General features: G+C 54.8%; 53 protein-coding genes and 1 pseudogene (1 of these 54 running past the window's edge). 19 read left to right on the top strand and 35 right to left on the bottom strand.

Features of this window, described 5'->3' with window-relative positions; all coding sequences use genetic code 11:
• Window positions 1-56: 56 nt before the first annotated feature.
• Both L2W58_RS10025 and L2W58_RS10030 read right to left on the bottom strand, forming a co-directional pair.
• The gene (locus L2W58_RS10025; protein WP_338033087.1) at window positions 57-1568 is read right to left on the bottom strand and encodes an SPFH domain-containing protein; all 1512 of its coding nucleotides are present in this window, start codon (window positions 1566-1568) and stop codon (window positions 57-59) included.
• A gap of 322 nt (window positions 1569-1890) precedes the next feature.
• Entirely contained in the window at window positions 1891-3774 is a 1884-nt protein-coding gene (locus tag L2W58_RS10030) for a heavy metal translocating P-type ATPase (RefSeq protein WP_236103204.1), read from the bottom strand.
• Window positions 3775-3929: 155 nt separating this feature from the next.
• Between L2W58_RS10030 and L2W58_RS10035 the strand changes: the two genes are divergently transcribed.
• The 6 genes from L2W58_RS10035 (at window position 3930) to L2W58_RS10060 (ending at window position 9349) form a co-directional block, all read left to right on the top strand.
• The gene (locus L2W58_RS10035) at window positions 3930-4169 is read left to right on the top strand and encodes a FeoA family protein (RefSeq protein WP_005660947.1); all 240 of its coding nucleotides are present in this window, start codon (window positions 3930-3932) and stop codon (window positions 4167-4169) included.
• Window positions 4166-6322, top strand: a complete 2157-nt coding sequence (gene feoB, locus L2W58_RS10040) for a ferrous iron transport protein B (RefSeq protein WP_236103205.1) — start codon at window positions 4166-4168, stop codon at window positions 6320-6322. The genes L2W58_RS10035 and feoB overlap by 4 nt, the downstream gene beginning before the upstream one ends.
• A 3-nt stretch (window positions 6323-6325) precedes the next feature.
• A complete protein-coding gene (locus tag L2W58_RS10045) occupies window positions 6326-6517 on the top strand; it encodes a FeoB-associated Cys-rich membrane protein (RefSeq protein ID WP_236103206.1) in 192 nt (63 codons plus the stop codon).
• Between the two features lie 70 nt (window positions 6518-6587).
• A complete protein-coding gene (locus L2W58_RS10050; RefSeq protein ID WP_236103207.1) occupies window positions 6588-7232 on the top strand; it encodes a peroxiredoxin in 645 nt (214 codons plus the stop codon).
• Window positions 7233-7347: 115 nt separating this feature from the next.
• Complete coding sequence (locus L2W58_RS10055; protein WP_236103208.1) at window positions 7348-8469, top strand: pyridoxal phosphate-dependent aminotransferase; 1122 nt, start codon at window positions 7348-7350, stop codon at window positions 8467-8469.
• A 4-nt stretch (window positions 8470-8473) separates the two neighbouring features.
• Window positions 8474-9349 carry a DMT family transporter gene (locus L2W58_RS10060; RefSeq protein WP_236103209.1) on the top strand — a complete coding sequence of 292 codons (876 nt, stop codon included), beginning with the start codon at window positions 8474-8476 and terminating at the stop codon, window positions 9347-9349.
• A 2-nt stretch (window positions 9350-9351) separates the two neighbouring features.
• Here the strand turns inward: L2W58_RS10060 and L2W58_RS10065 are convergent, their stop codons facing one another.
• The 8 genes from L2W58_RS10065 to L2W58_RS10100 form a co-directional block, all read right to left on the bottom strand.
• On the bottom strand, window positions 9352-10269 hold the full coding sequence (locus L2W58_RS10065; RefSeq protein ID WP_236103210.1) for a patatin-like phospholipase family protein: 918 nt from the start codon (window positions 10267-10269) through the stop codon (window positions 9352-9354).
• A complete protein-coding gene (locus L2W58_RS10070) occupies window positions 10250-11299 on the bottom strand; it encodes a homoserine dehydrogenase (RefSeq protein ID WP_236103211.1) in 1050 nt (349 codons plus the stop codon). Before L2W58_RS10070 ends, L2W58_RS10065 begins: the two co-directional genes overlap by 20 nt.
• A gap of 14 nt (window positions 11300-11313) precedes the next feature.
• Complete coding sequence (locus tag L2W58_RS10075) at window positions 11314-12318, bottom strand: aspartate-semialdehyde dehydrogenase (RefSeq protein ID WP_236103212.1); 1005 nt, start codon at window positions 12316-12318, stop codon at window positions 11314-11316.
• A complete protein-coding gene (locus L2W58_RS10080) occupies window positions 12309-13511 on the bottom strand; it encodes an aspartate kinase (RefSeq protein ID WP_236103213.1) in 1203 nt (400 codons plus the stop codon). Before L2W58_RS10080 ends, L2W58_RS10075 begins: the two co-directional genes overlap by 10 nt.
• Window positions 13512-13525: 14 nt before the next feature.
• Window positions 13526-14767, bottom strand: coding sequence for a hypothetical protein (locus L2W58_RS10085; RefSeq protein WP_236103214.1), 1242 nt, complete (start codon window positions 14765-14767; stop codon window positions 13526-13528).
• A 284-nt stretch (window positions 14768-15051) separates the two neighbouring features.
• Window positions 15052-15519 (bottom strand): hypothetical protein, encoded by a 468-nt coding sequence (locus L2W58_RS10090; RefSeq protein ID WP_236103215.1) that lies wholly within the window; start codon window positions 15517-15519, stop codon window positions 15052-15054.
• A 7-nt stretch (window positions 15520-15526) separates the two neighbouring features.
• Entirely contained in the window at window positions 15527-15883 is a 357-nt protein-coding gene (locus tag L2W58_RS10095; RefSeq protein WP_236103216.1) for a molecular chaperone DnaJ, read from the bottom strand.
• A gap of 6 nt (window positions 15884-15889) precedes the next feature.
• Window positions 15890-17344, bottom strand: coding sequence for a hypothetical protein (locus L2W58_RS10100; RefSeq protein WP_236103217.1), 1455 nt, complete (start codon window positions 17342-17344; stop codon window positions 15890-15892).
• A 65-nt stretch (window positions 17345-17409) separates the two neighbouring features.
• On the opposite strand from L2W58_RS10100, the gene cobT reads away from it, so the two are divergent.
• Together cobT and L2W58_RS10110 are read left to right on the top strand one after the other, a co-directional pair.
• On the top strand, window positions 17410-18438 hold the full coding sequence (gene cobT / locus L2W58_RS10105) for a nicotinate mononucleotide-dependent phosphoribosyltransferase CobT (protein ID WP_255700499.1): 1029 nt from the start codon (window positions 17410-17412) through the stop codon (window positions 18436-18438).
• A gap of 57 nt (window positions 18439-18495) precedes the next feature.
• Window positions 18496-19881, top strand: coding sequence for an NAD(P)/FAD-dependent oxidoreductase (locus tag L2W58_RS10110; RefSeq protein WP_236103219.1), 1386 nt, complete (start codon window positions 18496-18498; stop codon window positions 19879-19881).
• 40 nt (window positions 19882-19921) lie between these two features.
• Here L2W58_RS10110 and tsaA read toward each other — a convergent pair whose 3' ends face one another.
• The 4 genes from tsaA to L2W58_RS10130 are packed head-to-tail and all read right to left on the bottom strand — an operon-like array spanning window position 19922 to window position 23257.
• Entirely contained in the window at window positions 19922-20335 is a 414-nt protein-coding gene (gene tsaA / locus L2W58_RS10115; RefSeq protein WP_236103220.1) for a tRNA (N6-threonylcarbamoyladenosine(37)-N6)-methyltransferase TrmO, read from the bottom strand.
• Window positions 20332-21096 (bottom strand): ABC transporter ATP-binding protein, encoded by a 765-nt coding sequence (locus L2W58_RS10120; RefSeq protein WP_236103221.1) that lies wholly within the window; start codon window positions 21094-21096, stop codon window positions 20332-20334. Before L2W58_RS10120 ends, tsaA begins: the two co-directional genes overlap by 4 nt.
• Entirely contained in the window at window positions 21096-22154 is a 1059-nt protein-coding gene (locus tag L2W58_RS10125) for a FecCD family ABC transporter permease (RefSeq protein WP_236103222.1), read from the bottom strand. The genes L2W58_RS10120 and L2W58_RS10125 overlap by 1 nt, the downstream gene beginning before the upstream one ends.
• Window positions 22155-22159: 5 nt before the next feature.
• Window positions 22160-23257 carry an iron ABC transporter substrate-binding protein gene (locus tag L2W58_RS10130; protein ID WP_420827990.1) on the bottom strand — a complete coding sequence of 366 codons (1098 nt, stop codon included), beginning with the start codon at window positions 23255-23257 and terminating at the stop codon, window positions 22160-22162.
• Between the two features lie 119 nt (window positions 23258-23376).
• Between L2W58_RS10130 and nudC the strand changes: the two genes are divergently transcribed.
• On the top strand, window positions 23377-24114 hold the full coding sequence (gene nudC, locus L2W58_RS10135; RefSeq protein WP_338033083.1) for an NAD(+) diphosphatase: 738 nt from the start codon (window positions 23377-23379) through the stop codon (window positions 24112-24114).
• Between the two features lies 1 nt (window position 24115).
• On the opposite strand, the gene trpB is transcribed toward nudC, so the two are convergent.
• On the bottom strand, window positions 24116-25309 hold the full coding sequence (trpB, locus tag L2W58_RS10140; RefSeq protein ID WP_236103225.1) for a tryptophan synthase subunit beta: 1194 nt from the start codon (window positions 25307-25309) through the stop codon (window positions 24116-24118).
• Window positions 25310-25580: 271 nt separating this feature from the next.
• Window positions 25581-26834, bottom strand: coding sequence for an MFS transporter (locus L2W58_RS10145; RefSeq protein ID WP_236103226.1), 1254 nt, complete (start codon window positions 26832-26834; stop codon window positions 25581-25583).
• Between the two features lie 136 nt (window positions 26835-26970).
• Here L2W58_RS10145 and L2W58_RS10150 point away from each other — a divergent pair, with 136 nt between their 5' ends.
• The 3 genes from L2W58_RS10150 (at window position 26971) to folP (ending at window position 29878) form a co-directional block, all read left to right on the top strand.
• Window positions 26971-28176, top strand: a complete 1206-nt coding sequence (locus L2W58_RS10150) for an iron-containing alcohol dehydrogenase (RefSeq protein ID WP_236103227.1) — start codon at window positions 26971-26973, stop codon at window positions 28174-28176.
• Window positions 28177-28289: 113 nt separating this feature from the next.
• Window positions 28290-28655: a 6-carboxytetrahydropterin synthase QueD gene (gene queD, locus L2W58_RS10155; protein WP_236103228.1), complete on the top strand. Its 366-nt coding sequence runs from the start codon at window positions 28290-28292 to the stop codon at window positions 28653-28655.
• A 2-nt stretch (window positions 28656-28657) separates the two neighbouring features.
• Window positions 28658-29878: a dihydropteroate synthase gene (gene folP, locus L2W58_RS10160; protein ID WP_236103229.1), complete on the top strand. Its 1221-nt coding sequence runs from the start codon at window positions 28658-28660 to the stop codon at window positions 29876-29878.
• Here folP and mptA read toward each other — a convergent pair whose 3' ends face one another.
• The gene (mptA, locus tag L2W58_RS10165) at window positions 29879-31336 is read right to left on the bottom strand and encodes a GTP cyclohydrolase MptA (protein ID WP_236103230.1); all 1458 of its coding nucleotides are present in this window, start codon (window positions 31334-31336) and stop codon (window positions 29879-29881) included.
• 70 nt (window positions 31337-31406) lie between these two features.
• Between mptA and L2W58_RS10170 the strand changes: the two genes are divergently transcribed.
• The 3 genes and pseudogenes from L2W58_RS10170 to L2W58_RS13085 form a co-directional block, all read left to right on the top strand.
• Window positions 31407-32525, top strand: coding sequence for a DUF362 domain-containing protein (locus L2W58_RS10170; protein WP_236103231.1), 1119 nt, complete (start codon window positions 31407-31409; stop codon window positions 32523-32525).
• 76 nt (window positions 32526-32601) lie between these two features.
• Window positions 32602-33648, top strand: coding sequence for a DUF4899 domain-containing protein (locus L2W58_RS10175; protein ID WP_236103232.1), 1047 nt, complete (start codon window positions 32602-32604; stop codon window positions 33646-33648).
• Window positions 33649-33676: 28 nt separating this feature from the next.
• Window positions 33677-34315, top strand: a pseudogene (locus tag L2W58_RS13085) (GntR family transcriptional regulator); the annotation flags it as partial.
• 49 nt (window positions 34316-34364) lie between these two features.
• Here the strand turns inward: L2W58_RS13085 and L2W58_RS13170 are convergent.
• Entirely contained in the window at window positions 34365-35312 is a 948-nt protein-coding gene (locus L2W58_RS13170; RefSeq protein ID WP_236103233.1) for a M23 family metallopeptidase, read from the bottom strand.
• Window positions 35313-35458: 146 nt separating this feature from the next.
• On the opposite strand from L2W58_RS13170, the gene L2W58_RS10190 reads away from it, so the two are divergent.
• The 3 genes from L2W58_RS10190 to glsA all read left to right on the top strand — a co-directional run bounded on the left by L2W58_RS10190 (window position 35459) and on the right by glsA (window position 40138).
• The gene (locus tag L2W58_RS10190; RefSeq protein ID WP_236103234.1) at window positions 35459-37501 is read left to right on the top strand and encodes a methyl-accepting chemotaxis protein; all 2043 of its coding nucleotides are present in this window, start codon (window positions 35459-35461) and stop codon (window positions 37499-37501) included.
• Window positions 37502-37866: 365 nt separating this feature from the next.
• Complete coding sequence (locus L2W58_RS10195) at window positions 37867-39207, top strand: alanine/glycine:cation symporter family protein (protein ID WP_236103262.1); 1341 nt, start codon at window positions 37867-37869, stop codon at window positions 39205-39207.
• Window positions 39208-39220: 13 nt separating this feature from the next.
• A complete protein-coding gene (gene glsA, locus L2W58_RS10200; protein WP_236103235.1) occupies window positions 39221-40138 on the top strand; it encodes a glutaminase A in 918 nt (305 codons plus the stop codon).
• A gap of 43 nt (window positions 40139-40181) precedes the next feature.
• On the opposite strand, the gene citX is transcribed toward glsA, so the two are convergent.
• From citX to L2W58_RS10235, 7 genes are all read right to left on the bottom strand, one after another.
• Complete coding sequence (citX, locus tag L2W58_RS10205; protein ID WP_236103236.1) at window positions 40182-40691, bottom strand: citrate lyase holo-[acyl-carrier protein] synthase; 510 nt, start codon at window positions 40689-40691, stop codon at window positions 40182-40184.
• A gap of 1 nt (window position 40692) precedes the next feature.
• Window positions 40693-42096 carry a citrate lyase subunit alpha gene (gene citF, locus L2W58_RS10210; RefSeq protein ID WP_236103237.1) on the bottom strand — a complete coding sequence of 468 codons (1404 nt, stop codon included), beginning with the start codon at window positions 42094-42096 and terminating at the stop codon, window positions 40693-40695.
• Between the two features lie 3 nt (window positions 42097-42099).
• Window positions 42100-42960, bottom strand: a complete 861-nt coding sequence (locus L2W58_RS10215) for an HpcH/HpaI aldolase/citrate lyase family protein (RefSeq protein ID WP_236103238.1) — start codon at window positions 42958-42960, stop codon at window positions 42100-42102.
• Complete coding sequence (gene citD / locus L2W58_RS10220) at window positions 42957-43226, bottom strand: citrate lyase acyl carrier protein (protein WP_236103239.1); 270 nt, start codon at window positions 43224-43226, stop codon at window positions 42957-42959. The genes L2W58_RS10215 and citD overlap by 4 nt, the downstream gene beginning before the upstream one ends.
• A 67-nt stretch (window positions 43227-43293) precedes the next feature.
• Window positions 43294-44574 (bottom strand): 2-hydroxycarboxylate transporter family protein, encoded by a 1281-nt coding sequence (locus L2W58_RS10225; protein WP_236103240.1) that lies wholly within the window; start codon window positions 44572-44574, stop codon window positions 43294-43296.
• Between the two features lie 28 nt (window positions 44575-44602).
• The gene (locus L2W58_RS10230) at window positions 44603-45787 is read right to left on the bottom strand and encodes an NAD(P)-dependent malic enzyme (RefSeq protein WP_338033085.1); all 1185 of its coding nucleotides are present in this window, start codon (window positions 45785-45787) and stop codon (window positions 44603-44605) included.
• 193 nt (window positions 45788-45980) lie between these two features.
• Window positions 45981-47126, bottom strand: coding sequence for a hypothetical protein (locus L2W58_RS10235; RefSeq protein ID WP_236103241.1), 1146 nt, complete (start codon window positions 47124-47126; stop codon window positions 45981-45983).
• A 373-nt stretch (window positions 47127-47499) separates the two neighbouring features.
• Here L2W58_RS10235 and L2W58_RS10240 point away from each other — a divergent pair, with 373 nt between their 5' ends.
• Window positions 47500-49479, top strand: a complete 1980-nt coding sequence (locus L2W58_RS10240; protein WP_236103242.1) for an FAD-dependent oxidoreductase — start codon at window positions 47500-47502, stop codon at window positions 49477-49479.
• On the opposite strand, the gene L2W58_RS10245 is transcribed toward L2W58_RS10240, so the two are convergent.
• From L2W58_RS10245 to L2W58_RS10285, 10 genes are all read right to left on the bottom strand, one after another.
• Window positions 49458-50639: an NAD(P)-dependent oxidoreductase gene (locus L2W58_RS10245; RefSeq protein ID WP_236103243.1), complete on the bottom strand. Its 1182-nt coding sequence runs from the start codon at window positions 50637-50639 to the stop codon at window positions 49458-49460. The two genes, L2W58_RS10240 and L2W58_RS10245, sit on opposite strands and share 22 nt — an antisense overlap.
• Before the next feature lie 123 nt (window positions 50640-50762).
• Window positions 50763-51521: an ABC transporter permease gene (locus L2W58_RS10250; RefSeq protein ID WP_236103244.1), complete on the bottom strand. Its 759-nt coding sequence runs from the start codon at window positions 51519-51521 to the stop codon at window positions 50763-50765.
• A complete protein-coding gene (locus L2W58_RS10255; RefSeq protein WP_236103245.1) occupies window positions 51518-52462 on the bottom strand; it encodes an ABC transporter ATP-binding protein in 945 nt (314 codons plus the stop codon). Before L2W58_RS10255 ends, L2W58_RS10250 begins: the two co-directional genes overlap by 4 nt.
• Window positions 52459-53151: a response regulator gene (locus L2W58_RS10260; RefSeq protein ID WP_236103246.1), complete on the bottom strand. Its 693-nt coding sequence runs from the start codon at window positions 53149-53151 to the stop codon at window positions 52459-52461. Before L2W58_RS10260 ends, L2W58_RS10255 begins: the two co-directional genes overlap by 4 nt.
• A gap of 3 nt (window positions 53152-53154) precedes the next feature.
• Entirely contained in the window at window positions 53155-53538 is a 384-nt protein-coding gene (locus L2W58_RS13220; protein WP_420827991.1) for an ArsR/SmtB family transcription factor, read from the bottom strand.
• Between the two features lie 74 nt (window positions 53539-53612).
• Window positions 53613-54647: an ATP-binding cassette domain-containing protein gene (locus tag L2W58_RS10265; RefSeq protein ID WP_236103247.1), complete on the bottom strand. Its 1035-nt coding sequence runs from the start codon at window positions 54645-54647 to the stop codon at window positions 53613-53615.
• A 5-nt stretch (window positions 54648-54652) separates the two neighbouring features.
• On the bottom strand, window positions 54653-55339 hold the full coding sequence (locus L2W58_RS10270) for a GTP-binding protein (RefSeq protein ID WP_236103248.1): 687 nt from the start codon (window positions 55337-55339) through the stop codon (window positions 54653-54655).
• 37 nt (window positions 55340-55376) lie between these two features.
• Window positions 55377-56183 carry an ABC transporter substrate-binding protein gene (locus L2W58_RS10275; protein WP_236103249.1) on the bottom strand — a complete coding sequence of 269 codons (807 nt, stop codon included), beginning with the start codon at window positions 56181-56183 and terminating at the stop codon, window positions 55377-55379.
• Window positions 56184-56320: 137 nt separating this feature from the next.
• A complete protein-coding gene (locus tag L2W58_RS10280) occupies window positions 56321-56968 on the bottom strand; it encodes a class I SAM-dependent methyltransferase (RefSeq protein ID WP_236103250.1) in 648 nt (215 codons plus the stop codon).
• On the bottom strand, window positions 56961-57671 hold the 3' portion of the coding sequence (locus tag L2W58_RS10285) for an ABC transporter substrate-binding protein (RefSeq protein ID WP_236103251.1). Its footprint extends 189 nt past the window's final position; the window shows 711 of its 900 coding nt (coding positions 190-900); the start codon falls outside the window, past its right edge — the gene reads right to left on this strand; its stop codon occupies window positions 56961-56963. Before L2W58_RS10285 ends, L2W58_RS10280 begins: the two co-directional genes overlap by 8 nt.

A 57671-nucleotide genomic window follows, 5' to 3' on the forward strand; every position in this document is an offset into this window, starting at 1 on the left:
ATTATGTCCCCCTCTTTCTGAGACCTATGATACAGCAGCCTGTTCTTGACCTTAACCTAGCAACTTACTCGGTGGTCCATTTTTCCGGGTCCACTATAACCGGAAAGGCCAAACATCATATCGTCTCTGTCTTTAGGTATTAAATATTTACGACGAAAAGGAAGAGTTTTATCCAAAACGTCAAGATACAAACTATTTCCATAATAACTAGGAGCACTTGAAAATATGTTGAACTGAGACAAAAAACGTTCATAACGAACTTCCTCGTCCGATTCTCTTATGACTTTATAACTTACGGCCTCGCCTAGAACAGAGGCGACCTTTCCGCCACTTTTCATAAGAACCGAATCTATCTCATCGGACCTGCCGTGAACGGAAGAAATTTCACCAATTAAATCTTCCGCGATCTCCGCATCTCCGACAGTCTCGGTCATTCTCAATATGGCGGCCTGGCGAGCCCATTGAATAACCGTCTCTTTTTCCTGAAGAGCGGAGACCGTTTCCTCAAAAAAAGAAGCCACTATCTGAGGAGGATGAACCCCTACTATTCCTACATACTCGACAGAAAGACCCAGATTCATCGAATCCGATATCACTTTAAGCTCCTCGAGGATTTTCTGGGCTGCCTCCCTACGTCCCTTTCCTATGATGGTATCGACATCGTACTTGACGAACGTTCTAGAGGTCGTTCGTTCAGCTTTCTTTCTAAAAAGCTCGATTCCATCCTCTCCCGAATTCAAAAAAGCCAAGGGCTTTACGATTCTAAACTCTACAAAGACGTCCGCTCCGACCAGGGAGACCGATGGAACCCTTTCTCCCATAACGACATCGGCGATATCGGCGGGAGGAGAGACCGGCAGATAGCTTTCCGACCTCAATCCATGTTCGTTTGTCCATAATATAGGAACTCCTTTGACGTATATGTTACCGTCTATCGAAGTGGGACTATGAGACCCTACATGTATCCGTCTCACTCTACCGATATCGATAAGGACGGTTCGATCTATAGGCCAGGGATATTTGAGATGAATTCCTTGAGAAAGCTCCGATACAGGTCGCCCCCAACGTAAAAGGACTGCTCTATACCCCGAAGGTACTATTTCCAAGGAGGAAAGTCCGAGAAGCAAGAGACAGACGAAGAAGGCCCCTATAGGTAAAAAACGCCATATCATTCGAAGAAACCAGCTTTTGGAGGGATCTACTCCAAACTGATAGAGGAAGAATTCCCTTACGGTTTTTTTTAAGGAAGAAGATCTGCTCAAAAGATATAATATGCGTGATTCATGTGTCCAACGGGTAACATTGTCCTCAACAGGACGATACCATTCGAGAACCAACGAAAAAAGCAATTCCAAGGCCACCGCCAAATTAAACGAAAGGAGAACCCGCCCAAGAAGCTTAGAGATATCGTACCTGCCAAAATGACATAGTATAACTTGAGCAACCATTAACGTTCCCACGATGAAACTTCCTCTTAGATAGCCTAAACAAGGAATCAGGGGGCTATCCTTACCTACGAGATCCTCCATATAGGATTTAGCAAACCACGAGATTACGGGGATAGCCATCACTAAAGGCAAAACTGTTCCTATAGATAAACCATGGGTAAAACCTCGTCTCGATGCGTTGAAGACATGAGAGAGAGAACCTAAAACCAACACCGCTACGATGAGGCCCGCCACGGAGAAACGCCACTCCTCGGAGAAAAGAGATGGATCTTTTCCCGACGACTCCGAAAACAATAGAGCACCCCAAGGGACAAGAGATGCCCATAGAAAAACAAGGCCGAAAGACCCTATTTCGGAATTTCCCAAAAAGGACGTAGCTGAACCTAAAAGAACTATAACGACCTGAACGACGAACCCCTGAAAGGGGATCTTTCGAAAAAGATCAAACGTCAAGGACAGCCCCTCCTTTAAACCTCATTAACCTGGCGGAGTTGAAAACCACCGCTAAAGAAGTTCCACCATGTAAGATAGCAGCGGCTATCGGATGCAATACTCCTACAGCCCCTAGAATCATGGACAAAGTTATAGCTATGAGAGCAAAATGCAGATTTTGTCTCATGATGGTCAGACTCTCTTTGGCAAGATCCATCACAAGAGGAATCTTCGATATATCGTCTTTCATCAACGCTATCGATGACGAAGATATGGCGATACCGCTTCCGGCAGCTCCCATCGCAATGGAAAGATCTCCCGCGGAAAGAGCGGGACCGTCGTTAACGCCGTCTCCGACTACCGCAACGATCTCACCCTTTTCTTTTAACTCCGAAACATAATCCATCTTTTGATGCGGCAACATCCCGGACTCCCAAAAAGACACTCCTATCGCCTCGGAGACCCTTTCGACCACCGTTTTTCTGTCTCCCGACAGAAGAATGATTTTATCGACTCCTCGGTTCCTTATGTCGAGAAGGGATGACTTTACGTCGTCCTTTACTCTATCTTCAAGATATATCTCTCCAGCAAAGACACCGTCCACGGCGACAAACAATACACTTTGCCCAAAGTGGCTATTTTCTATGTCGGGAACATCAACGCCAGAGGATAAAATCCAAGACCGTCTCCCCACCATTACAGATCTACCATCCACTTTTCCCAAAACTCCCATTCCGTGAACTTCTTTCATCGCCTCGGTAGGAAGAAAATCCAATCCCATAAAGCTCGCTTTTTCACAGAGAGATCTCGCGATCGGATGACTTGAATCCTTTTCCAAGGAACAAGCTAAAGAAAGAAGCCTCTTCTTATTTATGGGATCACATGAAGAGATTTCCATAACCTCTAGATGACCGGTGGTAACGGTTCCGGTCTTGTCGAGAACTATCGTCGTAAGTCTCTCGGCTACCTCGAGATGGGATACATCCTTTATTAGAACCCCCAATCGAGCAGCCACTCCAAGTAAGGCCACAACCGCGGTAGGTCCAGCCAAAAGAATGGAGCAAGGACACGCTACGACCACCATCGAAACCACTCTATCCAAATCACCGGTGACAAAGAAAACCGCTCCGGAAAGTAGCATCACCACCGGCACATACCACCTGGCGTAACGATCTATCATTCTCATAACAGGAGTACGAGATTTTTCCGCATCGGAAATCATTTTCTGTACCTTTCCCAAGGTCGTCTCGGACCCCACCGACGTCACTCGACAGATAACCGTTCCGGTCAAATTGACCGTCCCAGCATAGACGTCGTCGCCTCCTTTTTTCTCAGCAGGTAGGGATTCTCCCGTAATAGTCGATTCGTTAATCGAAGTCTCTCCATTCAGGACTACTCCGTCGGCAGGAACCCTCTCCCCCGGGATGATCCTGAGTTCATCTCCGACGACAAGATCTCCCGCTTCTACGTTAAGCCACACCCCATCGCGGAAAACCGTTCCCTTAGGAGGTTTCAAATCCAGGAGCTCTTTCAGACTCTCCCTCGCTCCTCTCGCAGAACGTCCTTCCAACAATGCGGAAAGCACAATTACAAAGGAAATAGTGGCGGAAGTTATAAAACGCCCCGACACGAAAGTAGCTGTAACACCTAAAGCGGCCAGTTCGTTCATTTCCGACGATTCTTCGAAAAGCTCTCTAACGGCTCTCAAGATAAGAGGGGTTCCCATAAATACAGCGGCTCCCATCGAAAGCAGGGACGTTCTCTCTCCATAACCATATATCGAGATGGAAAAAAGCGACGCGATCAAAAGACATCCTCCAACAAAAAAGAAGAAAAACCCCCCTAAAGACCGTTCTCCTCCTTCGACTATTTTTCTAGCAAAATCATGAGCCATCACATTTCCTCCTCTAAAAGCATATGGATACCAAAAAAAGTTAGTCACGTCAACATAACTTACTCTCTTCACAAAGAGAGGTCTCTTGATCCTACCGAAACGGTATGGTATTATCGCCAAACAAAGTACGCATAGCTCGCAGAGGGGGAAATAACGTGGTCAAGATAGCCATGAGACAGATGGAGGATAACCAGACCGGGACCATCGCCAAGGTGAGGGCCGAGGGGGAGCTGGGCAGACGAATAAGGGATATGGGGCTTACTCCGGGAACGACTATTAGAATAATGGGAAGGGCTCCTCTCTACGACCCAGTGGCCATAAGGGTTGGCGACTTTACCTTGACCCTTAGAGACAGCGAGGCGGACTACATAGACGTGGAGGTGGAGGAAAGATGACCACCGTAGCCCTGGCGGGAAATCCGAACTCGGGAAAGACGACACTCTTCAACGGTCTGACCGGAGCCAGACAACACGTCGGCAACTATCCGGGAGTGACGGTGGAACACAAAAGGGGAACCTACAATCACGACGGTATATCGGTGGAGGTCGAGGACCTTCCGGGAATATACTCTCTCTCCGCCTACTCCGCCGAGGAGGAGGTAGCCAGGGATTTCCTTATCCGACAGACGCCGGACGTGGTGATCGACATAGTCGACTCCTCCAATCTAGAGAGGAACCTGTACCTGTCGGTCCAGCTGAAGGAGATGGGCCTTCCGGTATGCCTGGCATTGAACATGATGGACGTGGCCGAGTCGAGAGGTATGGAGATAGACACGGACAAGCTGTCTTCTCTAATGAGAACCCCGGTGGTCCCCATAGTCGCCAGAAAATCCGAGGGAATCCACGAGATGATGAATCGGGCCCTGGAGATAGCAGGAAAGGACCCGGAGCCTTTTAAGATCTCCTACGGCCCCGATATCGACCCGGTTCTGGACGAGATGGCCAGGGCTATAGACCAGGACCCGATATTGGACGAGGCGATAAGGCCGAGATGGTCAGCTCTGAAGTATCTCGAAGGGGACGAGACTATAAAGATCTCCATAGCGGAGAGAGCCCCGGAGCTGGAGAAAAAACTTAACGGCATGGCCGAAACTCTGGACTCCCACTTGAGAGCCACACTGGACACTTACGCGGAGGCCTTAATAGCGGACCATCGTTACGGGTATATAAAATCGATCCTCCAGCAAGGCGTTCTGATATACAGAAAGGACAGAGAGGCCAAGAGCGTGTCCGACAGGATAGACGCCATAGTGACCCACCGTTTCGTGGGCCCCATAGTTATGCTCGCCGTCCTGGGGACCCTTTACCATATAACCTTCGCCTACAGCGAGATACCGGTGGGATGGTTCGAGAGCTTTTTCGGGTGGATAGGATCTCTGGCGAACGATTATATGTCTGAAGGACCGTTGAAATCGATGGTAATGTCGGGAGTGATAGACGGGGTCGGAGGTGTTATGGGATTCGTTCCCCTCATATTCCTGATGTTTCTCGGGATATCCTTCTTGGAGGACACCGGATATCTGGCAAGGGTGGCTTTCATGCTGGACAGGGTCTTCAGAGTTTTCGGACTACATGGCAGTTCGGTGATGCCTTTCATAATCTCAGGAGGCATCGCCGGAGGATGCGCCGTTCCAGGAGTCATGGCGGCCAGAACGATAAAGTCGCCCAAGGAACGATTGGCCACCTTACTGACCGTTCCCTTCATGAACTGCGGGGCGAAGCTGCCGGTGTTCGCCCTATTGATAGGGGTTTTCTTCCCTGAAGGGGAAACCCGAATGATGCTTCTGATAACGGCAATATCGTGGATAGGAGCCATGTTGGCCGCCCGGCTTCTCCGTTCGACGATCCTTCGAGGGGAGACCACTCCCTTTGTGATGGAGCTGCCAACCTACCGTTTCCCCACCTTTCGAGGACTTCTGATACACACATGGGAGAGAACATGGCAATACATAAAGAAAGCCGGCACCGTCATCTTGGGGATATCGATACTTCTATGGGCGATGATGACCTATCCCGGACTGGACGAAAAGGCTACAGTCAAGTTCGAGAACATGAGGGAAAAGGTCTCGGACGAACTGTCTCAGGAAAAGCGGACCAAGATACTGTCAGAGATAGACGGAATGGAGGCCCAGGAGGCCCTGCGGCGTTCCTACGCCGGGCGAATCGGGACCGCTTTGGAGAAAGTAACCTCTTGGGCCGGGTTCGACTGGAGGGACAACATCGCACTTGTCGGAGGTTTCGCCGCCAAAGAGGTCGTAGTGTCGACGCTTGGGACGGCTTATTCCCTAGGCGAGGTAGATCCGGAGGAAAGCGGCGGTCTGGCATCCATAATAGAGAGGTCTCCAGACTGGTCGCCCCTCAAAGCATTGGCGCTGATAATATTCACCATGTTCTACGCCCCATGTTTCGTAACCGTGGTCTGCATCGCCAAGGAGGCCGGCTCATGGAAATGGGCGGCCTTCTCCATGACGTTCAATACCCTTTTGGCCTATCTGTTGGCGGTGGCGGTCTATCAGGGAGGGGCGTTTATACAGTCCATAGGAGGGTAGATTATGGAAAAACTCGTAGTAGCCGTTATAGTGGCCTTCGCCGGATGGATCCTCTTCAGGCGATTCAGATCGTTGATAAAGAGAGGAGGCTGCGGATGTTCCGGGTGTTCCGGCTGTGGGACGTCCTCCAGCTGCAACGGTTGCGATATCCGAATCGAGCCGGGAGAAGACGATAGAGAAAAGCCACAAGGATAGGCATCGAGAGACACATGCTATACTGATAACAAGAACCAGAACTAAAAAACATCGCAAAGGAAGGTGCTTTATGATGGAAAACAGGATACCCCTTATCGGCGAGGCTATGCCGGAGCTTAAGGTAGTAACTACCAGAGGTAAGAAAACCATCCCCAACGATTACGCCGGGCAGTGGTTCGTGCTCTTCAGCCACCCGGCGGACTTCACCCCGGTCTGCACTACCGAGTTCGTGGCTTTCCAGAAGAGATACGATAAGTTCAAGGAGTTGAACTGCGAACTCATCGGAATGAGCATCGACCAGGTCTTCGCTCACATCAAATGGGAACAATGGATAGAGGAGAATCTGGACGTCGAGATCCAGTTTCCCATAATCGCCGACGACGGCACGGTCGGCAAACAGCTCGGCATGATACACCCCGGCAAGGGATCCAACACCGTAAGGGCCGTATTCATAGTCGACCCGAACGGCATAATAAGGGCGATCCTCTACTACCCGCAGGAGCTCGGCAGAAACATGGACGAGGTGCTGCGCATGGTCAAGGCCCTTCAGATAAGCGAGAAGAACGGTGTTGCCATGCCTGCGAACTGGCCGGAAAACGAGATTATCGGGGATTCCGTGATCGTTCCTCCGGCGAGCGACGTCGAAAACGCGAAAAAGAGACTGACCGAGTACGAGAATTTCGACTGGTGGTTCTGCCACAAGAAACTCGATTAAGATCGTCTCGAAAAAACGGAAGTCCAGGAGAGGATCCCTCAGGGGGTCCTCTCCTTTTCACGTTGAACCCTCGGTCTTTCACTGGTATAAATGGGGGATCAAACGTCAAAAGGAGATGGCGCCATTGGACTGGAGAAAGACGATCCCGCAGGGACTGAGGGACACCACCACCGAGCTTTACGTCAACACAGTCGAAAAGAGAAGTTTCTCCGTAGACTGCGCCCTGGGATCTAGCCCTATAGGGGCTCCCTGCGGAGTCGTGTCCGCCTTCGGAAAGGCTTTTGGAGAAGATCTTTCGTCTTACGTTCCTCCGTCGGAGAGGTTGACCGAGCCGGTCTGCCGTTTCTGGAAAGATCTGGTGTCTCAAGAAGAACTGGTTTTTGCCAACGGAACGGACACCATCCTGGTGGTGCTGGCCAAGGCTTTGGGCGCCCCGGGAGGACGAATCTTGGGCATGGCTCCACAGTTCACCGACGCCCCGGTCCATTTCCAGCTTTCCGGATGCGACTTCAAAGCGGTGAATCTGGAGGGCCCCTCCTACGAAATAGATGCAGACCGGCTACTGGAGGCACTGGACGATTCGATATCTCTGGTCTACATCGATCGTCCCCACAACCCGACGGGTCAGCTGATGTCCTTGGACGACCTGGACAGAATAGTGGCGGCCGCGGATAAAAGGGATGCCCTGGTGATAGTGGACGAGGCTTACGGAGATTTCGTCGACGAATCCACGTCCTGTCTGAACCTGAAACGGGACAACATCCTCTGTCTTCGCAGTTTTTCCAAGGGTTGGGGAATGGCAGGCATAAGGGGAGGATACGGGGTATTTCGATCTCCCCTAGCAAGGGATCTCTATCTGAGGGTTAGCCCCCCCTTCACCGTGGACGCACTGGCTTTCGCAGCGATACCTATGGCGCTGGACGAGGCTGATGAGTTTCTACCGTCCATGAGACGGGAGGTCGCCAGGCTGAAGAGGGCTACAGTGGACAGGATAATCGAGTCTCCCCGGTTCTCCGTGGCGAAGACCCATCCGTCGGTGTCCATCATGATGGTGACCTACGACTACAGGGAAGCAAATCTCTACGATATGCTGATGGAGCATGGGATAAAGACCGCTCCCGGATCGGGTTTTCTAGGGATAGGCGACAATTCTGTGAGGTTGAGGGTTCCCCCGGAGGATCAATTCGAAGATTTCAGGACGAGATGGAGAGACATGGTCTCGTCCCTTCCCAGGTGATGCCATGAGGTTAAGGGAGCGAAGCGCCGACTTGGTGATGTTTCTGGCGGTGTTCGCAACGTCTACGGGGTCCATCTTCGCCAAGGCGGCGAACGCTCCGTCCTTGACGGTGGCAGCATACAGGGTCGGCCTGGCCTCTCTCGTTCTGGTGCCGATGGCTTTCATGCTTCGAAGAGACGAGATAAGGTCCCTGTCCTCCAGGGACTGGAAGGATACGGTTCTATCCGGGACGGCGCTGGCGGTCCACTTCGCCTCGTGGATATCGTCCCTGAGCTTCATCTCGGTGGCCAGCTGTGTGGTTCTGGTCAACACGGCACCTCTATGGGTGGCGATGATGGCCCCCTTCCTCACCGGTGAAAGGATCAACGGAAAGACCGCGACCGCTATAGCCGTGGCCGTGTCGGGAGCCGTTATCATAGGCTGGGGGGATTTCTCCTCCGGTTCGGAGGCGTGGAAGGGGGATCTTCTGGCCGTACTTGGAGCGATAACCATGGCCATCTATCTCCTGCTAGGGAGAAGGGTCAGGGAGAAGGTATCGCTGCTCTCCTACGTGTCGGTCTGCTACGGAACGGCAGCGATTCTTCTTTGGACAGTGGCTCTGATCGGTCCCTATCGAACCTGGGGATTCTCCTCCGGCACGTGGTGGGCATTCTGGGGGATGGCCATCATCCCCCAGTTGTTAGGTCACTCCGCCTATAACTGGGCTCTCAGGTGGGTGAGTCCTTCGGTGGTATCGGTGGTCTTGTTGGGTGAACCGGTCTGTTCGTCGGTTATGGCGTTGTTCTTGTTCGGCGAACCTCTAGGGCTCAAGACGATAATCGGTGGATGTCTCATCCTTATGGGGGTCCATATGGCCCAGAGGGCCAGAAAGGGCCTCTAGCATCAGGACAGGAGGTCCATGGCGGCCCTGTAACCGGCCTCCATAGCCTCCTCCGCCCGAAAAAACTCCATGAAACGAATATGACCGAGCCTCGGTGCAATCAGTAGCTCCGGAGAGTCCACCTTAAGCCTGTTCTCCGTTATGGAGCTTTCCATTATATTTATGGAGGTGACCATGACGTCTATCAAACCCGGCCCCTTTGATTTTTTACCTTTATCCTCGTCGCTCATCAGAGAGCTGATCTCGTCTATCAGAGAGTCCACCAGGGAGGGACCGTCGCCTTTCCTGATCTTTTTTCTTCTAAGTCCACCGCCCGTCCTGTGTTCCTGTTTGCTTCCCACCACGTAACGGTTGAGATCTACGGCTATTGTGAACTCGGCCCCCAGGGACCTGACCACGTTTACCGGAACCGGATCAACCAGACCGCCGTCCACCAACAGGGCGTCTTCGGTGACGAAGGGCGTGAACACTCCCGGGACGGCTATGCTTGCCCTTACCGCGTCGATGACGTCCCCGGACGAGAGGACCACCTCGCTTCCGTCCCTCAGATCGGTGGCCACTGCGGCAAAGGGAACGGACAGATCATCGAAGGATCTGTCGCCCAAGATCCCTCTGAGCAGTTCGGTGACCTTTCTTCCGTCGACCAGACCCGAGTGGGGGAAGACCACGTCGAAATAAGACAGCAACTGCAGCAGGTCCATCTTGAGAAGCAGCTCCTCCAGATGATCCATTCCTCCGGAGGCGTAGACGGCCCCCACCATGGCTCCTATGCTGGTACCGGAGATACATCCCACAGGGATGGATTTCTCCTCCAGAGCGCGCAGAACCCCTATATGGGCACAGCCTCTGGCGGCTCCGCCTCCCAAGGCCAGCCCTATCTTAAGACCTTTCGATACGGCATCACGCAGATCTGCGGACAACCGAACCGCCCCTTTCCCTGAATATGGCCAGCAGATCGGCCAGAAGCGCCTGGCCGGTCTCCTCTCTTCCAGCCCCGGGACCCACTATAGTGACGTCCTTGAGGTTGTCGGTCTCGTAGGTGATGGCGTTGGTGGCTCCCATGACTCCGGCCAGAGGGTGATTCAACGAAAGCTCCATAGGAGACACGGAGGCTATCACATTCCGCCCCCTACGCTCGACCTGTGCTATAAGCTTTATCCGATTTCCTCTCTCCAGGGCGGCAAGCACGTCGTCTCGAGATATCTCCGATATCCCACGCCTTTCGACCTGGTCCAAAGATATAGGTTCTCCCATTATGACCGACGCTATTATCTGGGCTTTTACCGCCGCATCCCATCCGTCGACGTCGCCGGACGGATCGGCCTCTGCATATCCCCTGTCCTGAGCCTCCGAGAGGGCATCCTCATATCCCATGCCCTCCTCCATCCTGGTCAGGATGTAGTTGGTCGTACCGTTCACTATACCCTGAACCTTAACGACATCGCAACCTGCCATGGCCTCCATCGCCAGGTTTATGGACGGAGTTCCGCTGAGAAGGGCTCCCTCGAAACGGTAGGCCACCCCGTGTCCGGCGGCAAGGTCTGTCAACTCAGGCAGAGCAACCGATACCGGCCCCTTGCTGGAGCTGACCACGTGTTTCCCCGATTCGATGGCCTTCTTTATTATTGAGAGCCCCGGCTCCCCAGTGACCAGATCGGTAGGAGTGGTATCCACCACCACCGATACCTCGTCGCCCTTGAGGATCTCGTCGAGAGTGGCGGGAAGGGCGGATACCCCGGACAGGTCTTCGAGGTTAACCATGGAATCGAGAACGGCCTCCAGGTCCAGCCCGGAGGGATCCCACAGGGTCCCCTTCGATCCGGTTACCACGGCCTTTACGACCGGGATTATTCCGTATCTGGTGGTCAGTAGATCCCTCTTTCTGATCAATATTCTGGCGAACCCCTGGGCTACGTTTCCAAAACCGACCAAAGCTATTCCCAACTCCATGCTAATCCTCCTTTCTACGCCAAAAGCTCGGCGATCTGAACGGCGTTCAACGCCGCACCCTTTCGTATGTTATCCGATGCGACCCAGATATCCAGACCGTTCTCCAGAGAGAGGCTCTCCCTTATCCTGCCCACATAAACCGGATCGGTCCCGGCTGCATCGGTGGCCAGAGGGTAGATAGAGGAGGACGGATCGTCCTTCAGAACTATTCCCGGGGCATCGACCAGTATCGCTCGGGCCTCGGAGGGAGAGATCTTTCTCTCGAACTGGGCCGTTATGGAAAGGGAATGGCCTCTCATCACCGGAACCCTGGTGCAAGTACAATCGACCTTAAGTTCCGGAGCCCCCATTATTTTCCTGGATTCGTTGACCATCTTCCATTCTTCGTCGGTGTAGCCCTGATCGTCGAAGCTTCCTACCTGGGGAACTGCGCCGAAGGCTATCCTGTGGGGGTAGACGGAGGCCCTTTCGTCCGCTGCCTCGACGTTTCCGTCGAGAACCATCCTGCTCTCGTCCTCCAGCTCCACCAGGGCCTTCCATCCCGAGCCAGACACCGACTGCAACGTCGTAACTATCATCCTGCTTAATCCGGCCTCTTTATGGAGCGGGTATAAGGCCATCACCCCGTGTATGGTAGAACAGTTCGGATTGGCGATTATGCCCTTGGGACGGTCCTCCACGGCCTTTTTGTTTATCTCCGGGACTACCAGGGGAACCTGGGGATCCATGCGCCAGGCGGAGCTGTTGTCCACTACGACCGCCCCCATATCGGCTGCCACAGGAGCCCATTTTCTCGAAGCGTCTCCTCCGGCGGAGAAAATGGCCACGTCTACCCCTTTGAATCCCTCGGGCGAGACAGCCTGAACTTCCCAATCCCGACCGTCAAATCTCACCTTGGTCCCGGCCGACCTAGGAGAGGCAAGAGGCCTGAAGTCATCCACCGGGAAGCCTCTGGCCTCCAGTGTGGCGGTCATCTCCTTCCCGACCAGTCCGGTCGCTCCCAAAACAGCTACGCGCATAGTACGAACCCTCCCTCTAAGAATCGTCCGTGAAGCGCACGGACAGTCTCCTTTCCATCGGAAGCCTTTACGACGCAGGTGACCGACATGGCCGATGGCAAAAGCATCTCCACCTCGACACCGATCTCATCCAAAACCGACAATATCTGAGAGGAGACCTCCGGATGGTTTGCAAGCCCGGCACCGACTATGGACACCCTGGAAAGCCCCTCCTCCCAACGCAGTCCCGAGACTTTAAGCTCGCCGCAGATCCTGAGGGTTTCCTCGAGCCTGCTCCTCCTTATGAGGAAGATGGCCCTTCCGTCCTGAACAACCAGCTGAGCCACTATGCCTTTTTCGGATAGTCTGCGGGCGACGTTACACGGATCGCAACAACCGTCGAAAGCGACCCTGGCTGCGTCATCGTCCTGGGATACGGCCCTCACTGCGGCTTTTTCCTCTATGCAATCCCTCATGATCCAGGTCCCTTCCTTTCCCTCGTCGAAACTGGAGGCGACACACACGTTTATGCCGCTTCTTATAGCCATCTCCACGCTTCTCGCCTGGAGAACCTTGGCTCCAGCCACGGTCATCTCCAGACATTCATCCCAGGAGAGGTTGTCCAGCTTGTAAGCTTTTTCCACGACTCTGGGATCGGCAGTGTATATTCCATCCACGTCGGTGAATATGTAACAATTTTCGGCATCCAGTGCCGCCGCGAGGGCTATGGCTGAGAGGTCCGACCCTCCCCGTCCCAGAGTTATAACGTCTCCGTCTTCGTCTATTCCCTGGAATCCCGCCACCACGGCGACCACGTTTCGATCCATACAGGAGACGACCCTGCGAGGATCCACGGACTTGATACGACCCTCGCCATGGCGGCCGAAGGCCATAAAGCCGGCCTGCGATCCGGAGAAGGATCTGCTCTCTATGCCAAGGTTACTCAAGGCCATGCTCAACAGGGCTATGGACTGCTGTTCCCCGGTAGCCAAAAGCTGATCCAGCTCCCTTGGACAGGGCCCGTCGGGAGCGACTGAACGAGCGAGCTCGAGCAACCTGTCGGTGGTGTCTCCCATGGCCGACACGACTACCGCGACCTTGCAACCTCTCTCCAGAAATCCAGAAATCCTCTCCGAAACGGCCCGTATCTTCTCCGCCGAGCCGACGGAACTTCCTCCGAATTTCAGTACGACCCTTTGGCCATCCCTTTCCATAACTAGTTCCCGTCCTAATCGTGCAGCAAAGGGGCCGCTACGAAGGCTAGTCCCCGTTCCGTCAGGGCCCTGGCAGTATGGTTGACCGCATCGTGCTTCGAGAGATAGTCCCTCTCCAGCTTGTCCATCAGCCCCTTTTCGAGGATCTCTGCTTTAGATATGAAATAATCGGTTATCGAGGAGGGATCGGACAAATTGCCCTCTACCTCGGGATCGCCTCCTTCGTGTTTGGCCGATATGTTGGGAATCGACTCGGCCAATTCCAAAAGGTCGTCCCTTCGGCAGTAAGGCTGTCTGACTATATGTCTCCAAGGCTCGGTTATGTGATGTTCTATCCTCACTGCTTTCTCGAGCCCCAAGGCCTTTCGGATTTCGGCCACCGCCCTGACGGTCTCGACGTCACAGGAGTTGGAGAGGTTCAATCCTACCAGAGGGGTCGAACCGTCCTCTCTGGAGAGGAGCTTGGCCATCATGAGGGTCCATAGGACGGAAGCGGGGTTGTCGTTGCCCATGAACACGGATATCTTGAACTCTACATCGACTCCCAGGCGATGAAGAAGGCATCCAAGGAGGACTGTTCCGGGGTTCACGTTTAGCACCTGCTTCACCCCGTATTCGGTGTAGTAATGCAGAAACTCGTCTACCCATCGATAACAGTGGTCGTTCGGCTGACCTATCCCGCCGAAATAGCCCGTTATGGTATCGGGACCTCCGAGATGTACGTTGGATCCGTCGGTCCCTCTGGTGTCCAGAGACTCGACGAGGCTAGCCCCCATGATCTTCATGGAGGCGGCCACGGCCAATAGATCGCCGTCGTCTTCGACCTGCTCAGCCATGTTTCTGACCCTGATGAACCTGCCAGGCATGAGTTCCTTTCGGGATATGGCCCTTTCGGCCTCTGCTATGAGCCAGGGAAAGAACTGGAGCGCGCTTATCTCGAGCGTAACGGCACGACTGGAATCAACGGAGGCGTCTTTGTTCTCCAAGATCGATTTACGGTACTCTCTAACCGAGACGAAGTCTCCCGCGTTTCGTCTTTCCTCTAACCATCTGACGTCTTTCAGATAGGGGGACCCCTCTTCCTCGAGACGTTTCATCAGGCTCTCCAGCTTTCCCGCCTCTTTCGCTTTTTCGTTGATTTCCTCGGGAGTTCCGTAGGAAGACATCACTTCCATGAGCCTGGACACCACGGGATTGGAGGGATCGGACAGATACCGCAGGGCTCCGTCGTTATCGAAACAGAGACGTTCTCTCAATGAAATCACACTCCTGACTTTCTCGTTGGATGAGGATACAAAAAAACCGGGTCCACCTCTTTTAGGCAGACCCGGTCAGAATGAGCTTTCTGGTGCGTACGTGCAGCTACGCGCCGACTCCTCTGGAAGGGTCGCCGAACTTAGTAGTGCACATCATAGTGGTTCCAAGGACGAAAAACTTGAAGTTCACGACGAGTTACCTCCCGGGAGAAGAATTTCCGCTTAATGCAGATGTTGACGAGGATAATACATCAGCTATCCTGTAATGTCAACCCCCATATGAGCTAAGCTATTACGAAGTCCTCGAAATCACGGTAGACGTCGTAGTCCTCCAGCTTCTCCACCAGTATGAGCTGATCCATCCCCTCCTCCTCGGCTACCTCGTACACCACCATCTCGTCGTCGGTGTAGTCGGCGACTAGGCAGAATCCGCCACGCTCCTTCAGATCCCTGAAGAGGGACAGCAGCTCTTCCATCTCTATCAGGCGGATGAAGAACAGGTCGTAATCGTCGTCGTCCTGCACGGAGAGCCCCTCGCCCTGAAAGTAACGGTCCATCCGTTTCCGCAATCTCTCCGTCATATCGTCGTCCACGAAGATTCCTGTAGGGCCTCCGTCGGGATCCTCCTCGAAACTCCCCACCTTGACTCCGTCGAGATAGAGATCGCCTCTGTAGACAGGGTCGTCCTCTCCCGTCACCGATACCATGTCCCTTATCTGAACTCCATGTATCTCGGCATGTTCCAAAGACACGACCACATCACTCCTCGAATTCGTCAAGATGGTGAAGCTGGTACTCGGTGGATATCTGCTGGACCACTATCCGCCCGGTTCCACCGCAATCCTGACAGGGACGGCTGTCGTCGGGACCGTATATGAAGGCCCCAAGACCGGCGCAGCTTTTACACACCCGGATCTTCATAGTCTCTCTGTCGAACGTCAGGTTTTCGTTCAACTCGTCCAGGGCGAATTCGTCTTTAAGCACCTTCATCACGACTCGGCCTGATCCGCTGCACTCGGGACATCCGAACTTCTCGCCGCTTTTCCCTATGGCGAAACCGAGTCCTTTGCATTTTTTGCACAGCTTGACCTTCATTGTCTCCGGATCGTACTTCATCTTTATCTACTCCTTATCTATCGTACGGCGAAACAGAAAGAAAGTCGCCCTATCGAGACCATCGGGCTCCATGACCGCCCTTTCCCAGGGGGCTATAAGAAACCCGACGTCCTCCATTATCTCCCAAACCGGTTCCATGCCGGAGAGCCTGGCTAGATCCCTATATATCTCCACCGTATTCGAGAGAGCTCGAAGGTCCAATGCGAGTACGTGAGGCGAGGCTTTGCCTGCCGCCTCGGCCAGAGATTTCGGAACATCCGGGCTATCGTTCAGGCTATCGGGGCGCATGAGACCCACCACAAGGCCTTCGTCTCCATATGCCATCACCGCAGTGACTGGCATGTCCAGGGCCAATCCCCCCTCCCATCCAGAAAGATCGAACCTCCTTACCCCGAAAGGCAGAGGAAGAGGTCTTGTTATATCCACCAGTTTTCTCCCAAGTCCGTTCGAGACCCCCTCCAGGAGAAGGTAGAATCCGGGAAAATCGCCCAGAATTCCACCGGCGGCGACTCCTATAGACAAAGAGACACGCCCGTCCAATATACCCAGCAGGTCGTCCTCGTCGAGTCCTATGGATCTGGCATCGCCCAACACCGGCCCCAACTCGTCGCGGACCTCTCCGCCTAGTTTTGACGTCATATCTCCGAACGAACCGGTCCAGGACATGAGACCTACCATCTTCCCCTCTCCATAAATAGGGACCGGAGCCATAGCCGCCAACTCGTCTCGCCTCTTTTGGGACAACAGCATGTCCGCCCAGTCGCTCCAACAGGAGAGGACCACCTTTTCGTCGTCCATGGAGAGCCCCCACTCCAGAGAGACTCGTTCGTCCGACGACACCTTCCCAGAGAGGACCATCAGATTCGTCGGGATCTGCACCCTGAGCCAATCGTCTCCCTCGGTCTTTCTGTTCGAGGCATATCTCCTCTCAGAGACCATCGTGGCCAATCTATCGGGATCTTCGGCAATCAGTACGGCCGATCCCTCTCCCCATAGAGCAAGGGACATGCTTCCGACCTGTCCCTCCAGAGAGAAGATAGGCTTAAGGCTTTTCGGGAGGGTTACGTCGAGTGACCTCACAGCTATTCCCCTGCCCTCGGCCCAGGATATCACGGAGGAAAGGACCGATTCGGCCCTGGATGGATCGGCTATCTCGACCGCTCCGTGAAAGGAACTACGATCTATTCCCATTCCCGAGAGGGAAACTCGAAAGGCCCCTCTTCCCAAAATCCCTTCGTGCTTTTTTAAAAGAGACTCGATCCCCGATCCTCCCGTGACGACATCGAACTCGGAGAGCCAGGCGGCAGCCACGTCGGATCTCTCTACGTGAAGCTCGACGAAGCCTCCTTTGTCGGGACACAGAAAAACACCGGGATCGAGGGCAGGTCCGGCTAAAAAGAAGAAGGCCGCTCCGACCGAAAGGGAAACGGCAAGCCCGATCCAGAGTATCGATTTCCTCACAAAAGCTCAACTCCTAACGTCCCGTCTCCATGTATGATAACATCTCAAGGTCCGTTCCAAGACCTATGGAACGATACCACAGAGAGAGGAGTTCTGCCATGTTCATCCTAGTCGTAGGATCGACGGATATAAGCAAAATACCGGGAATCTCCGCAGCGGGGGCGAATCTAAATGTACTTCCCTACACCGCCCCGGCCGACGCCGACATGATCTGGTGGGGAAGACCAAGAGTGGTGGATTGGGTACCTCTGGACCCTCAGGGACACCCGACCCCGGCCATAATAACCAGGGCCGCCAGGATCGAGAGCGATTTTCCCGTGACGTTGGTGAAGGCCGGCACGTCGGTGGCCCCCAAGGCCCCTTATGTGGAGACCGGCGCAAGCCCGGGGTTGAACCCCGGCGAGACCACTTCACTGCCTGACGGGGACGAGCTGTTTCAAAGAGGCCGGGAACTGGCCCGTTCCCTATCCGCCGACAACGCCCCCCTGGTGATAGGCGAATCTGTGCCGGGAGGAACCACGACGGCTTCTCTGGTCCTGGAAGCCCTGGGATACAGGGGGATGGTCTCCTCCGCAGGCCCTGAAAACCCGACCGATCTCAAGCGCCGTCTGAGAGACGAGGCTTTTTCGAGGTTGGGGATAGAGCGAGGAGGATTGGCGGAGAGAGGACTTATAGCCCTGAAGGAATTAGGCGACCCTATGCAGCCCATCGTGGCAGGGTTGGTATCGGGGGCCCCTAGGGAAAAGGAGATCGTGCTGGCAGGGGGAACCCAGATGTTGGCCGTCGCGGCGGCGGCAAGACACATGGGGATATCCAGGCCTATCACTGTGGCCACCACCTGCTACGTGACAAGAGATGAAAGCGCAGACTTCAAAGGTCTGGCCGAGGCGATAGGAGTGAATACATGGTCGGCACCTCTGGATTTCTCCGATTCGCCCTGGACGGGATTGAGCGACTACGAAAAGGGATACGTCAAGGAAGGAGCGGGGGCTGGCGGCGCCGTTTGGTACGCCGAGAGACTCGGGATCTCCTCCTCTCAGGTGATATCCTCGACGGAAAAACTCTACGGCGCTATGGTCGAAACGAATGCATAAAAAGGATATAATGGATCTCGGAAGGCTATATTAACAAGAAGAGGAGAGAAAGACATCATGAGATACGACGCCATCATCGTCGGATCCGGTCCCGCTGGGATATTCGCGGCCCTGGAGCTGGTGAAGGCCGACAAAAAGGTCCTCATTCTGGACAAGGGGAAGCTCATAAAGGAGAGGATCTGCCCGATCATAGCCGGCAAGGCCACCTCCTGCATAAACTGCCCCAGCTGTAGCGTCGTCTCCGGCTGGGGGGGAGCCGGTTCCGCATCGGACGGCAAGCTTACCATAACCACCGGATTCGGAGGGAACCTGGAGGAATACATCGGCGAATCCGCCCTGATAGAGCTTATAGAGTCTGTAGACTCCACCTTCGTGGAACACGGCGCCGATCCCAACTACTACGAGCCTAAGGGCGACATGGTCAAGGACACCATCAGAAGAGCCGCCAGCGTAGGCATAAAGGTGCTTCCCGCTAAGATACGCCATATCGGAACGGACGCCTCCCGAGAGGTTTTAGACAACATGTATAAAACCCTCAAGGACCGATGCGACATAATGATGAACACCTTCGTGGAAGACATCGTCGTTGAGAACGGAGAGGCGAAGGGAGTGATCCTGAAAGACGGCACGAGGTACGAAGCCGACACAATCATAGCCACCCCCGGGCGGGACGGAGCCTCCTGGCTGGAGAAGGTAGTTCGCAGGCTGGAGCTTCCTATAGCGTCCATGCCGGTGGACATAGGGGTAAGGGTGGAGGTCCCCGACAGCGTGTGTCAGGACCTGACCGAACACTTCTACGAGGTGAAGTGCCTCTACAACACTCCGACCTTCGACGATCGCTGCCGTACATTCTGCATGAATCCGTCGGGCTACGTGGTGTCGGAGTACAACAAGGGACACGACCTCGTTACAGTGAACGGACACAGCCTTAAAAACACCAAGTCGAACAACACCAACTTCTCCATCCTGGTGACTAAAAACTTCACCCATCCGTTCCAGGATCCCATAGGCTACGCCACCCATATAGCCAGACTGGCGAATATGCTGGCTGGAGGGGGAATCTTGGTCCAGAGACTGGGCGACCTTAAGGACGGCAGAAGGTCCACCACATCCAGGATCGAGAGAGGCATGATCGAGCAGACCGGATCGGCCGAACCGGGAGATCTGAGCCTGGTGCTCCCTCACAGGCACATGACCGACATAGTGGAATTTCTGGACGCACTGAACGTCATAATGCCGGGGGTCAACCAAAACGACACTCTCCTGTACGGAGTCGAGATAAAGCTCTACTCCCTGAGGGTACAGCTCAAGGACTCCCTGGAGGTCCCGACGGTGAAAAAACTGTTCATGGCCGGGGACGGAGCGGGGGTAAGTCGAGGAATAATACAGGCCGCCGCCAGCGGCGTAGTGGCCGCCCGATCGGCGATAAAAATCATGGGATGAAGGAAAAGAGGAGGTCCTTGAAGGACCTCCTCTTTTCCTCTTAATCGTTGGACCTGCTCGTATCCACCACCGGTTTTATGTCTATCAGTGGAGTCCCGTCCAGCATGTCGGGGCCTCTAAACCGGATCTCCAGTCCTTCTATCGAGACCACCTCCACCTCGGTCATCCCTATTCCGTTAGGCCGGTTCGGGCTCCTGGTGGCGAAGACCCCTTTCTCTCCGTCCAGCCAGTGAGCGTTGGCGGTCAGTTTCGCCCCTTCGGAACGATCGAAGAGGAAGAGGAACACCAGTCTGTCGCAAAGCTCGAGTCCTTTCATTCCCTCTCTCCACTTTTCATCGAGGACGGCCACAGCCTCCACTTCAGGCTCGAAATGTCCCTGACGGGGTATTTCCTCCTTGCTCTTATAGGGGGATCTGATCACCCCCAAAGGCTCTATCTCGTGTTTTTTCCTCATCTTCCGACACCTCCAGGAACGACTACTGGAACCCCCCGATGGTCCAAAATGTCAACCTCCACGTCGTACACTTCCCTTATGGTCGAGACCGACACCTCCAGTGGAGCGCAGCATCGCTCCACCGTTCCTCCTTTAAGGAAGAGACATCTGTCGGCATACCTCATAGCTCCGTTCACGTCGTGTATGGTCGTCACAGCCGCCAGGCCGTGGCCATGGACCACGTGGGCCACTATATCCATTAACTCGAGACGGTTTTTCATGTCCAGACTAGCGGTAGGCTCGTCCAGTAGAAGAACCGACGGATCCTGGACCAGAGCCCTGGCCACAGCGACCTTCTGTCTCTCCCCTCCGCTAAGCCTGTCCAGATAACGAAGTCTGAAGGAACCCAGATCCAGAAGGGACAAGACGCTCTCAACCACGTTCAGGTCCTTATCGGTGACGGACCAGCCGATATGGGGCCTTCTGCCCAGGAGGACCGAGTCGAACACCGTCATCCTCTGAGGCTGGGTAAACTGAGGAACGTAACCCATGGATCTGGCGATGTCCTCCCTGGACATGGACGATACCGCCACTCCGTCGATCGAGACAACTCCCTCGTGAGGCTTCAGTATGCCGTTCAGACATCGGAGCAAGGTGGTCTTGCCTACCCCGTTAGGCCCCATGACGGCGAGCATCTCGCCGGAAGACAGGGAGAAGGATACGTCCCTGAATACCCATTCCTTACCCCATCGGAAGCCTAGATTTTCGACCTTGAGCGACATCATTTTCCTCCTCTCAACAACAGCCACAGAAAGGCGGGAGCGCCCAGAAAGGAGGTCAGCACCGCCACTGGCAATACATGGGGAGACAGGATCTGTCTGGCGGCGGTGTCCGCCAACAACAGCAGCAACGCTCCGGCGACGGCGCTGGCGGGAACCAGATAGCGATAATCGTCCCCTATCATCCTTCTTATAGCGTGGGGGCAGACCAAGCCTACGAAACCGATAACCCCCAGATAGGACACGGTTATCGAAACGATCAAGGCGGAGATCACCAATCCCCTGAGTCTCAACCGGGATACGTCGACTCCCAAGCCCCGGGCGGTCTCGTCTCCCGCCTCTATCGCGTTGAAGTCCCAACGTCGAAGGAAGAAATAGCCTCCAGCAGGAAGCAGGACGGCGGTCATCACGGCCAGATCCTGCCAGTCCGCCCTGGCCAGGTCCCCGAAGGTCCAGAACACTATGGCGGCCAACTGGACGTCGTCGGCGAAATACTGGAGAAACATTGTGCCGGCGGTGAACAAAGACCCCAGGGCCACGCCGCAGAGGACCATGGTCTCAGGAGCGGCTCCCCTCGTCGCAGATATAGCCAGGATCACCGCGGTCGCGACCATACAGAAGCAGAAGGCCCCGACCGCAACGATACCGGGACCGAAAGACAGAAGCCAATAAGGAGCTCTTTCAGACAGATTCCCTATCAACATAACCGTCAAGGCCGCACCAAAGGCTCCGGCGTGGGAAAACCCCAGGGTAAAGGGAGAGCCCAGAGGGTTTCTGAGGATGGCCTGCATGGCCACGCCCGACAGAGACAATCCCGCTCCGGCGACGACGGCTGCTATGGCCTGAGGAAGTCGAATGTTCCATAGTATCAGGGAATCCCGCCCCTCCGACAACCCCAGGAAACCCCTGATAACCTGGGGCACCGTCATTCCTGAGACCCCCACGGAAAGAGACAGCATAAAGGCCGATAGAGTCAAAGCGACTAAAACCAGAAGAAAAAGCCGTTTTTTACCGGCATATTTTTTATAGGAAAGAGAGACCTCGACTCCGTCCAGATGCATGGTGACTAGATCTCTCCCGGCACGAGTTTACGGAATACCTTGCCTTTAAAGCAATCGTTTAACTTGGAAAAGACGGGTTTCCCTACGAGAAAAGCGTATATCTCGTCGGCCTTATCTCCGGGATCAACGTCCTCGAATCGATCGGGAAAGAGCAGCGACCCCACGAAATAAGCGTCCGCAAGGATATTCCCGAAGTTTTGGGTGTACCAGTTATAGGGTAATACCCCGTAGATGTCGCCTTTCTCCACGGCGGAGAGCCCTCTCCACAGAGGATCGTCGGCCAGTTCCTTCAAAGCTCCCCCTCCGACCGCCGTTATGGTGGACAGATCAACGAAGATGAATTTCGGATCCCATTTCAACAGGGCCTCCTTGGATACCACCGCATGTCTACTCTTGGCCCCCTTGCCCTCTGCCGCCACGTTCGCCACTCCGGAAAACAAGAAGGGAGGATAATTAGGCTCTGTGGACAACAGTCCGTGAGGACCTCTGAAGGCTATTCCTCCCACGTAGGCGGAACCCTCTATGGAGGCATCGGCGGTTCTCGTTTTAAGGTCTTCTATGGCGGCTTCGAAGAAACTCACCACTTCCTTCGCCCTGTCGGAGACATCGGTCACCTGCCCCATTATGGAGAGGGACTCGTACAGTCTATTCCTCTTTCCTGCCAGATTTCCGTAGTCCAGGGCGACGACGGGAATACCTGTCTTGGACTGGAGACTTTCGGCTTCGTCGCCGGTGCAGCCGGTCTTGAATATCACCTGAGGGGCGGGATCCAGAGAGAGGATCAGCTCCGGACTGTCGTTGCCTCTGAACTCGCCGAACAACGGCAGGGTCTTATACTCCGGTCTGGCGATGGCGTAGGGCCTAGCGTCGAAAGTCTCAGTTCTCCTCTCTATGCTGTCAACCGCAACGACCTTGTCCTCCAGTCGAAGATAGGTGGCCAGTCTGAGACATCCCGATCCGGAACAGATTATCCTGTCTACCTCGTCGGGGACCTCCACATCTCTACCCAATCCGTCCGTCACGGTGGCAGCGTAAGAGGTTACAGTCCAAAGCATGGAAAACAAGGCAATGAAAAAAGCTACAGTTCTTCTCAAGCGGTACATCTCCCTTCGAAATATATATCAGCCTATAATGATAGCACGAAACAGGGATCTTGTAGTACCAAAAAGACGAAATCGACGATAGACTTTTAGGAGAAAACACTACGACGCTAAGGGGATGGGTGAAATTGAAGGAGAACAGTTTCGTATTTCGAGGCGAAGAGGTGCTTATCCCGGAGATGGACGGGATCGAGTTACCTCGGGAACTTGATTACATATCGACGGGAAAAGTCGATGGCGTGGGCACGTGGAGAGAGCTCCACGTGGATACCGACCTGAAAGGGTGGAGGGCCGTACCTAGAAGGGCCCTATGGGAGCTGATAGGAGAGATATCCTTCGCAAAGGCCAATCGTCTCTACGCCGAGATGGATTGGCGTAAAAACAGCCGGTTCTGCGGCAGATGCGGTACTCCCATGGAAGACGGAGAGGACAACGGCCGGGTCTGTCCTAAATGTGGTTACAGGATATACCCTATAATCTCCCCTGCCGTGATAGTGGCGGTAGAGAGGGGAAATCGTATCCTCCTGGCCCACAACTCGGTCTTTCCCTCCGGCAGGTACAGCGTCCTGGCGGGCTTCGTGGACCTGGGAGAAAGCCTGGAGGAGACCTTGAGGAGGGAGATCAGGGAGGAGGTCGGAATAGAGATATCGAACATAAGCTATTTCGACAGCCAGTCGTGGCCGTTTCCCCGGTCTCTCATGGTGGCCTTTCAGGCCCGATGGGCCTACGGCGAAATAGAGGTCGACGGTAAAGAGATAGACAGGGCTGACTGGTTCGCTCCCGAGGATCTTCCCGAGATCCCCGGAAGCGTCAGCGTATCACGAAGATTGATAGACGATTTTATCAGGAGAAACTCCTGATCTATTTCTCGAGAGCCATGATCTGGTCCATATCCTTGTCTCCCCGGCCGGACAGGTTGACCAGGAGGATCTCGTCGGAACCCATCCGGGGTAGCCTCTTTATCGCATATGCCAGGGCGTGGGAGCTTTCGAGAGCCGGTATTATCCCCTCGGTTCGACAGAGAAGATGAAAGGCATCGAGGGCCTCCTCATCTGTAACGGCCACATAGGTAGCCCTGCCGCTGTCCTTGAGGTAGGAGTGCTCCGGGCCCACTCCGGGGTAGTCCAATCCGGCGGAGATAGAATACACCGGAGCGGGATCTCCGTTTTCGTCGGTGAGGACGTAACTCTTGAAACCGTGTATCATGCCAGGAGATCCTACGACGAGGGTGGCTGCATGCTCTCCCGTCTCCAGCCCCTTACCGGCTGGCTCCACCCCTGTTATAGCCACAGAGGCGTCGTCGAGAAAACCGGAGAAAAGACCGATGGCGTTGCTGCCACCTCCGACGCAGGCCACTATCTCGTCGGGTAGACGGCCCTCTCTGTCCAGTATCTGCTGTCGGGCCTCTTTGCCTATGATGCTCTGAAAATGACGGACCATGGAAGGATAGGGAGCGGGCCCCACCGCCGACCCGAGAAGGTAGAAAGCCTCGGGATCCTCGACGTAGGCGTTAAGGGCGGCGTCAACTGCGTCCTTCAGGACTCCCTGTCCCTGGGTCACCGACACCACCTTAGCCCCTAGCAGCTTCATCCTGCTGACGTTGGGAGCCTGGCGTGCTACGTCCACGGCTCCCATATAGACCACGCATTCCATCCCCATCAGGGCCGCCACAGTGGCGGAGGCGGTTCCATGCATACCCGCACCGGTCTCGGCTATGAGACGGGTCTTTCCCATCCTTTTGGCCAACAGGGCCTGTCCTATGGCGTTGTTTATCTTGTGGGCTCCGGTATGGTTCAGGTCCTCCCTTTTCAGAAATAGACGGCCCCCTCCAAGTTTATCTTCGAGGTTAAGACACTCGGTAATCGCGGAGGGACGCCCTACGTACTCCCTCATGAGACGCATATATTCCCTCTCGAACTCCGGGTCCGACGCGGCATCCAGGAAGGCCTCGGAAAGCTCCTCCAAGGGCCTCTCCAACGACTCCGGGACGAATCTACCTCCAAAAGCTCCATAGTATCCTTTTTTAGCGGCGTTATCGACGGTCGTTACGGTCATTTAAATCTCCTCCATATCTCTAAAATTTGGACCCGAATAAAGAAAGGGCCGCTCCCCCTACCAGAGGGGCGCGGCCCTTAAAGAAAAAGCCGCGGCAGCGTCTGCCACCGCGGCTGAAAGCACAGCCTAAGACGCGGTGGACCTAGGTCCACCACCACCAGCAAAGCATCGAATTGTCAGTCATGGGTTTAAAGTACATAGCCTTCCACGGCCTCTCGATGAATTTCGGAATATAATACACCTCTTCAAGCCTCCGGTCAACGACAGGAGGTCAAATCAGCCCCTTTTTTCTGTATATCGGCTCGGCCAGACTCCATAGGAGGTCGCCCCTCTTGAGCAAAACCACCCCTATCAGGAGACAGACCGCCCCTCCCATGGCCAACGTGGCCCTGGCTCCGATGAAAGAGGCCACCGTCCCTGCCACGAGGCTTCCGATAGGGGCGGTTCCCGTCAGGGAAACCACGTAGAGGGACATCACCCTGCTCCTCTTGTCCTCTTCCACCAAGGTCTGTATCAACGTGTTGCCCGCCACCAAAACCGACACCATGCCGAACCCCACTGCGATTATAAGCAATATCGACATAGGAGCCCAGAGAGAGAGGGAGAAAGCGGCCAAGGAGATGCCGAAGAAAGAAAGAGAGATGGCCATAACCCTCATGAGGCCCACCGGGGTCTTCCTGACGGCCAGCCTTATCGATCCGGCCAGGGCTCCGAGCCCGGACGCACCGGTCAACAGACCAAGCAGTGTGGGACCGCCGTGCAGGATCTCCTTGGCGAATATCGGCAAAAGGACCAGATAGGGCAAACCGGCAAAGCTCAGTAGAGCCAGAGATATCAGGACGTCCCTTATGGGAAGAAAGGAACGGACGTAACTGATGCCGGAGACAAATCCCTCCCAAAAGGGCTCCCGCTCCCGAGAAACCTCCTGAGGACGCAGCCGGAGAGCCATCAAAGCCGCCAAGGTGGCCAGATAACAGGCGCTGTTTATACCGAAACATATCCCCTCGCCGAAGGCGGCTATGCAAAACCCCGCTACCGATGGGCCTATCAGTCGGGCGACGTTGAACAGAGAGGAGTTGAGCGCCACAGCGTTTCCCAGATCCTCAGGCCGATCCACGAGCTGAATGACGAAGGTCTGACGGGCCGGGAGCTCGAAAGCGTTCACCACGCCCAATAAAACCCCTAGTGCCAAAACGTGTATATAATTGACTGTTCCGGTAAGGGTCAATCCGGCAAGCACTCCGGCGTGAACCATGCATAGAGTCTGGCAGATCACCATCAGACGCCTCAGGTCCCAGCGTTCCATCAAGACCCCCGCAAAGGTTGAAAGGAATAACAACGGAATCTGACTGGCGAAATCCACGGCTCCTAACAGAAAAGCCGAGTCGGTCAGACGATATACCAGCCACCCCATAGCGACCCTTTGAATCCAAAAACCAGTCAGAGAAACGCCCTGCCCTGTGAAAAAAAGCCTGTAATTCCTCGATCCAAGGGCGGAAAACGCCCCTATCTTCACAAAAGACATCAAGATTCCCCCAATCTCGATTATCAAACCAGAACATGATAACATAAAAATGGATACATATATTCGACGAAAGGCGAAACTACCCTTAACAGGACAAAAAAGCAGATGATCCCCTGCATGACCTCTCCCCTTCCTGATGATAGGATTTTCCCAGATTCTCAGGTTGGGAAGTGATTGTATGGCCGGATATTATCTAATGCCACCGGTAAACCTCATGGGAAGAGGGAGCCTACAGAAGACCGGCTCCTGGATGGAGAAGCTGGGCGGCAGAAAAGCTCTTATAGTCGCGTCGATCGGGGAATACGGAGAGCTCCAGGGCTCCATGGTCCTGGAGGTTCTGAGGACCCATGGCCTGGAAGGCGACGTCTTCCCCGGTGCTGGGCCGAACCCCACGGACGTGATGGTGGAAGAGGCGGTAGGCAGATATTTCGGACAAAAATGCGACTGTCTAATAGCAGTCGGAGGTGGAAGCGCCATGGACTGCACAAAGGCAGCATCGGTCTCCATCGGCAGGATAGACGAAAAATCCAAAAAAGGGGAAGGCCGGAAAAACAGACCGCCTTTCATCGCCATCAACACCACCGCCGGGACCGGCAGCGAGGCCACCAGTTTCGCGGTCATAACGGACAGCGAAAACCACCGTAAGATAACCGTACAGGACTGGACCCTCATGCCGGACGTATCGATCAACGATCCGGATCTGATGCTGTCCATGCCCCCGGGCCTTACAGCCGCCACAGGGATGGACGCCCTCTCCCATGCAGTAGAGGCCTACGTTTCCACGGAAGCGTCGCTTTTTTCCGACGGCATAGCCCTTCAGGCCATAAGGACAATCTTCCGCTGGCTTCCCATGGCGGTACGCTACGGAGACAGCATCGAGGCGAGAGAGGCCATGTGCAACGCCGCTTTCATGGCAGGAGTGGCCTTCAACAACGCCGGTCTGGGCTACGTCCACGCCCTTTCCCATCCTATAAGCGCCATGTACGGAGCTCCTCACGGACTGGTAAACGCCATATTGCTCCCGGTGGTGGAAAGATACAACCTACCGGCAGCCGCCACAAAGATGGCCACAATGGGATCGGTGATAGACGAAGCCACCTACGACAGATACGGTATAGACCACTCCGGTTTCCGGACCGCCGAAAAAGCGGAAAAGGTAGTTGAGGCCATGGCCGATCTGGCGAAGGAGATAGGCATAGCCGGAGGACTGTCCTCCCTGGGGGTCACCGAAAATTCCATAGACGATCTGGCCTTAGCCGCCTCGAAGGAGGCCATAGGGATCAACAACCCCCGCAAGGGGGTCCTACAGGAGATAAGGGACCTCTACATTCAGGCCCTTTAAGAAATCACATACCCCAAAGAAGGCGCCGCCTCTCGAGAGGCGGCGCCTTCTTTGGTAGAATGGAGTCTCCATCGGCACATGCCGACGAGAAGAAGGATAACGGAGGAGATCTCATGCTGCTAAGAAAGGAATTCACCTTCGACGCCGCCCACAGGCTCGAGAGGTACAGAGGAAAATGCGAGGCCCTTCACGGTCACACCTACAGATTGGCCGTCACCTTGGACGGGCGCAGAGACGACGATGATATGGTTTTCGACTTCACCGAGCTGAAACGGGTCGTGTCGGAAAAGGTCCTGACCAAGCTGGATCACTCCTACCTAAACGACGTGATGGATCAGCCTACGGCGGAGAACATAGCCCTATGGATATGGAGCAAACTGGACGAATCGGTAAAAAAACCAAACTGCGAGCTACACTCCGTACAGGTCTGGGAGACCGCGACGAGCTCCGTGATAGTGTTCCGAGAGGACGTGGAGTAACCATGACGGCCTGGTTTCACCGTTTCAAATCTACGACGGAACTGAAGAAAACTCTGGAGGAAATAGGCTGCGACCCAGGAGCTCTGCCCTATTTCGACGACCGGAGGGATCTGACGGCCCTCAGGATATCCGACGTAGACACCAGAGCGGCCAACGCCCTCAAACAGGAGATGCTCTCCCGCGGTGGAGATGTGGCGGTCCATCGTCACGCCATAGACAGAGGAGTCGAACGCTGCGACTGTCTCCTGTTCGGAACGGACAAACAGATAAACCATCTCGCGGAAAAGCTGGCCGTCATGCCCTATTGGGGACTGGACCAGGTCCGAAGAGAGATACTGAAGGCCATGGCGGGGAAGAGGAAGAAAAGGCATCTTCTGACCCTGCCGGGAGACAGAGTACTACAGCTGGGAGACAGGACCAAGCTCATGGCCATAGTTAACCTCACGGACGACTCCTTTTTCTCCAGCAGCCGAGCCGGTTCGACCTCGGAGTGCCTGAAAAGGGTGTCGACCATGATCGAGGACGGGGCGGAAATGCTGGACCTGGGAGCCGAGTCCACCAGACCGGGTTCGCTTCCTGCGGAGACCGAAACGGAGATAGGTCGACTGGTACCGGCTGTGGAATCCATAAGGAAGGAGTTTCCTCACATTCCCATATCGATAGATACCACCAAGTCGGAGGTAGCCCGAGCCTGCGTCGAAGCCGGAGCGGACATACTGAACGACATATCGGGACTGGGATTCGATCCGAAGCTGGCATCGGTGGCGGCGACCTCAGGAACTCCGCTGGTGATAATGCACATGAAAGGGGTCCCCAGAACGATGCAGAGAGAACCCCATTACGGATGTCTCCAGAAGGAGATATGCGATTATTTTCAGGAGCGGACGGATCTGGCTACTAAAGCCGGAGTTCCCGAGGGGCAGATAATCCTGGACCCCGGAATAGGCTTCGGAAAGACGGCATCCCACAACTTAACCCTTCTCTCCCACGACGAGTTCTTCCGGTCGCGGGGATATCCGATTCTCATAGGCCATTCCCGAAAAAGCGTATTCGGAGCGGTCCTCAAGGGGGCTCCCCCGGAGGAGCGAATGGAAGCCACACTGGCAGGGACGGCTCTATGCGCCTGGCAGGGAGTGGATATCGTCAGGGTACACGACGTCAAGGCCAACCGTCGTGTACTGGACACGATAGAGGCGATGAAAGACCCGGATAGGCTAGATTGATCAGATCTCTCCGAACAACCAGCCCTCCAAGGTGATCGGCCTGCCGGGACGAAGCCCCTCCATCTCCCTTCGCAGATCGCCGAGGAGGGCCGCTCTCTCCGCGAAAGCGTTGTGTCTGTGGATGCTCTCGAAGTTCTCCTGTCTGGCGAGGACGAAAACCCCGTCGGGAAGGTCGGGAGAGACCTCCACCACGTTTCGCAGCATCTCCCTCACGACGTCCTCGACAAATCGGGGATTACTGTGAGCCTTGTTGACCACGAAAAACTCGTCCGGTCTTTTGAGAAGCTCGTATATCTCGGAACTCATGGACGCCTCGGCCAGGTGAACCAGGTTCTCCGCCCTTATGGTCCCCGCACCGCCGATCATCAGTGTGGCCCTCCCCCTCTGGTTGTGGGACGCCAGGGGCAACACGTCTACGATACGCTCCGCCTCTTCCTCACCGTACCCCTGGGATATCAACAACCCTTTGGAATGGGCTCGGACCATCTCCTGGGCGCAGGGACATACGGTCAGACCGTCTACCTCCACCCCTGATATCGTTCGACATACATTTCCATCGCAGGCGGATATACCTATGAAATTGTAGATCTCCTGGGTCGTCTTGCCCGATATGGGTGCGTGCTTTTTCAGGGGGAAATGGGCCTTTATCCGGACCTCCGACCTAAGAGCCTCCTGCCGCTCCATCACAGACGAGGCCAGACGCTCCGCCATGGTCTCTATGTCGGGAGCGACGGAACCGGCTGCGTCCTCCGCCGCCTGTTCCAATATCTCGCTGAAACGAGACATATGGACGCCGGCTCTTGCACCGTCGAGATCAACGAACAGGTCCATGGTCGCATAGAAGAGGGAGACCTTGCCCTCCGTCTCGAGACGTATTATCCTCTCCAGGTCGGTCACACCGACCCGTCCCAAAAAAAGGGGAACCTCGGGAACGCCTTTCTGCACATCCCTATCGAGGGAAAATCGAAGGGATCTCTCCACCTTGGCTACCCCTTTGGCGTCCACCAGATCCCGCAGAACGGAGACGGTCTTCCCTAGGACGGGATGGACCAGCCCGGGGGCTATCTCGGCGAGAGGCACCAGCACGAAGGCCCTCTCCTGCATCCTGGGATGGGGAACGGTCAGTTTGTCATCTTCCAGGACCAGGTCGTCGTACATTATCAGGTCGACGTCTATAGGTCTCGGTCCGTTCCTGAAGTTGACGGTCCTACCCATCCGCTGTTCGATCCATTTTGCCAGATGAAGGACCTCCATCGGAGACAGGTCCGTGAGAACCTCGCAGGCACCGTTGAGAAAGAGGGGTTGATCCTCGTATCCGACCGGCTCCGTCTCGTAGAACGACGAGACCGCCACGACCTCCACCTTACCCTGAAGATATTGAAGCGCCTGTAGAATATTGCCCTGACGGTCGCCCAGGTTGGCTCCAAGGGCCAGAAAAACCCTGTGTTTGCGATTCATCGTTGGACCTCCTAGTCGTAATCGCTGATACTCTCATTGGAGATAATTGTAACAGAAGGGAGAGGGACTCATGGCCATCGTATCGTTCAGAAATTGCAGTTCCTACGAAGAGGTAAAGGGCGCAGTAACCCAAGCGATAGACGACCTGGGGGGAATGGAGCGATTCGTCTCCCCAGGCGATTCGGTGCTTATAAAGCCGAATATGCTGGGAGCCTACTCGCCGGACAGGGCCGTAACCACCCATCCGACCATGGTACGAGCCGTGACGGAAATGACTCTTGACTGCGGAGGCAAGCCGACCATAGCCGACAGCCCCGGCATAGAGAAGTTCTCCAAGGTAGCGGAGAAAACCGGCATAGCCCAGGTGGGCAGGATATTGGGAGTCCCCGTCGTGCCTCTCGGCGAATCCCGGCCTGTTCCGGGCAAAAGAGACGATCGTTTCAGAGGACTGGAGCTCTCCGCCCTGGCCTTGGAATCGGACAAAATAATAAATCTTCCTAAGCTGAAGACCCACTGTCAGATGACCTTGACCATGGGGGTTAAAAATCTGTTCGGGACGGTGGTGGCTCAGAGGAAGGCGGCCTGGCACTACAGGGTCGGACTGGACAGAGAAGACTTCGCCCGACTGCTTTTGGAGATATGGGCGACATTGCGCCCCGGCTTGACCGTAATGGACGGGGTGGTCGGCATGGAGGGCAGAGGTCCGTCCAACGGATCGCCGAGACGGTTCGGCACGGTGGTGGCCTCGGACGATGCTCTGGCCATGGATCTGACAACGGCGGGGCTGATGTCCTTGGATCGATCGGTTTTCCCTCTGAGGAAAGCGGCCGAGACGGCTGGGATGGTCCCGAAAGACATACGGATAAAGGGAGATCCCATCACGGAGTGGACCTTCGAAAAGATTCAACTTCCTCCCCCCGATTCGTTGAGACTTCTGCCCTCCTGGATGGACCGTTTCGGAAGAGAGCTCCTGGCGGCCAAGCCGGAGCAGGATCGAGAACGTTGCCTCCTATGCGGTAGATGCGTCGAGATATGCCCTGCCGACGCCATAACCATGAGAGAACGCCGTCTGGTCTTCGACTACGGGAAGTGCATAAGATGCTACTGCTGCCATGAGATGTGCCCCGCCGACGCCATAAGACTAAGACAGAATATCCTCCTGAGAGGTCTGGAAGTCCTGGGACGTTAGAACTATTTGCGCCAGAACGGCATAATCCTGTAATATGAGTCTAAATAGAGAGCCTATCGCCCAAGGAGGCACTGAGATGCCCCAATCCTCGGAAAGTTTTCACGAGACAAAGGAAAAGATAAAAAAATCCGTCGAGGAGATGCGCCGGTCTCAACTCAACGCTACCCTTGAAAAGCTGGCGAATCGATCTCCTAGGGTACCGGAGATATCGACAGTAGAGATCTGGCCCGAGGGAGATCAGGAAATCGACAGAAAATACGTGGTCGTTAAATGCGCCTACAGGACGAGGACCTCCGGAGGAGCCACCGGGCTGGTCGTTTTCCTCGCCGACGAAACCCTGGGAGAACCGGAGCTTCTGTGTCTCTGGACAGGCTACGGAGGCGGACTGGGAGAGGCGGATATAGACGCTTCATGGCAGGCCCTCACCATCCTCATGGAGAGAATAGAGGCCCCTCAGGACAAGATGCTTCACGAAAAAACCGTAGAGGCGTTGAAAAAACGGCTATCCCCTCCTACCGTCAACCGTCTGGCAACCGACGACGACGAGGACAGGCGGAGGCAGATCAGGGAGGACCTCCAGCACGAACTGGAACGAGAGCTGGCGTTGAGTCTTGAGATGAAACTCGGCATAGAGAAGACCACAGGGGAGGACCTCGGCAAATTCAGAGAGAGCAGAGAGGAAAAGAGAGAGAAAAAAGAGGAAGAATCCAGAACACGCTCCACCGAGATAGACCATCTGACACTGTTGTGCGGCGTAGTGATGGACCCGGTCAGAGGGGAACCGGTCTCGGCTCTTAGACCAGGCGACACCATATACGTCAGCATAAAGGACAGCTCCGCCATAGCTCACGCCCTAAGACAGGTGATGACGAAGGGAAACATCGACAAGATTCCTGTCACGCTTCTATCTACGGAGACGACCGACACCGGTAACGTCGAGCTCATGGTCGAGCTGTCGGACGGAATATACGGCAAAGCCTTGGCGGGAGAAAGCTATAAAATATCTGTACTAAGGGAGGACAGCTCACCAAGGATAATCGGGTTGTCGTTTTATCAGATGCTGTTCGCTCTGACGATGGCGGGCCTGCTGATGATAATGGCGGTACACCTGCTTATCGACTGACATCAGGATGGGAGACAGGGAGAAGAAGATGGAGAGAAAAAAGCTGAAAGCGGACGAAAAAGCGTTTCACATGGTCATCGACAGGATTATCGCTCACAGAATACGCCCGGGGGACAAAATCTACGAACCGGACCTGGCGGAAGGGCTTCAACTCAGCAGAACCCCTGTAAGGCACGCCCTCAGCCGTCTCGTGGCCGAGGGCGTCCTTGAGAAAACCAGGGGGAAAAGAGGCTACACCTTGCCGATACTGACCCAACAGGACATGGAGGACGTCTTCGACGTCAGATCCTGTCTGGAGGGCAAGGCGGCCAGTCTTGCGGCCCAAAGGAGGACCTCCGGGGACCTCTCGTACCTCAGGGAGCTCAACGAAAGAGAGCGATCCCTCTACCATCTGGGACAGAGAAAGGAAGAGTACGCAGAGGTAAACGAACTCTTCCACTCGAAGATAGTCGAGATATCCAAAAACGAATATATAGCCCGCTACTTCCGCCAGGCATACTGGCGTTCCTCGCTGTACACCTTCCACTTCGGGCTCTTCTACAACACCGACATGATGGCTCCGGAGCAATCCTTTTGCGATAAAGGACATCGCACATATAGAGAGCACAGAAAGATAATAGACGCGGTAGACTCCGGCGACTCCTCTCTTGCAAGAGAGCTTATGGAGGACCACATCCACAACACCATCAGGAGAAGAGGCCTACAGGTATCCCCCACTAGGGGAAGACCATCCTGCCTGACAAATTGGACTCGGTCAGTCGTTCCAGATCCCCCTCCACCAATATCGAGGGATCGACCATGCGACCACCGACCGATACACCGAAATGAAGATGAGGACCGGTCACCCTTCCGGATCGACCGGTCTTACCTATAACCTCGCCTGCTCGAACGAACTGCCCCTCCCTCACATCGATCTCGTACAGATGAAAATACATCGACACGACCGACCCCCCATGATCGACGTAGATCGACTTGCCTGCGTAATAGTGATCTCCGGTAAGGACGACCCGTCCAGGCGACGCGCACTTTATAGGAGTTCCCACCGAAGCGCGATAATCCACCCCTCCGTGACGACTCCTCGGGATGCCGTTGTAGATCCGTCTTTTTCCATATACGCTGGTGACGATTCCCGTAACGGGACGAACCATCGGCAAGGACCAGTACAGCTGGGGAGAATAGGCTCTCAATACCTTTCTGACGGCCTTTCTCTCTCCGGCGATTCTGTCGCGCTCCGAACCAGGGGGATTCACCATGGCGGCGGGAACCGAAAGCCTCTCGGCAGGGTACGATTTTGAAATAACGTCTATCTTCCACCGAGACATGTAGTTGATCCCTTTCGACCTCACCCATATCTTGATCACCTCACCCTCGGCAGGAGACCTGGCGGCATCTGTCCCCAAAAGGGCGACACCCTTCGAAACGCCCCCATCCGCAGCGGACAAAGACAGGGGATAGTTCCTACCCCTCCAGGACAATGTACATTTATCCACGTCCCCACTGACAGTCAGAGAAACCACGAAAGGCTCTCCCAAAGAGACCTTATCGGGAGCGTCGAAAGACACCTCCAACGCCGAAGCGCTGGATATCGCCCATAAAGAGAGCAAAACGACCAGAGAAAACTTCAGCCCCGTCCTAATCCATCCGAACCCATTTGAAAGCGACACTAAACCAACTCCTTCCTAGAATCAGTCCATTATACCGGCAGCGCCGAGACGGAGAGGATCGCATAATTGAAAAACTAGACTGCATATAGGGAATATTGGTATAATGATTTTGGGGTAGAAACACATAGACGATTGGAGGGGATCACATGTCCATCAAGGGGAAATTCGTATCTATGGTAGCGGCCGTACTGGTCATAATAGTCGCAATGACAGGGATCACCTACTTCAGGAGCCAGAGTATCCTGAAGAACCAGGTAATCAAGACCGGTGAGGAGACCGTTAAGACAGCGGTGCTCACCGTGGAGGAGAACTTCGGAAAACTGTTAGCCATACTCAAAAACGCCTCTGTGGCCATACAGAGGGCCTGGGATGAAGAGGGTCTACAGGAGGCGGAGACCCTGGAGGACCTCATGGCCTCGCTGCTGGCTCAAAACGGAGAATTCGGAGTTCAGGACATTTATTTCGGCCTGGAGAAAAACGGCAAGCTGCCTATCGGATCGAGGGCCAAGATGGCGGAGGATTACGACGCCAGAAAGAGAGCCTGGTATGCCGACGCCATGAAGAAGGGCTCTGCCATGATAATCACCGAGCCCTATATCGACCTGATAACCAACAAGGCGGTCATATCGGCGGCCATGACGGTCGAGAACGGCGACGGCGATATCATCGGAGTGGTAGGGGTGGATATCAGCATGAACGCCCTGGTCGATTTCGTCGGAAAGCTGAAGCTGCTGGGAGAGGGACATGGACTTCTTCTCAGCAAGGCGGGCATGATAATAGCCGGACCGGTTGAAAAGGACATAATGAAGGTCAACCTCTCCGAAAGCGACGAAAAAGACGAATCGGTCAAGGCGATGGGCAAGGAGATGGTCTCCGGGAAATCGGGCTCCTCCATAATAAACTGGGAGGGAGAGAGGTTCGAGGCCTTCTACGGCAACACCGCCCAGGGACTCTCCCTGGCAATTCTCTACCCTGTGAAGGCCATAGACGCCCTGGTAAGGGGAACCACCTCCATACAGATAGCCGTAGCGATAGTGGCCCTCCTGGCTGTCGGACTGGCCGTGCTGGTCACATTCAGAAGCATAGTCCTTCCTCTCAGGAAGGTCGCTAACATGGCGGGCGAGGTCAAGGACGGCGATCTCACTGTAGACCCCAGATCCATAAATTACAGAGCCAAAGACCCTCTCGGCGCCATGATAGACGCACTTTCCGTAATGGTGGAAGGCCTTAGGGAGACAATGCTGGGTATAGTCGAGGAAAGCAAAAAGATAGCTGACAGCTCCACCGGACTGGCCGCACTCAGCGAGGAGAGCAACGCCTCCATGGAGGAGGTCCGTCACTCCGTCGAGGAGGTATCGACACTGGCGGAGAACAACGCCGCCGCACTGGAGGAGACCAACGCCGGAGTCGAGGAAGTATCGTCCAGCGCCTCTATGGCGGCGGAATCTGCCACTAAGGGAACGGAGGCGACGGAAAGGGCCTCCCAGACCTCCAGCAAGGCCGTTTCCATAGTGGCGGATATAATAGGCAACGTCAAAGAGGTAGGAGCCAAGGCGGGAAAAAGCGTAGAGGCAATGACCGCCCTCAGCACCTCGGTTCAGGAGATAACCGGTTTCATAGCGACGATCAACTCCATAGCGGACCAGACGAACCTTCTGGCCCTCAACGCAGCTATAGAAGCGGCCCGAGCGGGAGACGCCGGACGAGGCTTCGCGGTCGTGGCGGAAGAGGTAAGAAAGCTGGCGGAGGAATCGGGCAACGCCGCCGGAAAGATAGGAAACCTCATAGAGGAGCTCCAGTCTCAGACCAGAGACTCGGTAGCGATAACCCAACAGGCCGGGGATCTCATGAAACAGACGGTGGTACAGGCCGACGAGGCAAAAAAAGGACTGGACGAGACCTTGCAACAGATCTCCGTGGTCAACGACTCTATGCAGAACATAGCGGCGACCTCGGAGGAACAGGCAGCTTCGGCCAACGAGATGGCCAACGCCGTCGACCAGGCTTCGAGATCCACCGTCGACATGGCCCAAAAGGTGGGAACCATCAAAAAAGCCGCGGAGGAAACCGCTTTGGTCTCGAGCAACGTGGCCAAAGAAGCGGAGGCCATGTCCTCATTGGTGGACAACATAGAGAGGCGGTTGAGCAAGTTCAAGACGGAGAGTTCCAAAGAACTGGCTCCAAAATAGCATCGAAGAGAAGGAAAAGAGGCGGGGTGCCGGACAGAGGCACCCCGCCTCTTTTTTCTTTATGTCATAGAAATAGATTAAAGACCAGCCAGAACAGAACTCAACATATTCTGATACATATCGCCCATCATACAGCTCAGCGATGACCTAAAAGCAGGCACAAGGCTCCAGGTGTCGCAAAAAAAAATATAAATCCATGCATCAATCTCGCTTTATTGTATGCACAGTTGCATTTTGAACTAATATTGCGTATAATGCCCTGGCGTTTCGAGAAATATCTACTTTATTATTATCCATAATTGGGAGATATATAGGTGATTCAACAGTTAGTAAGCACGGCAAACGGCATTCTGTGGGGCAAACTGATGGTCTGGCTGCTTCTCGGCACGGGGATCTTCTACTCCTTGAGACTAGGGCTACCTCAGGTCAGACATTTCGGCCATATGTTCTCGGTCATATTCAAAGGCAGAAAGTCGGCCGAAGGAGGAATTACCCCTTTCCAGGCCCTATGTACCGGTCTGGCAGCCCAGGTAGGCACAGGCAACCTCGCAGGGGTCGCCACCGCCATAGTCTCGGGAGGCCCGGGAGCGATATTCTGGATGTGGATAACGGCGTTGGTCGGGATGGCCACCATCTTCGGCGAGGCCACATTGGCCCAGGTTTTCCGGGTTAAGAGCAGCGACGGGACCTACAGGGGAGGACCGGCTTATTATCTGGAGAAGGGACTAGGACAACGATGGATGGGGGTTCTTTTCGCCTTCTCCATAATCGTGGCTATGGCCTTCATCTTCAATGCGGTTCAATGCAACTCCATAGCAGCAGGCCTTAGAGGAGCATTCCAGCTCAACGAACTATACGTAGCCATAACGGTGATAATACTGACCGCTCTTGTCATCTTCGGAGGACTCAGAAGGATAGCCCAGGTGGCGGAGGTTATCGTCCCTCTCATGGCCGGTCTCTATATACTGGGGTCGCTATACGTGGTGCTCACCCACATTTCAGAGATCCCCGCCGTGTTCTCCCTCATCTTCAAGAGCGCCTTCGGCCCTAAACAGGTCGCGGGAGGAGTACTGGGACACACCGTGGCCATGGCATTCCGTTACGGAGTCGCCAGAGGGCTTTTCTCCAACGAGGCGGGCATGGGGTCCACTCCAAACGCTCACGCTACAGCCGACGTCCGACATCCGGCCAGACAGGGGTTCACCGCCATGATGGGAGTCTTCGTGGACACTATCCTGATATGCACCGCAACAGCTGCCATAATACTCCTCTCCGGGACGGTCGATAGCGGCAAGACCGGAGTCGAGCTCACACAGCTGGCGGTGGATGCGACTCTCGGCTCCTGGGGCCCCACCTTCATCGCGATAGCCCTGATGTTCTTCGCCTGGACCTCGATATTGGGCAACTATTATTACGGAGAGAGCAACCTGATGTACATCTTCCCCAACTGCGGTAAATCAGGGTTGACGGTATATAGACTCATGGTCTTGGGAATGCTCCTTTTCGGCGCGACCAGTTCGGTTCCCTTCGTGTGGGAACTGGCGGATTTCTTCAATGCGATAATGGCGCTGCTAAACCTCGTCGGCATACTGCTGCTGTCGGGAGTGGTGATAAAATTCATGAAAGACTACGAAAACCAGATCAAGGCGGGAATAGACGATCCCGTGATAGACAAGGAGAAGTTCTCCTCATACTACAACAGATAGGACGATGATTCCCATGAAGGATATCCTCGAAGAGATCTCCAGAAGGAGTCGGCTCAAGGCGACGGAGGGGACGGTTGCATCCTATATACCGGAGCTGGCGAAGGCCGATCCGGAGGCTTTCGGCCTGGCCGTGACGGAATGCGACGGAAGCCAGTATCTGTCGGGAAACTGGGACTACACCTTTACCCTACAGTCCATATCCAAGATAGTAACTCTGGCCCTGGCATTGGAGGAACGAGGACCGGAGAGGGTCTTCTCCTCCGTCGGGAGCAGTCCCACTGCGGACCCCTTCAATTCCATAATGAGACTGGAGATGGACGCTCCCCACAGACCGAACAACCCTCTGATAAACTCCGGCGCCATAGTGGTGGTGTCCCTTCTTCCCGAGGAAGGCAGAGAGAGAAAGGTCGACGCCATCATGGATCTCTGTCGAAAATTGATGGCCAACGACTCGATAGACATCGACGACAGGGTCTACCGATCGGAGAAGAACACCAGCGACAGAAACAGATCGCTCGCCTATTTTCTGAGAAGCGTAGGCAGCTTGAACGGAGATGTCGAGGATATCCTGGACGTGTATTTCAGACAGTGCAGCATAAAGACCTGCGCCAAAGATCTATCTATCATGGGAGCGACCTTCGCATGCGACGGTCTAAACCCCATATCGGGAAAGCAGATAATCTCTCCCGCCACGGCCAGAACGGTTAGGGCAATAATGACGACCTGCGGAATGTACGACGGCTCGGGAGAGTTCGCCGTGAAGGTGGGCATCCCCGCCAAAAGCGGCGTAGGAGGAGGAATCCTAGGCACGGTTCCCGGGAGGATGGGCATCGGCGTGGTGAGCCCCCCTCTGGACGAGAAGGGAAACTCCGTAGCCGGCCTCGCTGCGATGAAGGAGATATCGGAAAAACTAAGATGTCGGGTGCTATGACAAAATGATGAAAGCCCGGAGCCCATCGATGGGCTCCGGGCTTTCACTCTCTCCATCCCGACTTTTCCAGGATCCCTTCGATCTCTTCCAACAGCTCCGATAGGCCGTGTCTCCTACAATAGGAGCACTCCTTGGCCGGACGATCGCATATGAGACACCTTCTGGGAGGGAAGCCAAGCTCGCTCCTCCCCAGGGGAGCTCCGTTCTCGTCCAGAACGTCCAGATCTACGATCCTGCCCAAACCGTGGCTCTCTTCGATCGCCAGAGCCCTTTTTTTAAGTTCCTTGCCGGAAAGATCGACCACCCAGTGGACGGAAGGCCCGTCGGCACCGTCCAGGTCGCTTCGCCGAGATAGAACGGAACCCAAGGTCTTCTCTACCTCATCGGAGATGACTTTAAGAGCCCAAAAGACCCCTGGAGCGCTTTTATCCGGACCGGGAACCGTCATGGAGAGAGACAACACCGGCTTCCCATAAGTTCGGGACAGCTTTTTTCTCAGGTTCCACCGGGCCTCCCTGGCCGCCAGTATAAGATCCATGGATTCGTTACCCAACTCAGGACACCTCCGATATCCGGTCGATTAAACTGCCGTCACGATACTCCACTATTCCCACCGTTCGTCCCTTAGGCCTAGAGGATCGGGGAACACCGGTTATGGAGAGGGCGATCTCCCTGAGCTCCCGAATCGACATGACCGGAAGCCCCGCTCGGTCGAGAGCTTCCCTCAGTTCCGGCCGCCTCGGGTTCACAGCAATACCTCTCTCCGTTACCAGAAGGTCCACCGTATCACCGGGAGTGCTCACAGTGGTAACCCTGTCGACGACTATCGGCAATCTTGACCTCACCAAAGGGGCCACGACCACCGCCAACTTCGCTCCGGCGGCGGTATCGCTGTGTCCTCCGGACCCTCCGATTATCCGTCCGGAAGAGTCGGTATGGACGTTTACGTTGAAATCCAGGTCTATCTCGGTCGCCCCCAGTATCACCACGTCCAGATCGTCCACCAGAGGTCCCTTGGTCCCGGGGCTGGCGTATAGAGAGGCGGAAACCTCCACGTGTCTCTCGTCCTCGGCTATCGACTTTACCGCCTCCAGGTCGAAGCACTGGACGTCGTAAAGCCGTTTGACCAGACCTTCCCGAAGGAACCTCACCATATGGGATGTTATTCCTCCCATTCCAAAGCTCCCGACGACTCCTAGGTCCCTCATCATATCCCTCAGATAGGAGGCGGCAGCCAAGGAAGCACCTCCAGCTCCGGTCTGAAAGGAAACGCCGTCGGCCAACAGCCCCGACGCCTTTATCGCCATGGCGGCATATCTGGCCATCACCAACGCGACTGGATCTCTGGGCATCCTGGTGGTACCAGAGACTATCCCGGCGGGATCGCCGATGGAGTCCACCGTCACCACCGCATCGACGAGGCTCTGATCTATCGACGCCGGAGCCACACGGTCCACCGGATTGTCCGTTACGGCCAAGACCCTCTTGGCGCAGCGAGCGTCGGCCATGGCGTAACCGAGAGAGCCGCAGGCGGAAGGCCCCTTCGTCCCGGTGAGGTTTCCTCTTCCGTCGGCGGAAGGAGCAGCCACAACGGCTATATCTATCGGCAACTCGCCCGACTCTATCGACCTGGGTCTTCCTCCATGGGTCCTGAAGATCACCGGCTCTGCGATGCCCCCTCGAGAGACGAAATCGGCCACGGGACCGCTCATGTAGTTGACCTCGAGACGGGACACCGTCCCCTTGCGGATATGTTCCACCAACGGCGCGTGTACCGGAAAGATAGAGCTGGCCGCGACGGTCAATCCCGATACTCCCAGCGAGAAAGCCGCATCCAACGTCCCGTTCAGCACCGCATCGCCGTTTCTGAGATGATGATGAAAGGACAGTGTCATGCCGTCGGCCAATCCCATAACCTTAAGGGCCTCTTTCAGGCTCCCGATCATCTTATCTCTCAAGGACTACGCCTCCCCTCTCATGGCCAAGGTCTTTCTAGCCCTTGCCGCCACAGGGGCGTCCACCATCTTGCCTCCGACCGAGACGGCTCCCTTTCCTGCCCTCTCTCCCTCCTCAAGAGCCCGAACGACCGCCCTGGCCCACTCCATTTCCCCGTCGGTGGGGGTGAAGGCCCGGTTTACCGCCTCCACGTGTCTGGGAGATATCAAAGCCTTGCCGTCGAATCCGATGGACCGAGCGAAAAGAACGTCCTTCACCAACCCTTCCATATCGTCGGTATCGGTGAAGGGTGTATCGATGGCGTCGATCCCCGCAGCCTTGGCAGCCATCACCATACGTCCCCTGGCGTAGGAGATCTCCTCTCCGTCAACGGTTCTGGGAACGCCTAGGGCCGCGGTGAGGTCCTCCGCACCCAGCAACATCCCCGACACCCTACGAGCCGTCGCTATATCTCCCGAGTTCTCAACCCCTGTGGGAGTCTCAACCAACGCGATAACGTCCAGGGCCCCTTCCTCCCTGCCGACCCTTTTCTCCGCGTCGGAGAGAGCTCGATCGAGCTCCTCCATCTCGGCGCGACTCTGGGCCTTGGGAAGCATGATCGAGTCCGCTCCTCCGGCTACCACCGCCTCCAGATCCTCCAACCATATGGGACGGTCCATGGAGTTTATCCTGACGATCCTCTCGCACCCCTTCATGGGAAGCACCGCAAGAGCGTTTCTGACGAGTATCCTAGCACCGTCCTTCTGATCCTGGGCGACGGCGTCCTCAAGATCGAAGATTACTCCGTCGGCCCCGAAGACCCCGGCGTTGGCTACCATTCCCGGATTGTTGCCAGGCACGAACAGTAGGCTCCGTCTTCTTTTCATCTGACACCCTCGCAGCCACGCAACAGTGCTGTTTCCACCCGAGCCCTTAATGTACAGTCTAGAGCCCCTCTGTCCTTTACTGACAGGGTACAGCTATCCACGGAAAGATTCTTCAAAACCTCCATGACCGATCTTTCTATAGCGTCCCCGAACTGAGCCTTTACCACGCTCTCTATCTCGACTGAAAGCTCGTTCGAGGGCTCTACCGTCACCATTGCGTCGTTGGATTCCATTGAACCGGCGACGGCCATCCTCAGGATCTTCACAGAGAACACCTCCAAAACGAAAATGGCGCCGGAAGCCATAAAGCCTCCGACGCCGTAAAAGCCGGAACTATCCCAGCACGGGAAGCAACAGGCTTACCAATATAAGGATCAGAGCACCTCCGAGACGGGAGGATATCTGAGCGAAGGGCATAAGCTCCATCCTCTTGGCCGCGGACAGAACCGCGACGTCCCCGGTTCCCCCCATGTTGGCCATACAGAGACCGGCGGTTATGGCCGACTCGACGAAGTTGAAGCCCACTGCCATCCCGGCAAATCCCGCCCCGACGACAGCTCCGAATACCACGACCGCCACCAAAACTATGTACTGAACAGACACGGCGTTTATGACCGCTCCGAGGTCGGTATAGGCAACCCCTATACCCACGAGAAGCGCGGCTGTAAAGTTCTTGGCCACGAACTTGTACCACATATTACAGCTCTTCTGGACCGACTCGGGAACGAGGTTGAATATCTTGCACATGGCTACCGCTATTATCATGAGGGCGTAGGAGTGGATCATAGGCACCACTTTGTTCAAAAGAAGCCCCAGGATGAAGAAAACACAGGAGACCATCACGCCTACCCCCATCATCTCTATGCTCGGGGTTATCTCCTCTTCTTTCTCCACCTTGAAGTCCTTCATGAGATGTCCGTTGCCGGTCAGGGAAGGACGGGCCTTGCCCAGTTTGTCCAAGAGTCCGGCCGCCACGATGGACATAACGTTACCCAGCGCCAATGCCGGTATCAGTATGGACAGTATATCCTTGGTATCCATCTTGGTTATGGTGCTGAATATCTGGGACATCGGCACCGCACCGGCTCCCATGCCGCCTCCCATTATGGGCATGGCTATATGCATTATACCCTGCTGCCATCCGTAGCCTATCATGCCTGCCACCACGGCTGCCAGACCACAGGAAACCAGCACCGCCGCCAACAAAGGAGCGGCGTATCTAGCTCCTGCCTTTATAAGCAGATCCGAGCTTATACCGAGTATGCTTCCGCATATCAGTGCCGCTATGTAGAAGTTGAGGAACCCTCCACCCTTCATAAAGTCGGTGATTATCTTGACGGTGGAATCGGGCATGACTCCGAAATATACCAGGGCTGCCGTTCCGAATATACAGACCAGAGGAGCCCCTCCGAGATATTCGTTGACCACGGGGGTTTTGTCCCCGATCTTGTCCATGATGGCGCCCATGGTCATCATGGCAGCCAGGGCTCCTATCATTCCCTTGGGCAGTTTTCCTATATACATCGCCAGGATCACGAGCCCCAGGCACACCGCGAAAAGAACGGGGGAAAGCCCCCAGATGGTAAAACTCTTTCTATCCGTCTGCACGGTCATATAGATCGTCTCCTCTGCTGTCGTTGTATTACGCTCTGGCTATCCCGGCCTTTCTAGCCGCCTCCGACACCGCTTTGGCGACCGTCGGGACGACCCTCTCGTCCAAGGCCTCGGGAATTATCCTCTCGGAGGAAAGTTCATCGTCCGAAACCAGTCCGGCCAGTGCGTAGGCCGCGGCCAACTTCATCGACTCGTCGATATCGCTGGCCCTCACGTCCAAGGCCCCTTTGAATATGCCGGGAAAGCCGAGACAATTGTTGATCTGGTTCGGGAAATCGCTGCGCCCTGTGGCGACGACTGCGGCTCCTGCCTTCACGGCCTCGTCGGGGTATATCTCCGGGGTCGGGTTGGCCATGGCGAATATTATGGCATTGGAAGCCATCGAACGGACCATGTCGGCCGTGACCAATCCGGGACCGGATATGCCAAGGAAAACGTCCGCTCCCACGATGACGTCCGCCAGGGTCCCCGATTCCTTGCCCCTGTTGGTCTCCTCGGCCATCTCCTTCTTGATCCAGTTCATGTTGGTCTCTCTTCCCTCGTAGATGGCTCCGGCTCTGTCGCACAATATGACGTTACCGGCCCCTACGCTCTGAAGGAGCTTGCATATGGCTATACCGGCGGCACCGGCACCGTTCATCACTATCTTGACATCCTCTATGGACTTACCGACCAATTTAAGTGAGTTGAGCAAACCGGCCAGGACTATTACCGCCGTTCCGTGCTGGTCGTCGTGAAAAACCGGTATATCCAGTCTTTCCTTAAGCTTTCTCTCGATCTCGAAGCATCGGGGGGCGGCGATGTCCTCCAGGTTGATGCCGCCGAATCCGCTGGCTATCATGGCAGTGGTCTCAACTATCACGTCCACGTCCTTGCTGCCGACGCAGATCGGGAAGGCATCGACCCCGGCGAAACGCTTGAAGAGAACCGCCTTGCCCTCCATCACGGGAAGTCCGGCGGCTGGACCTATATCGCCCAACCCCAGGACGGCGCTTCCGTCGGTTACGACTGCCACCATGTTTCCCTTGGTCGTGTAGGTATACACGTCCTCGGGATTTTCCTTGATCTTACGACAAGGCTCGGCGACGCCGGGCGTGTATACCACCGCCAGATCGTGCATATCTTTCACGGGAATTCGACTCTCCACGCTGAGTTTACCCTTGGCCTCGGCGTGGGCCTTCAACGCCTCCATATAGATACCCGAATCGCTCACAGAGATCTCTCCTTTCAGATCTAAACCGGTCTGTCGACAGGTTCTTACCGTCATGACAGCTACACTGTACCGGGATAAAGCCCGAACATCAACGTATTAGAACACAAAAAAGACTTTTGGTCATTTCGGTCACGAAGAGACAAAAAAGCAGGCGAACCTAAACAGGTCCGCCTGCCCCATAGATACCGCCACTCTATATAGACACCCTGGAGGAACTTCTGCCTTGATCAAACAACTCCTGAAGTAGTGCAGAATCATCCATGTCGAAGATCAGATCCCGAAAATAGGTATCCTCCACCCCGAGGTCGGAATATATATCGTCCTTGAATAAAGAATCCACCTCGGAGAACATCTGACCGAGAGGGCTGGTCACGTCGATCATACGAAGATCGGAAAAGTCCGCTCCTAGGGAAAAGGCCATGGTCCCCAGGGGACCGTCCACCTTGTTCTGAAGGTCCAGCAAGTCCCTGTTCACCGATAGGTCCTTTCTCGCTCCACCTGAGTCGGAGGATTTCATTTTCTCCACGAATTCCTCGAACTTTGCGGACATGTCCCATATCTTCTTGAGATCGTCGTCTATCCTGTCCGTTATCTCGCCCGATCTCTCCGGATCGATCAGCATCATGTCGTCCTGGGCAAACATCGGCTCGGACGCCACTTCCGAAAGGCTCTTCCCAGATTCTCCGGCCTCCGCCAAGGCGGAGATGAGTTTGTCCGTGTGACTCTCCAAAACATTGCCCTTGCCCGTGGCGACAAGCGTAACATAATGTACCGTATCACCGTTTATCATTGGGGCACCTTCCTCTGGATCAAGTTTTCTGGCACCAAAGATCCGCAAGCCATCAAGACCTAGATTACCTAGATTGACTTTATTTAAAGACTGATCAGAGGAGAGATCCAAGAAGCAACCGTAAAATCCATATTCGTCGGATCCTTCAACTCCCTCACCTACTATGCTTTTCGCTCCGTCAGTAGGGAGGGTGGACTCGTAGGTCTTTCCGGCCAACTTCAAGGCCACAGAATGGATTTCCCTATGCAAATCTGACTGAAACTCAGCCATTCTGGACTGAAGCAACAGCCTCTCGTCCTCCGAAAGCGACTCCTCCCCTTTTTCGGAGATCAGCTTCATTCCCTGCATAACCTTGCCTATTCTCTCGAATCCATCCCTTATGGTGGACACCGCCTGACTTTCCTCCAAGGAAAGCTCCTCCGTGGACGAGGTCTTCAGAACACTTCCGCTCTCCAGCTTTCGACCTCCCACCCGGAGTCCTGCCGCTTGATATCCTAGGCTCTTTCCCCATATACCGGAAAGATTATGATCGTTTCCGTATATCCTCATAGTTCTCTACCTTTTTACTAACATCAACAACACAAGTCCCGATAGAAGCATAGAGAAATTCCTGGACACGAACATCTCCTCCTTGAAAATCATCAGATATTCGTGGCACCCTCCATTATTTTTATCGACGTTATCATTTAAAACCATTAGTTTTTAGATAATAACCAAGACAACAAACACAAACTGCGGACTATTCCATCCAGTCTCATATTACGCAAAACATGCTGCGGACCTAAAGTCTGGATATCTCGATGTCGTTATCTCTATCGTACGGTGAGTCAGACATGGCCTGAAGACTGTCGTCCATACCAATTCATGATATATACTCTTACTAAACTAAACGCCGGGATTCCTCGGTTAAGGAGTGATAGGTGTGAGAGTCTTTCTTTATTCTATTCTTTGCTCCGTCCTTTTTACCACGGCATTATGCCCCACCGCCGACTCCGAGGTCAGATCCGGCCAGTACGACGTCATAGTTGTCGGTGCGGGATCGGGAGGCACCGCCGCGGCGATCCAGGCCGCCAGATGCGGAGCTTCGGTCGCCCTGGTGGACGAGACCGGCTGGATCGGCGGACAGATCACCGCCGCGGCGGTCTCCACAATGGACGACGTGGGACACAACAGATCGGGATTATATCTGGAGTTTATAAGAAGGATCAGAGAAAGCTACGGAGCGACGGGAACCGACGTCAACATATGCTACTGGGGAAACGACACCATAGCGACGGAGCCCAAGGTGGCAGAAGAGATACTCCTCGATATGCTGAGAGGATCGGCTCCAGGCAAGGTCGAACTCTTCCTCCACAGGACGCCGGAGGCGGTCCTGACGGAGGGGAATAGGGTCACAGGGGTTATCCTGAAAGACGGCGATTCGGGAACGATAATGCTCAAAGGGAAGGTCACGATAGATGCAACGGAATGCGGCGATCTGCTTCCAATGACCCCGGCTAGATACAGGGCGGGAAACTCCCTGTCCACCAACCTGGATATGGACGGGGAGATACAGGACATAACCTGGGTCGCAGTTATAAAGAGCGAGGACTCGGTACCGGAGGAACTGAAGGTAAAGAGACCGGACGGATACGACAGAGACGTGGGAAGGTTCAGAAGAGTGGTGACCACCGACGGGGCCACCTGGCCGGGACAGGCCCCCTTCGACGTCGCCAGCCACAAAGCCTACAGGGCCCTTCCTGACAGGGGCAATCCACACAGAATAGAGGGAGGGGAATCGGAGACCTGGCCCTACATAACCAGGACCTGCGTCAACTGGGCCAACGACGTTCCCGCCAACGGCCCCGATCACGTGGGACTGACCGTCCGCTACCTGGAGGACAAAGACTACAGACGGCTGGTAAACGGAGAGGCCATCGGCAGGACGTTGAGGTTCATACACTACGTCCAGACCGAACTGGGCCTGTCCAACTGGACGGTGGACCGGTCTCAGGGATACGGAGAAAGGGGAGATCGTATAAGGGACAGGGCCCTCTATCTGGACGAGAGCAACGACGCCGTTCTGAGCCACTTTCCACCAATTCCCTACGTCAGGGAGAGTCGAAGGATCGTCGGAATCGAGACCATGACGGCCAAGACCGTCGCCAGAGACAGACGACTCGGCCGGGCGGTGGAGAACAGGACGAACTCGATCGCCCTTGGAGAATATCCTCTGGACATCCATGGATCCAGGGTCCCAGGAAGCCTGGAATCGGATCTAGGAGAGTCTATGGCCGACTATCCAGGCGAGTGGAGATCCGACGAGGGAGTCTTCCAGGTGCCCTACGGAGCCCTTATCCCGGAGACGGTGGACGGCCTCTTAGCCGCGGAGAAGAACATATCGGTGTCCAGGCTGGTCAACGGGGCGACGAGACTGCAGCCCATAACGATACTGACGGGCCAGGCGGCGGGAGCCATAGCAGCCCTCAGTTCCCTCTCCCACCGAGATCCAAGGGACCTGCCGGTCATATCGGTCCAAGACGTCCTTTTGAGGGGCAAGAGCGCCCTGTCGCTGTATTCCTTTTTCGACGTCCAGCCGGACCATCCCCATTGGAGGGGCGTCCAGGGAGCGACCCTATACGGATACCTTCATCCAATGACGCCGGTGATCTTCGGGACGTCCCTGCCTGTCGAGGAAAGACACATGTCCTACATGATATCCAGAGCCTTCTACGTGAGGGACCTTGAGGGAGGAGAGCTTTTCGTCTCCAGATCGGACTTCGTGGAAAGACTGAAAAAGACGGCCCCCCGATGGGAACCGTCCTCTATGGAATGGGAAGGACCACCGGAAGAGCTGATATCCCGAGGAGAAGCCGTCACAGCCGTCTGGGACGCCCTGGTTCAATCGGTTCCGCTCAGATAGGAGTCCATGGTCTCGACAACCTTCTTGGAGAAACGCACCGCCTCAACGACGGTCTTCGCTCCGGTCACTACGTCGCCGGAGGCGAAGACCCCCTCTCTGGAGGTACGACCGGAATCGTCGGCGACGAGAAAATCCTCTCTGGTCTCTATGCCGTCCCTGCTGGATCCTATGAGAGACCGGGGCCCCTGGCTGACCGCCACTATCACCGACTCGCAGGGGAAGAAGTCCTCCTCGCCGTCTCTAGCGAAACGAACTCCCTTGGATGTTATCGCGACGGGCGTGCTCTCCAGGATGAAATCGACCCCGTCGATCTGGGCGTATTCCACCTCGATCTTGCGGGCCGGCATCTCCTCCCAGCCCTTTCGGTACATCACGGTGACATGGGAGACTCCCTTGCGGACGGCGGTCCTTGCGACATCCATGGCGGTGTTGCCGGCCCCTATCACGCACAGGGCTCGACCCAGACGATAGACATCCGGGTTCTTCAGATAATCTATGGCGAAATGACAGTTACCCAAGGATTCCCCCGGTATTCCCAGCCCCTTGGGCCTCCACACGCCGGTCCCTACGAACACGGCGGAGAAACCGTCCCTAAACAGATCGTCCAGACTCAGGGTCGTACCGATGGTGGTATTGGGCCTTATTACGACTCCGAGCTTCCTTAGGTTGGCCTCCAGACCGTCGATCAGGTCCTTGGGAAGGCGGAACTCGGGAATTCCGTAACGCATCACTCCCCCGATCTGGTCCTTTCCCTCGTAGATGGTTATGGAATACCCCCTCAAAGCCAGAAGAAAGGCTATGGTTATCCCGGCGGGACCGGAGCCGACTATGGCGACGGACTTGCCCTTCTTCGGCAGGGGCTCCAGATCCATGACGTTCATGTAGAACGACGATATGTAGTGTTCTATGTCGCTTATCCTTATGGGAGCTCCTTTGCGTCCGAGCACGCAGTGCCCCTCGCACTGACGCTCCTGAGGGCACACTATGGAACACACCACCGAGAGGGGGTTGTTCTGGAACAGGGTCCTTCCGGCGGAAACTATCTGGCCGTCCACCAACATCCTTATCATGTCCGGTATGGCGGTGTTCACCGGACAGCCCTTGACGCAGGCTCCGCACCTTATACAGCGACGAGCCTCCTCCAGTATGTGCATCTCCATGGCTTTCTCTCCTTATTTATACGATATACACCGAAAGGATTTCAGCATCATACCTCAGGTCCGTCGAATTGCCAATCTTACTTTAACATAAAGATAGCTATCACATACACAAAGATCCGACCGTCACTGAATCCACCTCTTTTTTATGGACCTGAGACTCACGATGAAAAGCAGCGAAGCGAACCCGACCAGTGCCAGCCAATCCACCGGAACAGGTATGAGCCCTTCGCCCTCCAGTATCCACCTCATCAGGTCGACCCCATAGGTAAGGGGCAACATGTAGGAGAGGGGACGGAGGAACACCGGCAGGCTGGAGACGGGAAAGAAGAGCCCGCAGAGAAACAGCATGGGAAAGCGGAAGAAGTTCGAGAGGGTCTGGGCCTCGAATACCTCTTTAACCGAAACGGCTATGAAAAGCCCCATGAAGGTGCAGACGACGGAAAGCACCGAACCGGCCGCCAGGATGGAGGGCACCGACGCCCCGGAAAGATCGTAGAAAAACGACGCCATCCAGAAGGGTATCATGCAGTTCAACAACCCGAAGGCTATGGCTCCGGAGGTCTTGGCCGCCATAAGCATCTCCAGAGGGAGAGGAGCCAGAAGAAGTCGATCGAAGGACCGTCCCTTCCTCTCGAAGGTCACGGTTACCGCCAACATGGACGTCGTACCGAACAGGACGGACAGGGACATTATCCCCGGGAGGAGAGCCCTAACGTCCTCCATTGAACCTCCCGATCGGATCAGAAACATGGCGGTCCAGGCAAGGGGAAAGAGGATCCCCCAGCTGATGTTCGGGGGCTTGAGGTAATAGGCCCTGACGTCTTTGACGAGAATATTCCAGTAGGCTATCCACCATGAGGGTCTTATACCGGCTCTCATCATCGTTCATCCTCCATCTCCGCCACCTGTAAAAAGACATCCTCCAGGGTAGACGCGATCCTCCGGGCCTCCAGAACCTCGAAGCCTCCGTCCTCCAGCGTTCTGACCATCGCCCCCACCGACAAGTAAACCTCGGACCTGGCCGTAACGGCACCCCGTCCGGACGGCTCGAACGAGACGGCCGGGAATGCCGATCGGAGGATGGATTCGGCCGAGGCGTCCCCTTCCCCGTCGAATCGTAGAAGTATGGCCTCTCCCTTTCGGTCTTTTTTGAGCAAACCCTCCATGGTGTCGGTGAGGACGATTCTACCGGAACGGATGAAAGCCACCCTATCGCAGAGCCTCTCTGCCTCCTCCAGATAGTGGGTCGTCAGAAACACGGTGGTTCCGTTCTCGTTCAGAGCCCTTATCATCGAACGAATGGTCCTGGCGCTGACGACGTCTATGCCGGTGGTCGGCTCGTCCAGAAAGAGCACCGAAGGCCTGTGGATCACCCCGGCGGCTATGGTCAGCCTGCGTCCCATTCCCTTCGAGTACCCTCCGAAACGTCTTTTCGCCGCATCTGCAAGGCCGACTGTATCGAGAAGCTCTTTAGCCCTGGCAATCCTCTCTTTTTTTCTCATTCCGTAGAGGGCTCCGCAAAAACAGAGGTTCTCGAAGCCGGTGAGCTCCGGATAAAGGGAGCTTTCGTCCGGGACCACCCCTATTAGGTGCTGGACCGGTTTTCTGTCCGACGTACAGTCCAGGCCTCCTAGCTCTATACTGCCTCCGTCCGGACGGGCCAGGCCGGTAAGCATGTTTATGGTCGTGGTCTTTCCCGCTCCGTTCGGCCCCAGAAAACCGAAGATCTCCCCCTTCTCCACCTCGAAGGAAACTCCCTTCACGGCTTCCACCGATCCGAAGGACTTCGAAAGCCCTTTTACCTTTATTTCCGGATTTATCAAGAACAATCCCCTCCTTTAGCGTCCAAAAGCCTGTAAAGATTGACCGGACGACCTACGTCCCTATGAAGAGGCTCTACCGCAGCCCTGTTTATGGACACGAGATACTCGAGGTATCTCCTCGCTGTTACCCTGGAGACGCCGGCCCTAACTGCGACCTCGTCGGCCGAGAGGGCCCCATCCTCCCCCATGAGTATTGACCTTACCCGGTCCAGCTGAACCGACCCCAACCCCTTGGGAAGACATCTGTCCCTCTTCTCCCGAGATCCTCTCCTCATTATCCTGTCTATGGCTCCCTGGTCAAGGTCTCCCTTTTGTGCCCAATATAAAAGGTAGCCCTCCATAGCCTCTTTGAATCTCTCGTAGGTAAAGGGCTTCACTATATAGTCGAAGGCTCCGAAGCGCATAACGTCCCTGACGGTATCGGTCTCGTGAGCGGCGGAGACCACTATGACGTCCACGTTTCGACGTCTTCGACGGATTTCGTGCAGTGTCTCCAGACCGTCCAGCTCGGGCATGTAGATGTCCAGGATGACCAGATCTACGCTTCTCTGTTCCAGAACCTTCAGGCCGTCCATCCCGTTCGCCCCGAGTCCTACGAGCTCGAAACCTGGTATGGATAGGACGAAACGTTTGTGAATATCCATTACCATCGGGTCGTCCTCGACTATGAGAACCCTTATATCGCTCACGATCTACTCCCTCCGTTCAAAAACACGGCCGTAACCTATATGGCATGATCGACTAGAATCAAAGGGATCTTCCGTTATTGTAGATGTATTTAACAAAGGCTCGACAATCTCGCGCCACTTCTCCAAAGTAACTCGATTAATACCATAATGGACGAAATACCCCCTTTTGTCGGCTATTACTACGTCCGCATTCCGTAGTATTCGAAGATGCTGAGACACCGCCGCCGCCGAGATCCCCAACTCACGGGCAATACTGTTTACACACAGAGAACGCTTCTTGAGCAACTTGACGATACGCACTCTTGTCTCAACAGATAAAACCTTGAAAATTCGGGCCATGTCTTCAGGTCGTTCCATAAAAACCTCCCCAATTAAGTTATTGCGCATACACTATATATACCCACAAAAAAATCGTCAAGAAGGAACCTCCTTGACGATTTTTTAAGACCCAATTTCACGGACTATAGGGAGAAATCGGGAAGAACTTCGAGAGATTCTCCGTTTCGTAGGACTTCCCTACATCGATTCAAAAATCCATCGAGTTTCTCGAGGGTTTTCATATGTTCATTCTCTTCCTTGGAAGTCTGGAGAATTTTATCGATCCCGCCATTTCTTATACTTATCCTCTGAGATCCCATAAGAGCTAACAAGGGATCATGAGTAGCGACCAGAACGATCTTATCCCTCCTCACCAGCAGATCCATCGCTCTCTTCCTGTTTATCCCGGCGTTCTCTATCTCGTCTATCAGGACTATAGGAGACGAACTCAAAAAGGCTGTGTCGGCAATCATAAGAGCCCTAGATTGACCCCCGCTAAGAGCAGTCACCGGAATATCGGGAGAGAAGGACTCACCGGCCAAAACATTGGCCTGTTCTATCACAGTACGGACCCTTTCCCTTCTATCCGGGACCATCCTGCTCTCGGCGTGCATGGACACGAACTCTCGAACACTCAGATCCATCACGAAATTCATGTTCTGGGAGAGCTGTGCAACCAACTTATGCTCTAGGGAAAAACGCCATTTTCTCAGAGGCTTCTCATCGTCTATCAGTATCCGTCTCCCCGTAGGGGTATCGCCCTGGGCCATCCACTCTATATCGGCCAAAAGACGGCTCTTCCCGGAGCCGGTGGGACCAACTATACAGACGATTTCACCGGCTTTCATCTCCAACCTTACGTCTTCGGGGACACCGTTTTTATCCTTGCCCCCTAAAACCGTAACCTTTTTAACGGATAAATTTTGTCCTTTTTTGACGTCCTCCATCCGTTCTATGAACGTTACCAGACGATCTATCAACCCTTCTCTATCGAATCCTATATCCTCGAGAAAAACAGGACTCATCTCGGAAAAATATTCCTCAACTCTGACACAGGGATCCGCAGGAGGAAGGCCGTTGGCGTCAAAAAAGTCTCTTACGTAGGGATGTTCCTCGAAAAGAAGATCCATTCTAACATTGCGAAGACAGTAACCCACCGCGATATCCGTTGTTCTCACATCCCTCACTCCAGACATATCTTTCTCACACTGCCCATTTGATGCTCTTTACCTATCCTCGTCTCGCCAAGACAATAGGAACATAGAGCTGAGGGCATGGCGAAGCGAAGACTCCTGCCTGAGATCGACTCTATCTCCTCCCCCTCCATCAACAGAGATACTAGTTCGCAGGCTCCTTGACCGGAGATACCTCCTACATGGAGAACACTACCCCCCGGGTTGGCCTGTCTCACTTTCAGAGCAAAGATTTCCCTTTCAGCCTGGGACACGATATCCCCCTTCGTGATGACGACGATATCCGCAAGCTTGAGCATGGGACCTATCTTCTTCGGGGTGTTGACCCCCATCAGATTATCTATAACACAGACGGCAGTGACTCCTTGTATGTGAGGAGAGCATCTGTTACATAGTCCGGCACTCTCCAGGAACAGCACGTCGAAGGATCTCTCCATTCCCCAAGAAAGACACTCCTCCACGTTGCTCACGAAAAAATGGTCGGGACAAAGGCTTCCAGAAAGCCCGGTCCTGGCATCCACCCCGTTCCTTTCGTAGAGTTTTCTGTCTCCAGTGCTAAGACAGTCGAACTTAACAGCCCCTACGGACAGCCCATCTGATTTCATCTCCCAAGCCGCCTTCAGCACCACGGAGGTCTTTCCCGAAGAAGGAGGACCCGATACGGTTATAACCTTCAAAATAGCTTCATCCTTTCAAATCGACCCATTGCAGGACCTACCAGACAACTCTCTCTAGAAGAGTGCCGGCGGTGATTCTGAGAAGCTCCTCGGCGGTCGCCCTTCCCGGATCGACCTTGAAAGGCAGGACTATGACCCTATCTCTTCTCACTGCCTTCAATCCGGCCCACCGAGGATCGTTCGCCCATTTCTCCGCAACTCCTCTGCCCTTTTCTGGATCTACGAAAGAAGAAACTATAAATACCACGTCCGGGTCGGACACAACGACGGTCTCTACGTCAAAGGGGATAAAACTCTCCCTATTCGATCCAGGGAGTCCATCGGGAACGATGTTCTCGATCCCTAGAGCACGCAGGATAGAGCCATAAACGGTAGCATTCTGAGCTACTGCCAATCTGTCGCCGTCTTTGACCATGACGGCGCTTCGAACATCCGTTTCCTCTCTTATCCTATCTCTGAGGGTCTTGGCGATACGCTCGGTTCTATCTGCATATTCCCTGGCTTTTCCCTCTCTGTGAAGCAGTCTGCCAAGAAATAGGACGGAATCCAGCATGGGATTCTCTCCCATCTTCGCAGGATCTACCAGGAACACGGGAACCCCATCCCGTCGAAGCACTTTGGCTACGTCTCCGTGAAAACGGACATGTCCGATAACTAAAGAGGGATTCAACCCGTATATCGACTCTATGTCTACATCGGGCTGCCTTCCAACCGATGGCAAAGCCATGCCCTTTTCTCTGATACGATATTCCTCAACCTTGCCTACGGGGGTTATGCCTATGGCGAAAAGTCCTTCCATAAGCAGAGGGTTCAGGGCTAAAACTTTATCTTTATTCTCGGACACGACAACCTCGTGCCCAAGATGGTCAACCTCGATCCAGAAGGCGTAAACCCGAGAAGACTGGGCAAAAAAGGACATAGAAAGCAAAATGATAAAAGCGAGCCTCCTCAACCCCTTATCAAAAAAAACCAAGAGAGAAGTCATGACAAGCCGCCTCTTTTTCCATCTCCATTTTTATGGATCTCGACCCACTTACCGCTGTCGCCCTCTTCACCCTCTGATATCATACGGAAGGAATCCACCCCGGCTTTTTCCAATAGGGCATCCTCTATCATGCGAGAAAAATCCTTGAAACAGGGACGAGTTTCCCCGGATCTTATCAATCTATCCCGATTCGCCGCAACTATACGACGCCTCATAGAATCCGGAACATATCTGCCCAGTCCCCCTCCAATTACGGCGACTCCACCAGGCTTCAGTATACGGTAGACTTCCGACAGCCCTTTCTCCGGCTCCTCCCAAAACCATATGGAACCCCGACTCATAACAAAATCGGCAAAACCGTCCTCAAAAGGAAGAGCTTTCACATCGGCCCGGACAAAAAGGGCCTCGTTGTCCGTCTCCGAAACCATGAATCGTTCCTTGGCCGACTGGAGCGCCTCCTCGTTCAGATCGACAAAACAGACCGTCATATTCGTGATTTTTGCCAACTCCGTCCCCAGAAAACCAGGACCGGTTCCTATATCCACCGCTATCCCCCTGTTTAAACCGTAATCGTCGGCAAACTGTTGAACCAAAAAAGGGTAAATCGGCTCCAAAATAGAGTAGAAAACCGAAGGCCTATGCATGAACGGGATCCCCTTCCAGATCTCGTAACCCCGACAGAAAATCCTCCCAACCCTCCCAGGTACTCTTCCAACGAGGCACGGGAAATCTACAGTTCTCAGAGATATCGACGACAGGCCATAGTCCCTGCTCCCCTAGATAGCGCTGAAAATCCTCGTCCATCAGCAAACGAAGAACCTCCTCCGAGAGGTCCGACGAAGCGTAACGACTCCAGGCCAAGACCTGAGGCAGAGGAACCGCTCCCTCGGAGACGGGAAGAATCTCCACCCTCCTCTGTTTCGCCATAGCAGAGAAGGAGACGTTGGATATCCCCATTTGGAACTCTCCCCTGGCAACGGCCTGGATAATCTCAACGGGGGATCCACCAAACGAAAGCCCTTCGAGAAATAGAGGGAATTCGTCGGGCCAGGTCTTTTTCAGATAGGCCAGAACGATCTTTGTTATGGGGGTATTCCCGTCCGGGAACAGGACCCCTTTTCTACGTCTAACCAGATCGTACCATGAACCGCTCAAAGCCTCGGGGCGAACCATACCCACGTTGTATATCGGTACCATTGGGACGACGAATACGGGATGAAGCCTCCTCGACGGATCCTCAAAGGAAGCCGATCCCGGATGAAGCGAGGGATTCCCCGTCCAAGACGGCCGAGGCAAAAGGAGATCCTCCCACTCATCGTTCAAAACCGAGAAATAGCTCCCGTGAGA

The sequence above is a fragment of the Dethiosulfovibrio faecalis genome (assembly GCF_021568795.1).
Lineage (GTDB): Bacteria > Synergistota > Synergistia > Synergistales > Dethiosulfovibrionaceae > Dethiosulfovibrio > Dethiosulfovibrio faecalis.

What these genes read in the sequence shown, in the direction of transcription:
- L2W58_RS10025 (WP_338033087.1), bottom strand. Translation starts at nt 1,568, where the DNA reads ATGGCTATCCCCGTAATCTCGTGGTTTGCTAAATCCTATATGGAGGAT.
- L2W58_RS10030 (WP_236103204.1), bottom strand. Translation starts at nt 3,774, where the DNA reads ATGGCTCATGATTTTGCTAGAAAAATAGTCGAAGGAGGAGAACGGTCT.
- feoB (WP_236103205.1), top strand. Translation starts at nt 4,166, where the DNA reads ATGACCACCGTAGCCCTGGCGGGAAATCCGAACTCGGGAAAGACGACA.
- L2W58_RS10045 (WP_236103206.1), top strand. Translation starts at nt 6,326, where the DNA reads ATGGAAAAACTCGTAGTAGCCGTTATAGTGGCCTTCGCCGGATGGATC.
- L2W58_RS10050 (WP_236103207.1), top strand. Translation starts at nt 6,588, where the DNA reads ATGATGGAAAACAGGATACCCCTTATCGGCGAGGCTATGCCGGAGCTT.
- L2W58_RS10055 (WP_236103208.1), top strand. Translation starts at nt 7,348, where the DNA reads ATGGCGCCATTGGACTGGAGAAAGACGATCCCGCAGGGACTGAGGGAC.
- L2W58_RS10060 (WP_236103209.1), top strand. Translation starts at nt 8,474, where the DNA reads ATGAGGTTAAGGGAGCGAAGCGCCGACTTGGTGATGTTTCTGGCGGTG.
- L2W58_RS10070 (WP_236103211.1), bottom strand. Translation starts at nt 11,299, where the DNA reads ATGGAGTTGGGAATAGCTTTGGTCGGTTTTGGAAACGTAGCCCAGGGG.
- L2W58_RS10075 (WP_236103212.1), bottom strand. Translation starts at nt 12,318, where the DNA reads ATGCGCGTAGCTGTTTTGGGAGCGACCGGACTGGTCGGGAAGGAGATG.
- L2W58_RS10080 (WP_236103213.1), bottom strand. Translation starts at nt 13,511, where the DNA reads ATGGAAAGGGATGGCCAAAGGGTCGTACTGAAATTCGGAGGAAGTTCC.
- L2W58_RS10095 (WP_236103216.1), bottom strand. Translation starts at nt 15,883, where the DNA reads ATGAAGTACGATCCGGAGACAATGAAGGTCAAGCTGTGCAAAAAATGC.
- cobT (WP_255700499.1), top strand. Translation starts at nt 17,410, where the DNA reads ATGGAACGATACCACAGAGAGAGGAGTTCTGCCATGTTCATCCTAGTC.
- L2W58_RS10110 (WP_236103219.1), top strand. Translation starts at nt 18,496, where the DNA reads ATGAGATACGACGCCATCATCGTCGGATCCGGTCCCGCTGGGATATTC.
- tsaA (WP_236103220.1), bottom strand. Translation starts at nt 20,335, where the DNA reads ATGAGGAAAAAACACGAGATAGAGCCTTTGGGGGTGATCAGATCCCCC.
- L2W58_RS10120 (WP_236103221.1), bottom strand. Translation starts at nt 21,096, where the DNA reads ATGTCGCTCAAGGTCGAAAATCTAGGCTTCCGATGGGGTAAGGAATGG.
- L2W58_RS10125 (WP_236103222.1), bottom strand. Translation starts at nt 22,154, where the DNA reads ATGCATCTGGACGGAGTCGAGGTCTCTCTTTCCTATAAAAAATATGCC.
- L2W58_RS10130 (WP_420827990.1), bottom strand. Translation starts at nt 23,257, where the DNA reads ATGTACCGCTTGAGAAGAACTGTAGCTTTTTTCATTGCCTTGTTTTCC.
- trpB (WP_236103225.1), bottom strand. Translation starts at nt 25,309, where the DNA reads ATGACCGTAACGACCGTCGATAACGCCGCTAAAAAAGGATACTATGGA.
- L2W58_RS10145 (WP_236103226.1), bottom strand. Translation starts at nt 26,834, where the DNA reads ATGTCTTTTGTGAAGATAGGGGCGTTTTCCGCCCTTGGATCGAGGAAT.
- L2W58_RS10150 (WP_236103227.1), top strand. Translation starts at nt 26,971, where the DNA reads ATGATAGGATTTTCCCAGATTCTCAGGTTGGGAAGTGATTGTATGGCC.
- queD (WP_236103228.1), top strand. Translation starts at nt 28,290, where the DNA reads ATGCTGCTAAGAAAGGAATTCACCTTCGACGCCGCCCACAGGCTCGAG.
- folP (WP_236103229.1), top strand. Translation starts at nt 28,658, where the DNA reads ATGACGGCCTGGTTTCACCGTTTCAAATCTACGACGGAACTGAAGAAA.
- mptA (WP_236103230.1), bottom strand. Translation starts at nt 31,336, where the DNA reads ATGAATCGCAAACACAGGGTTTTTCTGGCCCTTGGAGCCAACCTGGGC.
- L2W58_RS10170 (WP_236103231.1), top strand. Translation starts at nt 31,407, where the DNA reads ATGGCCATCGTATCGTTCAGAAATTGCAGTTCCTACGAAGAGGTAAAG.
- L2W58_RS10175 (WP_236103232.1), top strand. Translation starts at nt 32,602, where the DNA reads ATGCCCCAATCCTCGGAAAGTTTTCACGAGACAAAGGAAAAGATAAAA.
- L2W58_RS10190 (WP_236103234.1), top strand. Translation starts at nt 35,459, where the DNA reads ATGTCCATCAAGGGGAAATTCGTATCTATGGTAGCGGCCGTACTGGTC.
- L2W58_RS10195 (WP_236103262.1), top strand. Translation starts at nt 37,867, where the DNA reads ATGGTCTGGCTGCTTCTCGGCACGGGGATCTTCTACTCCTTGAGACTA.
- glsA (WP_236103235.1), top strand. Translation starts at nt 39,221, where the DNA reads ATGAAGGATATCCTCGAAGAGATCTCCAGAAGGAGTCGGCTCAAGGCG.
- L2W58_RS10215 (WP_236103238.1), bottom strand. Translation starts at nt 42,960, where the DNA reads ATGAAAAGAAGACGGAGCCTACTGTTCGTGCCTGGCAACAATCCGGGA.
- L2W58_RS10225 (WP_236103240.1), bottom strand. Translation starts at nt 44,574, where the DNA reads ATGACCGTGCAGACGGATAGAAAGAGTTTTACCATCTGGGGGCTTTCC.
- L2W58_RS10235 (WP_236103241.1), bottom strand. Translation starts at nt 47,126, where the DNA reads ATGAGGATATACGGAAACGATCATAATCTTTCCGGTATATGGGGAAAG.
- L2W58_RS10245 (WP_236103243.1), bottom strand. Translation starts at nt 50,639, where the DNA reads ATGGAGATGCACATACTGGAGGAGGCTCGTCGCTGTATAAGGTGCGGA.
- L2W58_RS10250 (WP_236103244.1), bottom strand. Translation starts at nt 51,521, where the DNA reads ATGATGAGAGCCGGTATAAGACCCTCATGGTGGATAGCCTACTGGAAT.
- L2W58_RS13220 (WP_420827991.1), bottom strand. Translation starts at nt 53,538, where the DNA reads ATGCGCAATAACTTAATTGGGGAGGTTTTTATGGAACGACCTGAAGAC.
- L2W58_RS10280 (WP_236103250.1), bottom strand. Translation starts at nt 56,968, where the DNA reads ATGCATAGGCCTTCGGTTTTCTACTCTATTTTGGAGCCGATTTACCCT.